Consider the following 55,507-nt stretch of genomic DNA (forward strand, 5'->3'; position numbering starts at 1 on the left):
TTGTTGATTTTGTGAAGCACCACCAGGTTTTCGTTGTCGGCGTCGTATTCCGTTTTCATTTTGGTGAAGACGGCGACGAAGTCCGCGTGCATCTTTTTATGGGCGGCCGCCTTCGGGTAAGCCGACTGGATATGCAGCTCCTGCTCGTCGTGAAAGTGTTTCTTCACGTATTCCCCCAAAAATTTTAAAGTTTGAGGAAAGCGGGATTTGTTGTTGTTATCGGAAAGAATGTCGATTTGTTTGAAAAGCTCTTTGTGTTGAGTGTCGATAAAAGGAACTCCGACTTCCAGTGTTTTATCCCAAAGCATGTCCATCATCTCTTTCTGTTCAGTGTATCGACGTTAAAGAAATTTAATTATTTATGTATATACCATATCCCTCTTTAACAAACCATCCGAAAATACGTATTCCAGTATTATCTATGTATGCCGGTCAACTGTAAAACGGGCAGCCAAAGGCCGCCCGTCAGGAGAGATATTAGCGTAAAAGTTCCAAAAAATGGGTCAGGGAGATGTGGTTTCTGCAGAGGTTTCTTCTTTGTTTCCGTTTTCTGTTTTTTCTCCTGGCTCTTCTTTGACCTCGTCTTCTCCCTCTCCTGCGGCGGTGTCGGTACCGAGAACCTGCTCCAGCGTGTCGGGGCTGAGCTGAGCGAACCCCACCTTCCAGGCCATGACCGCCGCCTGGGTGCGATCTCGAACGTCCAGCTTCTTCAGCATGTGGCTCACGTGATTTTTGACGGTTTTTTCGGATAAAACCATCCGTTTGGCCACCTCGTTGTTGCTGAGCCCCTGAGCCAGCCAGTAGAGAATTTCTTTTTCCCGGGGCGTCAGTCCGTCCAGCAGGTCGTTGTTATTTTTGCGCCTGGCGAAACTTGTCATCAGTTTGCCCGCCACGCGCGGGTCCACGTAGGACTGTCCGCGGCTCACGCAGCGAATGGCGGCAACCAGTTCCGCCCGTCCCGAGGATTTCAGAACGAATCCCAAAACGCCTTCCGTGGAAAGCGTCGCCAGACATTCCTCGTCGTCGTAGGCGCTGATGGCGATGAGCGCCGTCCGGATTTTCAGGTTGTTGAGGTCCCGCACGAGCTGAATGCCGTCGCTGCGGGGCATGTTGATATCAAAAAGGACAATGTCCGGAAGATGTTCCTGGATCATCATCAGAGCTTCTATTCCGTCCTCCGCTTCGGCGACGACGTGAAGATCCGGCTCCAATTCCAGGATTTTGCGAAGTCCGTCTCTGAAGAGCTTATGATCGTCCACTATGATGACTTTTAACACCTTCACTGTCCTCCTGTCATGCTCGGCAGAAACGGCTGCACTTCCTGCAGATAAATTACGTTATAGGACTCAGGGCCTAATTATAATGTACCATTTGGGGTAAAACAAGCGTAACGGTTTTTCATGCCCCTGTCGGTTATGTTTCCGTTTGGGCGTACTGCAGGACGGAAGACAGCGTGTCGATCAGCACCGATTTTTCCAGCCGCAGATAAACATCCCTCCCTGCTCTGCGACGCCCCAGCAGTCCGGCCTTTTCCAGCACCGCAAGGTGATGAGTGACGGAGGTGCGGCTGCAGGGGAAAAGATCGGCGATAGTCTTGATCGTCAGTTCTTCCCCGGGTTCAAATAACAACAATATGCGCTGTCGGGTTGCATCTCCCAAAGCATGCAGAATTTCCGCCGTATTGTGCCATTGAGCAGGCAATTCTCTCAAATAGTGTGTTTTCATAATATCTGCAATATAATTAGACGTATCGGGACTGTCAATCATGAATATCACAGAGTTAGCGTTTCCGCGACGATGCTCCTTTGCAGAATTTCCAAAAGCTCTTCTACCTCTCTGGCGGCTCCCAGACGACGCCGGAGTTCCGAAGCGCCGGGGATTCCTCTGAGCGTTCCACCGGCCAGGCGCTTGAGCAGAACGACCGCCAGCCGGGGACCGCAGACGGCTTTTGCGCTTTCTCCCAGGGTTTTCAGGCGTTCGATTTGCCGTTCCGCTCCGGGAAAGACCTGTTCATCCGGAATATCCCGGCCCAAAGCTCGAAGGGCCCGCGGGAAAAGGCAGGGGTCCAACAGAGCCCCCCGGGCCAGCATCACGCCGACGCAGCCCATATTTTTGTACTCCAGAACGTCCTCAACGGTGTAAACGTCGCCGCTGGCGCTGATTTTTCCCGGAAAACGACAAGCGGCGGACTTCACCGTGGTTCGGTCGCCGCGTCCCTCGTAACGCTGGGCCGCCGTGCGTCCGTGGATGCAGACGTTATCCGCTCCCGCTTCGATAAGCCCCTCTACAAAGCGCAGGGTTTCCCCCAGGTCTGCGGCAATGCGACGAATTTTTATCCACACCGGAAGCCCCAGAGTTTTCAGTCCGCGAGTCATTTCGAAGGCCGTCCGGGGCTCGTGAAGCAGAGCGGCGCCGGCCCCGTGTTTCATGACTTTGGGCATGGGGCAGGCCATATTGATTCCCAGCGCCGCGAAGGCGAGGCTGTCCCGCGAATCTTCCGGGTTCTGCCTGTGGGCGAGGGCCGCCTCTCCGCCTCGGACCAGCGTGTCGGCGTCACTGCAAAACAGCTGCAGCACCACCGGTCCTTCATCGGGCAGGAGCCGCAGCATGCTCAGGGTTTTTGCGTTGTTGCGGACCAGTCCCGCGCAGCTGACCATTTCGGTATGGGTCAGTCCCGCGCCGAGACGGGAAAAAAACTGCCGGACCGGCGGCATTGTCAGTCCGGCCAGAGGCGCGAGCCAGAGTTCGTTGTCCAGGGACAGCCCGCCGGCGTCAGTTCGCGCGGTTTCGTTCATGAATGAGACGCAGACCGTCCAGCGTCAGCCAGGTATCGACGTAGTCGATGGATTTCGCGATCTTCGCCATAAGCTCCGCGTGACCTCCCGTGGCCACCACCTTCGCGGGGTATCCGAGCTCTTTCCGAATCAGGTCCACCAGATGGTCGGTCAGGCCGGCGTTGCCGTACAGGATGCCGGACTGGATGGATTCGTTCGTATTGGAGCCAATGACGGAGGGGGGAACTTCCAGCCCCACTCTGGGCAGTTTTGAGGCTCGGCCGAAAAGAGCCTCGATTCCGGAGATGAGTCCGGGGGCGATAACCCCTCCCAGATAGGCCCCGTCCGGGGAGACCACGTCGAAGGTGATGGCCGTGCCGTAATCGGCGATGATCAGGGGCGCGCCGTATTTGTGGCGTCCCCCCACGGCGTTGACGATTCGGTCCGCTCCCACGTCCCGGGGGGCGGCGTAGCGGATTTCCATGCCGGTGTCGATGAAGGCGTTCACCCTCAGGCAGTCCACGGCGAAATAGGTTTTGATGGCCCCGCAGATGGGAATATCCAGAGGGGGAACGACGCTGGACAGTATGGCGCTGTCGATCTGTCCGGGCTTCACTCCGATGGTGGAAAGAAGGGTCAGCAGATAAACTCCAAATTCGTCCGACGTGTGCAGGGTAGACGACAAGCGCCAGTGACTGATGAGTTTCTCGCCATCAAAAACACCCACAACCGTCGTCGTGTTTCCCGTATCCATAACCAGCAGCATTTCGAATCCTCCTCGTTCACTGTGAATCTTTTCGGGGTTAAGTATAGCAGAGCCGCGGGTGGGTCATATCGCGAACAGAAGAAACGCCGCCACACTTCCCATGGGGGCCAGAAGGGCGATTCTCCGCCAGGGGACGAGGAGGGCGCGGCAGAAGATCGCGATGAACGCCACCGTGCAGCAGTGGACGAGAAACGGGTTCCAGAGGATCTGCCAGGGAAGCAGCTGAACGATGCCCTCGGCGGCGGTCTCCCAGAGGGCGAAAAGTCCTTCCACGGCCTGCAGAGGAAAGCCCATCCCCGGCAGGTTGAGCAGGTGCAGGGCCACGGTCAGAGATGCGGCGGTCAGGACGACCCCGAAGAAATCGGCGGCAAAAACGTTGATGAGCAGCCCGGCCAGAGGAACGGAGCCGAAGGACCAGGAGGTTTGGGGATAAGTTGACGCCCAGAGCAGGGGGCTGAAGGCGAAAAAACGAAGACACGGATGACGGCCCAGCGTTCCCCGTTCCAGAAGGGTGGCGATGGCGAAAGCGGCCAGGACAGACAGACGCCACCCCACGTCGTAAAATCGAAATGGAGATTCCAGCAGGAGCAGAACCGCCGCCAGAGAGACGGAGTTGATGGTGGAGGCCGGGCGTCCGGCGATTTCTCCCAACAGAGCGATCTGAATCATCATTCCCGCGCGCAGGGCGCTGGCCGAGGCTCCGGTGGAAAAAACGTAGAACCACATCAAAAAACTCAGGCAGAGCGTCCTGATTTTTCCCCGCCGAAACACCCAGGACGCCAGTTTCATCAGAAGCCCCACGTGGAAGCCGGACACCGCCAGAAGATGACTGGTTCCCGTGAGCCGGTGCCTCTCGTTCAGGGATTTGTCCCGTTTGCCCGTCCAGGCGGCGTTGAGGTAAGCACCCGTCAGTCGGGGCAAATGCAGAGTCAGAGATCGGTAAAGAACGTAACGCCAGCGATGAATGTTGAAAAAGGGGGCTTTCGAGTTCAGAGCGAAACAATTCCGGCCCTCTTCCGGAAGAATCTTATATCCTGCCGAGCCCAGGTATGCCGTCATGTCCCGGGCCCGCCAGTAAAGATCTTCCCGAAACCCGTTTTTCGAAGGAGTGTTTTTGAAGGGCCGGGGAACGCCTTCGATATGAACGAGCTGTCCCTCGGCCAGTTCGGCGAAGGGCAGCCTCAGCACGAATCCCCCCTGGCGGGTTTCTACCGAAACGGAGTACAGACGTCCCCAGGGGCGGCTTTCCACCACGATTCCCTCCGTCTTCAGGAAAGAGGGAAGGACGGGAGGGCGGGTCAGGGAAAAGGCGATCCGGATGGAGCAGACCAGGGTGGCGAGAAGGGTGAGTACGGCTATCTGCGGGTGATTTCTGGAAATCTCCGTGCCGGTCAGAACAATCAGTACGATGGCCGTTGCCAGAGCCATGGAGGGCACAACCCACCAGAGGGCGACGTTGGAAAAACGGCCGGACACGCCCATTGCCGCGACAAGTCCGGCCAGTACCGGCAGAAAAGGAGCTCTGGAAAGAATTTGCATGATTTGTAACCGCATCTCCTCAAAAAATATTGCCGCCCCGGGAATTTACTCTCATTTCCGGAGGGAACGCGAGAGATGCCGCGCAGACTGCGCAATACAGCGAATTTTAAATTTTATTTCCGGCTTTTAAAGCCTTTTACGACCCCAGTCGTCAGTTAATAAAGTTTAATATCGACGACTTCGGGCGAAAACGTTATTTTTTCTCGTATTCTTTCAGAACTTTGGCGTATTCTTCTTCGCAGCCCTTGCGAATGTGATAGACATGTTCTTCACCGGGGAACTTCTGATTGCGAACGTCGTCCACGTAGGCCTTGAAGGCGTTGGTGACGACTTCCGCCACGTTGGCGTATTTTTTGACGAATTTGGGAGTGAAGGCCTGGAACTGGCCCAGCATGTCTCCGCAGATGATGAGCTGGCCATCGCAGGGCAGCCCCGCGCCGATGGAGTACACGGGAATGGAAAGCCGCTTCGTGATGAACTCCGTCAGCTCGGGAGGAATCCCCTCCAACAGCAGGGTATAGGCCCCCGCCCGCTCTACGGCCAGAGCGTCTTCGATCACGTAACGGGCCGACTCCGGAGTCACTCCCTGGGCCTTGAATCCGCCCATGGGGCCGGAGCTTTGAGGCGTAAGACCGATGTGTCCGCAGACCAGAACGCCGCTTTCCGCGATGGCTTTGATGCGGCTCTCCACCCGGACGCCGCCCTCAAGTTTTACCGCGTCCATGTCCGCTTCCTTGAAAAAGCGGATGGCGTTGGCCACGGCCAGCTCGTCAGAAATCTGATAGGAACCGAAGGGCATGTCTCCCATGACGAAGGTGTTGGGGGCGCCCCGGCGAACGGCCTGACAATGGCGGATGCAGTCGTCCATCGTGACGGGGATGGTGCCGGAATAACCGAGCACGACCATTCCCAGCGAGTCGCCCACAAGGATCATGTCCATACCTGCCGCCTCGGCGAAGGAAGCCGTCGGATAGTCGTAGGCCGTGATCCAGGTAACCTTTTCACCCTTTTTCTTCATTTCCAAAAACTCAAGACGTCCTTTTTTCTTTGCCACTCCACAGACACTCCTTTCACTGATAAAACCACCTGAAACACACTGTCAAACACACTCCACAACCAGATAACCCGAATAAATCACCAATAACACGCAAATAAACCAAACAAAGACGGTGAGAATTTCTTCTCCTCGTCTTTGCAAACTATGCGGATTCTATTTTACACGATTTACATGCTTTATGTCATGTCGACTGCAGAGATACCGGGGTGCGTCGGGGGGTTGTTCCATGGACGCGTCTTTTCCAGGGGAGAAGCCTCTTTTCTAATCTAAAGGCCTGTTTTCTCCAGGGCCTGCCGGAGGTCTTCGATGAGATCTTCCGTGTCCTCCAGCCCGATGCTCAGGCGGAAGAAGCCGTCGTGAAATTCTGCCGGATAGAGGTACTGTCGTTCGTCGTTTTCGCCGAGGAACACGATCAGGCTTTCGTCGTGACCCAGAGAAACGGCGGAAGTGACGATTTCCAGATGGCTGACAAAACGGTTGTGGGAATCGTGGTCGGCGCGAAGCCCGAAGGCCATGACGCCGCCGAAGCCGTTTTCCATCTGCCGGAGGGCTGTGGCGTGCCCGGAATGGCTTTCAAGGCCCGGATAGGCCACGAAGCGGACGGCTGGATGAGACTCCAGAAACTTTGCGACGGCGAGGGCGCTTTGATTGTGATGGCGCATACGGATGGGGAGCGAAACGGCCCCGCGCATAATGAGCCAGGCGTTGAAGGGGCTGATTGCGCCTCCCTGGTTGACCATGGCCTCCGCCCGTATTTTGTCGATCAGGGATTTTGCTCCGATCACCGCGCCGCCCATGGCGTCGCCGTGGCCGTTGATGTACTTCGTCAGGCTCTCCACGCACAGATCCGCCCCCAGCTCCAGAGGGCGCTGGTTGCAGGGAGAGGCGAAGGTATTGTCGACGGACAGAAGGGCTCCGGCGTCATGGGCGATTTTGGCCGCGGCTCGGATGTCGGTGATTTTCAGGGTGGGATTCGAAGGGGTTTCGATGTGGATCAGCTTCGTGTTGGGGCGGACGGCGGCTTTCACTTCTTCGAGGTTCGTGCTGTTCACCAGAGTCGTCTGAACTCCGTACTTTCCCGGCAGCAGTTCGTGCAGCAGACGGTAGGCCGCGATGTAGGTGCTGTCCGAAACGACCGCGTGGTCCCCGCTCTGCAGGAAGGTGAAAAACACCCCCGACAGAGCCGCCACCCCCGAGGCGAGCACGACGCAGTCCTCTCCCTCCTCCAGAGATGCGAGTTTTTCCTGCAAATATTGCTGATTCGCTCCTCCGTTGCGGGTATAGAGGTTGCCCGAGGCGCTGCTCCAGTTGAGATCCGAGGGGTCATAGGGCAGCGCGTAGCTGTTGGCCATGGTGATGGGTCTGCGGATCGCTCCGGTTTCTTTGTCGATTCCGTTTCCCACGTGCACGGAACGAGTCAGAAATCCACGTTTTTTCCCATTTTTCGCCGTTTCGCCTTCCGACATCTTTTTCATCCTTTCTTATTTAATAAAATATTTTCCTTATAAATAAAATAGTTTATCAGGCATTATTGTAGGAAAAGAAAAAGCCGCCGTCAATAAAAAAAGACCGGCGGAAGCGAACAAGTACGCTTTTCGCCGGTCTTCCTGCGTTTCGAGAAAGGTCGTTCCGAAGGAGGAGCTATCGAATCTGTCCTGCCAGGCGGGGAATCCACAGAGCGACGGGCTCGAAATAGGTGATGATCAGCAGGGCGACCACGTTGGCCGCGATCAGAGGCAGAGCGGCTCTTGAGATTCGCTCCAGCGTCAGCCTTTCCCCCATGCGCTGATTGATGCCGCAGGCGACGAAGAGGTTGACCCCAAGAGGCGGGGTGCTCATTCCGATGGCGAGGTTCACGATCATGATGATCCCCAAATGCACCGGGTCCACCCCCAGAGGGGTCGTGATGGGCAGCAGGATGGGCGCCAGGATGATCAGGGCCGCGTTGGTCTCCATGATACAGCCCGCGAACAGCAGAATGATATTGATCAGCATCAGGATGATGAACCGGCTGTTGGTCATGGCCAGAACGGCCCTCGCCACGGCGTCGGGGATTCTTTCGCTGGTCATGATCCACCCGAAAACCTGCGCCGTGCAGACGATCAGCATAATCATGGCCGTGGTAACCGCCGCGTCCACCAGAATGCCGTAAATGGCCCGGACGTCCAGCTCCCGATAAACGAAGAGCCCGATGAAAAGCCCGTAGACCACGGCGATTCCCGCCGCTTCCGTGGGAGTGAAAATGCTGCCGTAGATGCCCCCCAGAATGATAACCGGCATCAGAAGCGCCCAGATGGACTCCCGTACGGCCTTCAGAACCTCTCTTATGGAAAATTTGCTTTTCTCTCCGCCGTAGCCCTCGTGCTTCGCGATCCACCAGGAGGTGATCATGAGGCTCAGTCCCACCACGATGCCCGGCCCGAAGCCGGAGGTGAAAAGCGTCTTTACCGAGACGCTGGACATGATGGCGTAGGTGACCATGGGAATGCTGGGGGGAATGATGATTCCAATGGCTCCCGACAGAGCCATGACCGCCGAGGAGAAGCCCCGGTCGTAGCCTCCCCTGACCATGTAGGGAATCATAATCCCGCCGATGGCCGCCACGGTGGCCGGCCCGGAACCGGATATGGCGGCGAAAAACATGCAGGTGAGAATACCCACCAGCGCCAGTCCGCCGGTCAGGGAGCCCACCAGCGCGTTCGCCAGGTTGATCAGACGCCGGGAAATTCCTCCGGAGTCCATCAGGGAGCCCGCCATCATGAAAAGCGGAATGGCCAGCATGGGGAAGGAGTCCGCCGCGGTGAACATCCGCTGCGGGATGACCATCAGGGGAAGGGAGCTCCCCAGAGCGATGGCCGCCAGGGAGGAAACCCCCAGCACCATGGCGATGGGAACGCCGATAATCGCCAGAATCAGAAAGCTGATACCCAGTATCGCGCCCATCCCTCAGTCCTCCAGTCCCGTGATCATCCGGTCGCTTCCGAACGTCTTCAGAGAGCGGACAATCACCTGAATGTAGCGGATTATCATCAGAACCGAGCCCGCCGGCAGGGCGGAGTAGGCGATCCACATGGGGATTCGCATGGCCGGGGTGAGCTGGTGGTTGACGGCCTGAACCCGGATGATGGCGATGGAATAGAACAGAACGACCCCGCAGAAAAAGACGCAAATCAACAGTGCGACGATGTTGACGGCTTTCCTCGCCTTCAGGGGCAAAAGCATCGTAAAGGCTTCCACGCCGACGTGGACGGTCCTCTTAATGCCCTCGCTGGCCCCGATCATGGTTATCCACACCAGAAGATAGCGGGTGAACTCCTCCGACCAGGGCAGGGACCGTCCCAGCTGACGAAACACGACCTGGATGAACACGACAAAGGTGATGGCGGCCATAAAGGCCGCCAGCAGGTATCGCTCCAGATGATGGAATATACGTTTCACAGAATTCATCAGTTGAAAGCCCGGACCCGCTCGATCAGATCGGCCGGAATTTTGCCCTGGCCTGTTCCCGTGAATTCGTCGTAGACGGGTTTGACCGCCTCGATAAAGAGCTTTTTGTCGACTTCGTTGATCTTCATGCCCTTTTCGCCCAGTTCCTTAACCAGCTTTGTGTTCATCTCGTCCAGCAGTCCGCGCTCGTAGTCGCGGCTCTGCAGCAGACACTCTTTGAAAGTCTTCTGCAGGTCGGCGGGCAGAGAGTCGAAGAAGGCCTTGGAGACCAGCACGGGGGCCGGAGCGTAGAAATGTTCCGTCAGGGACAGGTAGTCCTGCACTTCGTAAAACTTCGAGGTATCGACGATGGCGAGGGGGTTCTCCTGGGCGTCGATGGTCTTCTGCTGAAGGGCCGTAAAGAGCTCTCCGAAGGCCATGGGCGTGGGGTCGGCCTTCATGACGCGGAAGGTGGCCATGTGGATGGGGTTTTCCATCGTGCGAATCTTTATGCCGGCCAGATCCGCCGGAACCTTGATGGGCAGCTTGGAGTTGGTGACGTCGCGAAATCCGTTCTCGAAGAAACAAAGTCCGATGATGCCCTGAGAGACGAGCTGATCGAGCATCTTCTGTCCGATTTCGCTGTCCACACAGGCCCGGGCGGCCTTTGTGCTGGCGAAGATGAAGGGCAGGTCGAAAACCAGGAAATCCGACGTGAAGCCGGACAACGGGGCCGTGGAAACCACCGTCATCTGCACTGTGCCCAGCTGGAGGCCCTCGATCAGGTCGCGCTCGCTTCCGATCTGGGAGCTGTGGAACACCTCCACTCCGATTTTACCGCCGCTGGCCTTTTCGATCAGCTCCTTGAAGCGCACCATCCCCAGGTTATAGGGATGGGTAGGAGCCAGCGTGTGCCCCAGACGAACGGAAAACTCCGGCGCGGCGAAGGCCGTGTCCGCAAACGTCTGGCCCAGAAACAGGAACGTCAGAACGCACAATCCCGCTAAAAAGCACTTCTTTTTCATACAAATTCCCTCCTCAAATATAAAACATAATATAAAAAAGAACACCGATTCCTTGACTTTTAGAATTATACAATACTTATGAGTTCATGGGCAGAAGACTCGCGGGGGGAAGTTATGTATAATATTCACGAAGTGATGTATGAATCTGGTTCAGAAGAACGGAGATTCTGATATGGCAGGACGTTTTTTGAAAAACAATGTGGTTATGCTGTTGTTCTTCGCCTCCGCTCTTTTGGTGCTGCTGATCGCGGTCAACACTCACACGGTCATGAACAAGACCGTGGTTCTGATGCAGGATTCGGCGCAAAAGCACCTGCTGGCCGCGGGGCGGGCGGCGGCCATGTTCATCACTCCGGAAGAACTGGCCCGCTACAAAACAGAAGAGGATACCCATTGTCCGGAATATGAGAGTCTGCGGGAGAGACTGATTCAGTTCGGAAAAGAATACGGCGTCGTTTACGTCTATTACTGGCGCGACAGCGGAGACGGGCGTCTGCAGTACATCGTGGACAACGATACGGATGAGGAAACCCAGGTGACGCCGGACGATTATTTCGACGTCATCGAAGACCCTCTGGCGGCGACGGCCCTTGCCGGTGAGGACGCGGTCAACGATTTCGGAGAGTACGTGCCGAGCTGGAAGGGGCTTATCTCGGCCTATATTCCCGTTCGGGACGCGGAGGGGAATATCGTCTGCGTCGCGGGGGTGGACATTTCCGACGAAATCATTCTCACCCAGCGCAGCGATACGACTTTTCTCACCCTCCTGCAGGCCGTGGCCCTGGCGTCTTCTGTTCTGAGCGGAGGCGCGACCTTTTGGCTGTACCGGCGAAAAGCGGCTCAGAGTGAAAGCGCCCATGTGGCCAAAAGCCGTTTCCTTTCCAGCATGAGTCATGAGATGCACACTCCCATGAACGCCATCATCGGCATGACCGCGCTGGCGAAAACATCTCCCGACCCGACGCGGAAGGATTACTGTCTGGAAAAAATCGAAAGCGCCTCAAAACACCTCCTTGGCATCATCAACGACGTTCTGGACATGTCGAAGTTCGATGAAAACGAAATGGAGCTGTCTCCCGTGAATTTCGGTTTTGAAAAGATGCTGCGAAAGACCGTGGACATCTTCGAATTTCAGGCGGAGGACAAAAAGCAGACCCTTTCCGTCTCCGTGGATCCCAAAATTCCGGAGCTTCTGTACGGAGACGAGCGCAGGCTGACCCAGATCATGATGAAACTGCTTTCCAACGCTGTAAAGTTCACCCCCGACGAGGGAAAGATTCGTGTGGAAGCCCGCCTGGCGGAAGAAACGGACTCCGCCTGCTGTATCCTGGTGGAGGTGAGCGACACGGGAATCGGTATCGAAAAAGAGCAGCTTTCGCAGCTGTTTAATTCTTTTCAACAGACTGAAGACTCGCTGTCGCGCCGATTTGGCGGAGCGGGCCTGGGGCTGGCCATTGCCAAACGGACGGTGGAACTCATGGGCGGAAAGATCTGGGTGAAATCCGAAAGCGGTACGGGTTCGACCTTCGGTTACACCGTCTGGCTGGCCCGGGAGCCCGAAACGCCGGCCGTCTTTTCCGACGGAGCGGCGGAAAACGAGCCTCAGCCCCCGGCGGCGGGTCAGGATGAGGAAGAGGGTTCTTTCGAGGATTGCCGCGTTCTTCTGGCCGAGGACGTGGAGATCAACCGGGAGATCGTTCTGTCGCTTCTGGAGCCCATGGGGCTGTCCATAGACTGCGCGCAGAACGGGCTGGAGGCCTTCGAAAAATTCAGAGCCTCGCCAGGGCGGTACGACATGATTTTCATGGACGTGCAGATGCCGGAAATGGACGGCTGCGAGGCCACCCGGCGCATTCGCGCTCTGGAAATTCCCGAGGCGAGGGCGGTTCCCATTGTGGCCATGAGCGCCAATTCCTTTCAGGAGGACGTGGAGGCCTGTCTGGCCGCCGGCATGAACGACCATGTGGCCAAGCCGCTGGATTTGGACGAAGTTCTCGCCCGATTGCGGCTCTATCTTTCCAAAAAAGAGAGAAAAAAAGTCGTCACGCTGATGTGATGCCGATGCCCGTATGTCCCAGGGCGCCCAGGCCGGCGTCCTGAAGCGGCGCTGTGGTTTTGTAACATAAGTTTAATTTTACTGTTTTTGGCGGAAAAATCGGCTTGACAGAAAGCTATTTTCAGAAAAAGATTGACAAATTTGTGAGAAGGCTATACTATCCCCTTCAATTGTTTTCAGTTTATTAAAGTATAAAAAAAAGTTTACTCCGTGGAGCAAGGTGTGATTCCAGATGTGCATTTGTTGGGACATTATTTTCTCCGGCGTCGCCCCATGATCGAAATATCGGGCCTCCACAAGTGGTTTGACGCGGAGCTTCAGGTACTCCGGGGGATAGATCTCTCGATTGCCGAAAGCGAAGTTGTGGTCATCATCGGGGCCAGCGGCTCCGGCAAAAGTACGTTGCTGCGCTGTGTCTGCTGCCTGGAGGACTTCCAGGAGGGGGACATCACGGTGGACGGCACTTCGGTCCGTACGATCGCGAAACATACCGGGCTCCGCAGTGAAATCGGCATGGTGTTCCAGCAGTTCAATCTTTTCCCTCACATGACGGTGTTGCAGAACCTGATGCTGGGGCCCCTGAAGGTGCAGAAGCGGGAAAAAAGCGAAGTTCTGAAGCGGGCTCTGGAGATGCTGGATCGGGTAGGGATAAGCGATAAGGCGCACATCTACCCCGGTTTTCTTTCAGGAGGACAGCAGCAGAGGGTGGCCATCGCCCGGGCCCTTGTCATGAATCCCCGGGTGATGCTGTTCGACGAACCCACATCGGCCCTGGACCCGGAGATGATCCAGGAGGTTCTGGACGTCATGAAGAATCTGGCGAAAGAGGGCATGACGATGATGGTGGTCACTCACGAGCTCAATTTTGCCCGGGACGTGGCCGACCGGGTCATCTTTCTGGATGGGGGGGTGATCGCCGAGCAGGGGCCCCCCGATGTGATTTTCACCAATCCCGGGGAAGCCAGAACCCGGGCGTTTATTGGAAAGATCATAAATCTTTGAATCTCGTTAATTTATTAATGATAGATTAATAACAGAATGGAGGTTTTTGTTATGACAGGTTCGATTTTCGGGAAGCGAGGAATGCTTTTTGTGCTGTCGGGAATACTGATGGCGCTCCTTTTGGTCGCGTCCGGGGCGTTTGCGGCGACTCCGGAGGAAATAAAGGCGCGGGGGAAAATTGTTGTCCTCACCGCTCCAGGATATTTCCCCTTTGAAATGATCGACGAAAACGGAGACATTATCGGGTTCGACATGGACATAGGCAAAGCCATTGCGGATGACCTGGGCGTTAAGATGGAAATCGTTTCGATCACCTGGGACGGCATTATCCCCGCCCTCGAAACGGAAAAAGGCGATCTCATTCTGGGCGGCATGGCGATTACCGAGGAGCGCCAAAAGAAAATCCTTTTCAGCGAGCCCTATTTCTACGCGGGTCTGGGCCTTCTGCTCAGCGAAAAGTACAAGGACATCAAATCCTGGAAGGACATGGACGTGAAGGGCGTTAAGATCGGCGTCCGGCTGGGGCAGACCTCCGATTTCTATTCCGAGACCTTTTTCAAAAATGCGGAAATCGTGAAATTCACCAACGACACCGCCACCATGGCCATGGCCGTGGCCGACGGCAAGATCGACGCCGCCATTCACAACACGCCCTGGGTTCTGGTTTACGTCAAAAAGAACCCAAAAGGACTTTTCGCCTTTGTGGACGAGAAGCATTATGAAATGCCGGTGGGCATTGGGATCAACCAGAACAGCCCGGAGCTGAAAAAAGCCGTGGACGCCACCGTAAAGAAAATCCGCGAAACGAAATATGACGAGCTCTATAAATACTGGTTCGTCGATATGCCCTGGTTCAAGGAATAACCTTGGGTTCAGGGATTCTTTTCGAGGATTTTTCGAGGATGAGCGAAAAAAATTTTTGTGAACTGCTGGACGCGGAAGCCGAAAAAACGGTGGATCTGTGCCGTAATCTGGTGAGAATTCCCTCGGAGGACCCTCCCGGCGACACGCGGGCGATTGCAAAATTCATCAATGACCTTTTCAAAGAGGCGGGCGTCGAAAGCGAAATCGTTGCGCCTCATGCCGAAAAGCCCAGCGTCGTCGCCACGGTGCGGGGGCGGAGAGAGGGAAAACACGTGGTTTTCAACGGACATATGGACACTTTTCCCGTGGGGGATCGCTCCCGATGGACCCGAGATCCCTTCGGAGGCGAAATTGCCGACGGGAAACTGTACGGCCGGGGCGCGGCCGACATGAAGGGCGGGCTGGCCGCCAGTATCATGTCCGTGCTTCTGCTGAACCGCATGAAGGACCAGTGGCCCGGGAAGGTCTCCATTACCTGTGTTTCCGACGAGGAGGTTTTCGGCCCCTGGGGAACCCGGTACCTGCTGAAGGAACGTCCCGAACTTCTGGGAGATGCGCTGATCAATGGGGAACCTTCTTCTCTGGAGCACATCCGCATCGGTGAAAAGGGAAAGCATCGTTTCAGGATCGTCACCCGGACCGCCGGAGGGCATGGGGCCTATGCCGGGCTTCGGGAAAACGCCATCGATCGCATGATGGCCATTCTGCAGAAACTGTACTCCTTCAAAAACGACGAAAAAATGAGGGTTTCCGAGACCATGCGGAAGGTCATGGAGCGTTCCGCCGGGGTCTACGACAAGGTTCTGGGGCCCGGTTCTCTGGAGGCGGCCCTGCGGACGACCATGAACGTGGGAACCATATCCGGCGGAATCATGGTCAATCTGGTGGCCGAGCACTGCGAAGCCGAGGTGGATTTCCGGCTGCCCCCCGGCGTTACGGTGGATTACCTGAAGAGCTGGCTGAACCGGCAGATAGCGGAGTTTCCCGACACGGAGCTGACGGAGCTGAGCAGCGCCGACCCGGTGCTGACTCCGCCGGATCACCCGCTGATCCGTTTGGCCGAAAAAACAGCCGCGGAGGTGTGCGGATTTCCGGTCTTCCCCAATTACAGTCTTGGGGGAACTGAGGCTTATCTCTGGCGCAGCCGGGGGACTCCCGGGGTGGTCTACGGACCTTCCCACCATAACATGGGATCGCCGGACGAGTACATCGTCACGGAAGAACTTCCTCTGGTGACCAAAGTGCAGGCCCTGGTCGCCTGGCGTTTTCTCGCCGGGCTTTGCGAAAACGAATAGAGAAGGAGCGGTCATGGATCTTTCGTTCGTCGTCAGATACGGGAAGCCGTTGTTGATGGGGCTGTGGGTGACGCTTTACGTTTCATTTTTCGCGACGATTTTCGGCATTGTCGTGGGGATCCTGACGGGCATCGCCAGAACGTCGAAAATTTGGCTTCTCCGATGGGTATGTTCGCTTTACGTTCAGGTGATACGGGGCATTCCACTGCTGGTGTTCCTGCTCTACATTTATTTCGGGATCGGGAAAATCGTGAACCTGTCGGCTCTGACCGCCGCCATTTTGGGGCTGGGCCTGTTCAGCGGCGCTTATGTGGCCGAAATCGTTCGGGGGGGCATTCAGGCTCTGCCCAAAGGACAGTGGGAAGCCGCTCAGTGCATCGGGCTCGACTACTGGCAGCAGATGCGCTACATCGTCATGCCTCAGGCTCTGAGGGCCATTCTTCCGGCTCTGGCGGGACAGTTCATCACCCTCGTCAAGGATTCGTCCCTGGTGTCCGTCATTTCCATCGTGGAGCTGACTTTGGTGGCGAAAAACATCGTGGTCCGTACTTTTCAGCCCTTCGAGGTCTACACCTGTACCGCCCTTCTCTATCTGGCCATGACCTACTCTCTTTCGAAGCTGGTGGGTCTGCTGGAAAAGAAATACGCGGCCCACAGAATTTGACTCGGGTCCCATGAAAGCTGCGAATATGACAAAAAGCCCGGTGCAGGCCGGGCTTTTTTGACGAGTATCAGTCGTTGTCGTTCAGGACCTGCGACAGGTCCTCCAGAAGGTTTTTCAGAGATTGCAGACGCGTGTCGGAGGTCTCGCGCTCCAGTTCCCTCATCCGCAGGAAAACAGGCTGTGCCCGTATCAAACGGGACAGAGGCAGACGTTTTTTGTCGTACTCCAGCAAAAGGCCCTGGGTTCGGGGGTTGACTTCCACCTTTTGCATCCCGTCGATACGCATGAGAGCCGACGAAAGGAGTTCCGCCAGAGCGGCATCGGCCAGCAGAGACGTTCGCAGGCGTACTCGTCCTTCAATAAAACTTTCAATCATCTCGTTGCTCCTTCCAATCAGTCGAACTCAAAAGGACCGGGGGCTTCGCGCAGGGTGATTCTCCTCCCCTGAGGGGGCATCGAGAACGGGCGCGAGGCCGTAAACGGCGGAGGCCGTCGTTGTCAGATTGTGCAAAAGGGCGGCAAGAGCCGGCGAAATCATACCACCCAGCCCAAGAATCATTAACAGAGAGTTGGCGCCGATGATGAAGGAATAGTTGCGATAAATTTTTTTCATCGTTTCCTGCCCCAGCTGCCGGGCGTCGATAATCCCGCTCAGGCGATTGCCCGTCAGCACCACGTCCGCCACGGCCTGAGCGATGTCGGCGCCTTCTCCCAGGGTCACTCCCACGTTCGCCGCGGCCAGTCCCGGAGCGTCGTTGATTCCGTCTCCCACCATGAGCACTCTGTTGCCGGAACGCTTCATGTCCCTGATGGCTTCGGTTTTGTCCTCTGGAAGCAGTCGGGCTCTGACCTCGTCGATACCCAGCTTCCTCGCGATGTTTTTCGCCACCAGGGGATTGTCCCCCGTCAGCATGGCGATTCTCCGAATCCCCGCGGCTCTCAGCTCCTTTACCGTCGCGGCGGCATCCGGTCTCAGCGGATCTTCAATGCAGAGAAGCCCGGCGAGGCGGTTTCCTCTGGCAAGGAACAGCACGGAATACAGCTTCATCATCTCATCGATAACCGCCCGTTGTGCCGCATTGCAGGAAATTCCCTCGTCCTCCAGCACGAAATGGGCGCTGCCCAGCAGTATTTTTTCGTCCGGAAGCCCGTCGCTTCCGGGGATGCGAGACGCAATGCCGTGGGCGACGGCGTATTCCACCGTGGAATGTTCCTCCCGGTGAGCCAGGTGCTCCTGTTCGGCCTGTTTGACCACGGCCCGGGCGATGGAGTGGGGGAAATGCTCCTCCAGGCAGGCGGCGGTGCGTAAAACATCATTGCGGGAAAATCCTTCGAAGGCGATAACCTTTACCACGGTGGGAGTGGAGACGGTGAGGGTACCCGTTTTGTCAAAAACCACGGTGTCGGCCTCGCTCAGTTCCTCCAAAAAACGTCCGCCCCTGATCAGCACGCCCCGTTTTGCCCCTTCCCGCATGGCGGAAAGAATGATCAGCGGCGTGGAAAGTTTGAGGGCGCAGGAATAATCCACCATGAGAGAGGCGGAAGCCCGGACGGCGTCCCCCGTCAGGAACCACACGGCCCCCGCCAGGAGAAAACTGTAAGGAACCACGGCGTCCGCCATTTTTTCGGCACGGCTCTGTATGGCGGCCTTCAGGTCCTCCGACTCGTCGATCATCTCGGCGATGCGATGAATGCGGGTCTCGCTGTCGAAGGCCGTGACGCGCACGACCAGGGCGCCCTCCTCAATGGCGGTTCCGGCGTAAACGGAAAGTCCCGGCGTGCGATGAACAGGTTCTGCTTCTCCCGTCATTGCGGATTGATTCACCATCGCTTCCCCTTCCACGATCTGTCCGTCCACCGGAATGACGCTGCCGGTCTGGAGGATTACCAGGTCTCCCAGCTTCAGTTGGGACATGGCGATTCGCCCGATCTGTCCATCCTCCCGACGAACCCAGAGCCCGTCGATGTTCAAAGCCAGGCTCTCGACCAGGCTCTCCTTTGATCGCTGACGGGTCCAGCTTTCCAGAACGCCGCCCAGGGTTAGAAGAGTGGTGATGACGCCTGCCGTGCGAAAATCCTGCCGGAGCATGGACACGCCTACGGCAGAGGCGTCAAGGACGGCAACGTCCAGTTTTCTCCGCCGGAGACTGGCGAGGCCCTGTCGGAAAAGGGGGAGGGCCCGACAGACGGCGACAATCCGGCGCAGATTGAAAGGCAGAACCGATCGCACCGCCACCCCGGCAAAAAGAGAAAACAAAGAACTTCCCAGGCTGGTTCCCTCGGGGCGCAGAAGACTGCCATCGATTTGATCGCAGTACGATTCGTCCAGTATCTCCGCCGTCCGGAGAAGAGTTTCCTTCACGCTCCCGTCGCCTTCATAACGGATCAGGAGACTTCCGGTCCTGTGGGAAACTTTGACGCCGGTTACCCCCGGCTGCGTTTCCAGAAGCGCCTCAATGACGTATCCCTGCTCCTGTGAAAATGATCCCTTCGGGCAGCGAAGACGCAGGCGTCCCGGCAGGTCATGTTCGATTCGAAATTCCATCTCGGTTTGGAAGGATAGAGAAGCTTCGGGAAAACCTCAGCGATCCTCCGCCTTTTGCGCGTTGACATACTGAGCCTCGGCCACCACGTCGTCCATGGTTTCCTTCAGACGTTCCATCGCGCCTGCGGCGCAGTTTTTCAGATCCAGCCCTTTGGCGGTCACTGCCACAGCCACCTGCTTTGCCCTGCCGCTTTTGACGAACCATACGGTTCCCAGCCCGAAGAGCGTACCTGCCGCAAACAAAAGAGCCTTCTCGTACTTCAGTGTCATTCCCGTCCACCATCCAAGTGTGAGTTTATACTCCAGGGCGAACCCAAAACACCGTAAAACGTTCTTCCTGAGTATTAGGAAGTATTTTAGGCCAGCTCAATTTTTATTGACAGGTAAAAATGATAAATATAAATGATGTAAAAACACTGATGTTCTATGTATAGGATAAAAACGTGAAAAGAATAGTTGGCGTATAAAAGACTAAGCGGAAAATTAATAGAAAATTCGATCTGTGATTATTTCCCCACGCAGAAATGGCTGAATACGCTGTCCAGCAGAGCGTCGTCGCACTGGATGCCCAAAATATGTTCGAGACATTCCCTTGTGGCGGAGAGCAGACTGGCCACCAGATCCTGCCCCAGTTTTTCTGCGGCTGCGGCTTCGGCCTCGGTGATGGAGCTCACGGCCTCTCCCACCTCGGCGAGCTGACGGGCGGAAACGTTCAGTCCCGCATCCAGCGTCCCGCTGCCCGTGGCCATGGAGATGATCAGTTCTTTCAGGGGATCCAGGCCTTCTCCTTTTTTGGCGGAAAGAGAGAGGACGGGACTTTCCGGCGAGATGGTCCGGATGTCCTCCTCGGTGAGCAGGTGAGGTTTGTCCGACTTGTTCAGGACGACGATGTGATCTTTTTCCGACAGACGCTCAATGTAGGCCCGATCGTCCTCCTCCATGGGGGCGGAGCCGTCAAGAATCCAGAGGCAGATGTCCGCTTTTTTCAGCTCTTCGTTGGTGCGCTCAATTCCGCTGGCCTCGATTTCGTCGGAGGGGGCTCGTAGTCCTGCCGTGTCCACCAGGCGAATGGGAACCCCCCGCCAGGTGATGGCCTCCTCAATGACGTCCCGGGTGGTGCCCGGCAGGGCCGTGACAATAGCCCGGGCCTGTTTCAGCAGAGCGTTCAGAAGAGAGGATTTTCCCACGTTGGGACGGCCCGTGAGGGCCACACGAACTCCTTCTCTCAGCAGGAGTCCCATGGAGCACCGGTCTCTCAGGTCCTCCAGGCTCAACCGGAGAGTGGCCAGAGAGTCCGCCAGTTCCGTCTCGCTGACCCAGGGCGCGGCGTCCTCCGGAAAGTCCAGCCCCACCTCCAGGGCGCTCTGAAGGGTAAGGAGCTCCTCCCGTATTTCCGAGGCGAAGGAAGAAAGTTCTCCTGAAAGCGTTCGGGCCGCGGCACGAAGGGCCTCTTCACTGCGGGAACGGATGATGCCCAGCACCGCCTCCGCCTGAGAAAGGTCGATTCGTCCGTTGAGAAAGGCCCGCCGCGTGAATTCTCCCGGCTCTGCCAGTCGGGCTCCCCGGTGAATCAGACGCTCCAGGCAGAGCTGGGCAACCAGAGTTCCTCCGTGGGTGTGAAGCTCGACCACGTCTTCACCGGTGTAGCTTTTCGGCCCGGGAAAATACACGGCCAGCACCTGGTCGATGGGTCGATCCGTCTCGTCCAGAAGCAGAGCCAGCCGCATGAGCCGGGGAGGGAGAAAATTCAGATCTCCGTCGGGTGTTTCTTTTGGAAAGGAAAGCACGCCTCTCGCCAGGTCCAGGGACGCGGAGCCCGAAAGCCGCACGATGGCGATGCCCGCCTCTCCCCAGGCCGTGGCGATAGCGGCTATGGTGTCGGTGTTTTCACGATTCGGCACGGTAATGTTTCACCCACTCCGAAGCTTCTTTTTTGCTGGAGATAATTCCCAGTCCCACCGCCATGTCCATGGCTCCGAGGATTTCTCCCACCACTTTTCCTGGTTGAATGTTCAGAAGGCTCATGACCTCGCTGCCGGTGAGATAGCGGGTGTTGCCCTCCATGCGGCGGCGGACGTCCTCAAAGCGTCGAAGCACCTCGCTGAGCCGCCATTTATTGGCCACCAGCGTCTCCATGTCCCGGACCTTGTCCGCCCTGGAGTTGCAGATGGCAAAGTTCACGATGGCCATGGGGGCTTCGAACCCGTGCTTCAGAAGCGACCGGCAGAACTGCTCTTCCGTTACGGGGTTGTACATAGCATGGTAGTGCTGAATCACTGTCTCCACCAGTTTGGTTGTTTCGGAGCCCATGTTCCATGCCATGAGACAGCGGGAAGCGATTTTCGCCGCTTTTTTCGTGTCCGTGGGGCTGCCCTTTTCCGCGCCGGCATGATGGAAAATCGCCGCCAGAGGCAGAGCCACGCTGGCTCCGGTGGTCTTCCGGTTCTTCAGAAATTCCTGCACCGCCCGCACCGTCTCCAGGGAGTGATCAAAAAGGCTCTGGCTCTCGTCGTCTTCCAGGGGGATTTCCTTCAGACGCTGGATTTCTTCCATAAAAAAGGGGAGAAGCCCGTAATAATCGCAGAGATAAAGAAAATCCCAGGGCCGGGCGTTCATACCGCTTAAAATCTCGCGGCCCCAGCGTTCTGAGGGCATAGAGCGGATGGCGTCGGAGGAGGTGTTGATGAACTGTCGGACGTCCGCCCCGCTTTTCCAGAAAATGTCCATATCCAGCTCCGACGCGAAACGGAACATGCGCAGAATGCGAATGGGGTCGTTCCGAACCAGGTCGATGTCGTCGCCGGTCAGACGGATCACTCCGTTGCGGATGTCCCGCCGTCCGTTCCAGGGGTCCACTAAAACGTTGTCGCTGCGTATGGCGATGGCGTTGATGCTGAAGTCGCGCTGCGCAAGGTCCTCTTCGATGGACGCTCCGCGTATGCAGGCGATTTCAGTTCTCACGCCGGAAAGTGTGGCGCGGAGCACGGGGAAAGACTCGTCGCCTCCCAGCGTTCCACTGCCCAGGGAAGTCGCCAGGGCCTCCAGGTCGCAGCGCTCCACCGCCACATCCAAATCGGTTGGTTCGAGTCCTCTCACCACGTCCCGGGCCGGGTCTCCCACCAGCCAGGCCCGTGTCCCTGCCGCTTCAATTGTTTTGAGAACTCGCAGGTACGTTTTCATTGGGTTTGACCTTCCTCTCCAAAAACTGCATCTCTTCCATTATGGCCGACATTTCGTCGCTTATGGATTTGATCTGGTCTGCAACAGCATTTATTTCTGTCGTCGTATTGTGCAAGTTTCCCGCCATGGAACTCAGAGTTTCGACAAGGCTGCTCAGGGTTTGTTCCAGGGGCCACATTTCCCCTTTTGCCCGTTTTCCTCTGTTCTGAGGATTTTTCTCCGCAACCACTCTTTTGACCTCCCCAATTCCCATCTGTTTCAGTCAGTTCAAATAAAATATTCAGATCGGAAAAGGTAGTTTATTAAAAGAGTGTAGCACAGTTCTACCGATACAAAAAGACCGAGGCAGACCCAAATGAGAATAAGAGGGCCTGATAAGAGAACTGGATAAGAAAATCTGGATAAGAAAGTCTGAATGAAGAATATGAAAAAACGGATCAGGCTTTCAGATCCATGCGGTCTTTCATGTGTGCGATCAGGTACGCCACCATGCCGAGGGTTTCTTCCGTGGGAATGTTGCGCAGGACTCTCCCGTCGGAGCGATCGATAACCTGAACCTGGACCATGTTCACGCCTTCGCGGACGTGATATTTCAGGTCCGTCTGGGTCAGCTCCATGAGTTCGCAGACCTTTTCCAGGATTGCACGTTTTTTTTCATGGCTCTGGCTCGAAAAGATCCCCGCGACGTCCTCGCCGGCTCCAGGCGCGGGAGTCTTTTGAGGGCTCGTCCTCCGGGGATGCAAAACCTCAGGGACAAAAGGCGGGTTCTCCTGTCGCAGATTGCGTTCGAACTTGTCGATCTTCACGGTTGTCACCTCTCGAATGAAATTTACACTTTGCCTCCAGGTCGGGACACGATTCTGCAATCCGCCATAAGGATCATGAAGGAAGGGAAAGGACCCCGAATGGTGACGAGGTCCCTCCTGATTGAGAACCCTTCTTTATTTTGGAAGAAGGATGGATGTTAACTTTTATCTCAGCAGGCTCAGAATGTTCTGAGGAAGCTGGTTCGCCTGGCTCAACATGCTGTTTCCCGCCTGGAGCATGATCTGCAGTTTGGTGAAGTTCACCATTTCCTTTGCCATGTCCGTGTCACGGATGCGGCTCTCAGCGGCGGTCAGATTCTCGCTGGCGGTGGTCAGGTTGTTGATGGTGTGCTCAAGGCGGTTCTGGTAAGCGCCCAGCTTCGCTCTCTGAGTGGAAACCTTGTCCAGCGCGTTGTCGATGACGGTGATGGAGCGGGCCGCCGAGGTCCGGTTGGTGACCAGAACCTTGTTCAGGCCCAGAGCGTCGGAGCGCATGTCGCCCACGTCGATACCCATGTCTTCACCTTCGTTGGCGCCTATCTGGAACACCGTGGTGTTGTCCGCAAGGTGCAGGAACGTGGTGTAGGGATCCGCACCGGAAGCAGCGGAGGCGGAAGTGAAGTCGAATTTTTTCGTACTGTTGTTCCAGGTGGCCACGACGTCGGCGGTGGCGTCAAACTCCACGTCCACGTTGGGGTGCAGTTGACCGATGAGGCGATTGCCGGTGACCTTCGCCTTGTCCACGACGATTTTCCCGGAGTGAGCATCGGTGGCGGTAACGGTGAAGTCCGTTTCCTTTGCTTCCTGCACCACGCTGAGAGAAAGGGCGTTGAGCAGGTCCTCATCTCCGGCGAAGGAGAGCTTTCCGGCATCGCCGGTCAGGGCCGTACGGATCAGAATGGTACCCTGCACGGCCTCGGAGGTATTGGCCGTGGGTGTCTCCACGAAGGAGGCAAAGGTGTTCGCGCCGGCGCCGGTGACGTATTTGCCCTGCCCAAGACCGCCGTTCAGCTCGGAACGGCTGATGGCGTCGTTGAGCTTCTGGGCCACGCTGCCCATGGTGTCGTTCTTGTAGAGGGTGATGCTGGTGGTTTTCCCGTCGCCCTGGGTGATGGTGATCTTCTGAGGGTCGTTGACCAGGAAGCGACCCTGGGCGTCCCAGAATTTTTCGATGTCCCAGAGGCGGGTGCTCGAATCAGACAGGTCTCCGACGCCCTTTACCTTGAGGGTGGCTGTCGTTCCATTCAGCAGAGGGGCGGATCCGAGGTTGAGAGTTATGGTGCCTCGGGTGACCTTGCCGGTTGCGTCCATGGAAATTTGCTCAAAGGGTATAGATTTCTCAGTGGGATTCGCGCCAAGGACGAACGTGCCTCCAATCGAGATCGGGGCACCGCCCGGGTTTGCCATGGTGGCCGTTACCTCGAAGTCGGCCGCCGTGGATGTGGCGGTCGTGTTGACGACAGCTTTTTCCCCGGCCGTGAAAGCGGCGAGATTGGCGGTGGTTAACAAAGTCCTGTCAAAAGAGAGCCCCAAACCTGCGATGTTCGTCGGGACATCGGCGGCGGGAGTTGGCGTGAGAGTGACGGTATCGGTGACGTCCGTGACGACTCCGTCTTTGTCCATCATGGTTCCGGAGATTTTGATGGTGACGCTGGAACTGGAAGCGGACTCCACTTCGAACAGCAGACTGGAGTTGTTCGTGGTCAGCGCCGCATCTGTCTTTATGAGGTTTGCAAGGTTAAGTCCCGCGCCGGCTGTACCTCCAAACGACGAAGCTATGGTCGTCTTCGCGTTACCCGGGGTTGCGGGTGTCGCGACTGCGACGGTGTACTCTCCCGATGCCAGTCCGGCCGTCTTTCCGGAGGTGAAAATGCTGGCGTTGTTGGTGGAAAAAGTGACGACATCGGGATGCTTGATTCGGAAGATGTCCGTTTTCTGGATCTCGGCGTCGCCGGGGTCGGCGGTGATTTGAATCTTGTAGTTGCCCTCGGCGGCCCGTTTCTGTCCGAACTGGTCGATGACCCGAAGACCGCCGTTGACTATGGCTTTCGTGGTCAGCTTGTCAGAGGACCACAGAGTGGCGGCGGACCCGTCCAGCAGTTTCTTTTTGTTGAACTGGGTGGTATTGCCGATGCGAGTGACTTCCTGACGAAGCTGGTCGATTTCCTCCTGGATGTAAGAGCGGTCCTGCTGAGTCAGAGTGTCGTTGGCGGCCTGAACGGCCAGCTCGCGCATACGCTGAAGAATGCTGTGGGTCTCGTTGAGAGCGCCCTCAGCGGTCTGAATCATGGAAATGCCGTCCTGCGCGTTGGCGGTGGCGCGATCCAGCCCCCGGGTCTGAGCCCGCATTTTTTCGGAAATGGCCAGTCCTGCGGCGTCGTCGGCGGCGGAGTTGATGCGCAGTCCCGTGGACAGCTTCTGAATGGACTTCTGGAGCATGCTGTTGGTGGACGTGATGGCGTTGAGAGACTGCATAGCCGGAATATTGTGATTGATAACCATACCCATGATAAAAGAACCTCCTTGTTTTTTGTCCTGGCGGGCATCCCTGCCTGTCAAGAGGTATGCACATATGTAATTGAATAAACCTTTTTCGAATGCTTAACGTATGGAACAAGATATGTTAAGAGTCACCAGTGTCATAAAATGCTTTTTTAACCACCTCCGATAGTTTCATATAACCTGAGTTCTTTTGTAAGACCGTCGCTTACGACATATTTATAAAATACGCAGTGACGAAAATCAATAAGAAGAATTGACGATAATAATTTTACAAAATACAAATAATTATGTTGAATTTTAGTCAAAATATCATGTAAAACTGTGCATTATGTTCCCGAACTGAAGCATGATCCGGAACTTTGTGACGTCCATCATTTTTTTCGCCATGTCCGTATCCCGTATGCGGCTGCTGACGGCAAAGAGGTTCTCACTGGTTGCGCTGAGACTGTTGATGGTGTGCTCCAGACGGTTCTGACAGGCCCTCAGCTTCGCGCGCTGTGTGGAAACTTTGTCCAGCGCCTGGTCGATGATGGTGACGGATCGGCCCGCTGATTCCCGATCGGTGATCAGAACCCGATTCAGTCCCAGTGCGTTGGATCGCATGTCTCCAATGCCGATGCTCATGTCTTCGCCGCCGTTTGCGCCGGTCTGAATTACCGTTGAGTTGTCCGTAAGCTGCAGGAACGTGGTATAGGCTTTTTCGCCGGGGGCAAAGTCGAACTTCTTTGTGAGGCCGTTCCAGACGGCCGAGACGTTGGCGGCGGCGTCGAACTCCAGATCCACATTGGAGTGAATCTGACCGATAAGGCGATTGCCACTGACGCGCACGCCATCCACAAGGATTTCTCCGGTGAGGGCGTCAGCGGCGGTGACGGTGAAATTCGTTTCCTTCGCATCCTGCAGGACGCTGAGCCCCAGCGCGTTGAGAACGTCTTCGTCTCCGGCGAAAAAGAGCCTTCCCGCGTCTCCGGTGAGGGCGGAACGGATCAGAAGGGCGCCCGTCGCGGATTCTGAGCTGTCGTCCGTGTTTTTTTCCTCCTCCACGAAGGAAGCGAAGGAATCCTGCATCGCGTTGACGGCGTACAGCTCCTGCCCAAGTCCCCCTTCCAGTTCGGAGAGGCGGATGGCGTCGCTGATCTTTTTCGCCACGTCCTCCATACTGTCGTTTTTATAGAGGGTAAAACCGGCGACTTTTCCGTTTCCCTGGGTAATGGAGATATACTGAGGATCCTCAACAAGAAAACGGCCCTGGGTGTTCCAGAATTTGTCGATGTTCCGGAGGCGGCTGTCCTTCCGGGCGAGGGGCCTGACGTCAGGGGCGACGATCAGAGTCGCCCTGTCGCCGTCTTTGACGGCTGCGGAGCCGAAGTCCAGCGTGACGGTTCCCACTGTGGCTTTGCCCTGTCTGTCCAGTGTGACATATCCGAAGTCTATCGTCCTGCCCCTGATGACGTCCGCGTCGATGGCGACGGGCGAGGCGAAGAATACAAAGGGAGATGACGGCCCCGTGATATTGAGCTTCACCTGGTTTGGCGCGGCGGTCGGGGAGATTGTATCGATAACGGCTTTTTGTCCAACGGTGAACTCGGAGACATCGGAGCCCGCTGTCGCGTTTTCCTGGAGAGTCATGTCGAGTCCTGACGGTCCCGAAAGAAACACGCTTTTGCTGCCGCCTGCCGTGAAGGTCGCGGACTGCGGGCCGATGACGGTGCGATTTCCGCTCCTGTCCATGACGAACCCCTGATACTGAACCGTCACCTTTCCCGTGCCGGCATCGACGTCCGTCACCTCAAACAATATACTGGAGTTATCCGTGTTTCCTGCGGCGGCGAGAGCGTATAACTGCAAATTATGCAGACCCGTCTGCAAAGGTCCGCCGCCGGAGCCGGGGAGCGTTCTTCCGCCGGGGATCGTCGAGGCGGTCACCTCTCTGTATGTCGCTCCCTGTTGTACGGACTGCACGGTCACATCGTATCGTCCCGGGGGCAGGTTGGAGCCTCTTCCGGATTTGAAGGCGTCGGGGGCGCTGGTGCTGAAGGTGAACGGGCTGCCGATGCTCTGCCCTCCGGAATTTCGGAGCCTGAAGATGTTGGATTTTTTAACCTCGGCCTGACCGGGGTCGGCGGTGATGTGGATTTTGTAGCTGCCCCCGGCGGGCCGCTTTCGAACGGGCTGATCCATGATTCGAAGTCCGCCGCCGATGATGGCCTTCGTGGTCATTTTGTCCGTCGACCAGAGGACCCCCGCGGAGCCGTTCAACAGCTTCTTTTTGTTGAACTGGGTGCTGTTCCCGATGCGGGTGATCTCGTCCCGGAGCCGGTCGATTTCCGCCTGAATGCAGCTTCGGTCCCGTCGGGTCAGGGTGTCGCCGGCGGCCTGCAGAGACAGCTCCCGCATACGCTGGAGAATGCCGCTCGTGTCGCTGAGTGCCCTTTCGGCGACCTGAATCATGGAAATACCATTCTGTGCGCCGGCGACAGCCCGGTTCAGCCCACGGGCCCGGGCGAGCATTCTCTCGGAAATGGCGGGGTCGGCGGCGGAGTTGATGCGCAGCCCCGCGGAGAGGCTCCGAATGGCTCTCTGAAGTGCGGGGCCGCTGGCGGCGGGGGAGTCGAAAAACTGAAACGCGGGGATGTTGCTGTTGATAATCAAAGCCAAGTCAGAAACCTCTCAGTATCGTTTGTCAAGTTTATTATTTACTCAAAAACACGGCGTAAATAAGTTTGCGTAATTTATATAAAAACCCCTCTTCGTTGCGGAAGAGGGGCTGAGGTAACCGCGGCAGGGAATGGCTCAGGTATTCCTTGCCCCAGATGGGGTGATGTAATCGACTGCATCATAAACACCTTATACCAATCGATTTACTGCACATTATTTATAAAGTAAGCGTTATTCAAAGTCAATAGGGGAAAATAATAACAATATCTTAGGAATAGTGAGTTTTCAATCTGATAATTTGTCATAAATTAACGTCAGCAGGCTCTTATTACAATATTGTTATTTAGGGTTCGGGGGAGTCAGGGCTGTCGTCCCGCGCCGGAAATTTTCGGTCCCTTTCGAAGCGGGGCGGGATATAATACAATGTTTCGCATGAAATACGGGAGGGTCCAGGCGAGAAGAGCGGTTTGCGTGAGATGAAAATTTTGTGCGAAAACGCCTGGATTTGTAACGAAACGTTTGCTTCGGGGAGGCTGGAGGAATGAGCGAAGTTGACAAAACGACGGACGCGGGGGCCATCGCCCTTCAGGTGGCGGAGGAACTGGAGCTTTCCGGAGCGCAGGTTCGTGCGGTTCTCGATCTGTTCGGGCAGGGGTGTACGGTTCCCTTCATCGCGCGTTACCGCAAGGAGGCGACGGGCTCTCTGGATGAAACCGTCATCACCGCGATCCGCGACCGGGACGAAAAAATACGGGAACTGGAGAAGAGACGGGCCGCGATTGTGGAGTCCCTTTCCCAGCGGGGGCTGCTGACGGAGGCGCTGGGGGCGGCGGTGTCCTCGGCCCGGACGCTGACCGCTCTGGAGGACATCTATCTGCCCTTCCGTCCCAAACGCAAAACCCGGGCCTCCGTGGCGGCGGAGAAGGGCCTGACGCCTTTGGCCGAGGCGCTGCTGGAGCAGCTGGAGACCTTCAGTCCCGAAAAAGAGGCGGAGCGGTTCGTTTCCGCCGAAAAGGGCGTGGACTCCGTCGAGTCCGCCCTGCGGGGAGCCTGTGACATTCTGGCGGAGCGATTCAGCGAGGACGCGGAAGCCCGCCGCGAGATCCGGAAGATCTTCGCCCGAAAGGCCCTTCTCAAAAGCGGCTGTGTGAAGGGCATGGAGGAAGAAGGGGCCAACTACAGGGACTATTTTGAATGGGAGGAATCGGCGGCGGGAGCTCCGTCCCATCGCGTTCTGGCCGTCCTGAGAGGAGAGCGGGAGGGCTTTCTTTCGGTTTCCATGCTGCCGCCGGAGGAAGACTGTCTGTCTCTGCTGAAGCGAATGTTCGTGCAGGGGACCAGCGAGGCCTCTCGCCTGGTGGCGGACGCGACGGAGGACGGATACAGGCGTCTTTTGCGGCCCTCCATGGAGACGGAGCTGCGCAACGCCCTGAAGAAGCGGGCGGATGCCGAGGCCATTCGCATCTTTGCCGGGAACGTGAAGGAAGTGCTGATGGCGGCTCCCATGGGTCAGAAGGCCACTCTGGCCATCGACCCGGGGCTTCGCACGGGCTGCAAGGTGGTCTGTCTGGACGCTCAGGGGAACCTGCTTCACGACGACGTGGTGTTTCCCCATACCGGAGAGCGTCAAAGAGCGGAGGCGGCCCGGAAAATCCCTGAGCTGGTGAAAAAATACGCCATTGAGGCCATCGCCATCGGAAACGGAACCGCGGGCCGGGAGACGGAGACTTTTGTCCGGGAGCTGAACCTGCCGCCGGAGATTATTGTGGCCTCGGTGAACGAGAGCGGGGCTTCGGTCTATTCCGCATCGGAGGCCGCAAGACGGGAGTTCCCCGACCGTGACGTCACCGTTCGGGGCGCGGTTTCCATTGGACGCCGCCTGATGGACCCTCTGGCGGAGCTGATTCGCATCGATCCAAAGGCCATCGGTGTGGGCCAGTATCAGCACGACGTGGACCAGAAGGAGCTGAAGAAATCCCTGGACGACGTGGTGGCGCACTGCGTCAACGCCGTGGGGGTGGAGGTCAACACCGCCAGCCCGGAGCTGCTGTCCTACGTTTCAGGGCTTAACGCCCAGGTGGCGGGGCAGCTGGTGAAGTATCGGGAGGTCAACGGACCCTTTGTCTCCCGGGACGCCCTGCGGAAGGTTCCCCGCCTTGGACCCCGAACCTTCGAGCAGGCGGCGGGGTTCCTGCGGATTCACGGCGGGAAGAATCCTCTGGATGCCTCGGCGGTGCATCCCGAAAATTATTCCACCGTTGAGCGGATGGCGGAGGCCCTGAGCTGCTCCGTGGAGGACCTGATGCGTCAGCCGGAGCTGCGGGCTCGGATTGAGCCGGAAAAGTTTGTCTCCAAAAAGGCGGGACTGCCCACCCTTCGGGACATTTTGCAGGAACTGGCGAAACCCGGGCGGGATCCCCGGGAATCCTTCGAGGCCTTTGCCTTCGATCCCGACCTCCGAACGATCGGAGACCTGCGGGTGGGGATGGTTCTCCCCGGCATCGTGAGCAACGTGGCGGCGTTCGGCGCTTTTGTAGACATTGGAGTTCATCAGGACGGTCTTGTCCACGTGAGCCGCATGTCCGATACCTTCGTGGAGAATCCTCAGGCCTTTCTCCGACCGGGCCAGCAGGTGAAGGTGGCCGTTTTGGAGGTGGACGAGGCCCGAAAACGCATCTCCCTCTCCATGAAAAAGCGGGACCTGACGGGAGAAACGGAGGAAAAAGGCCGTCTTTCGGAGGGCGCTCGCGTTTCGGGGAGGGCGCGCTCCGCCGGAGGCGAAAAAGCCGGAAGAAAAAAGGAAGAGGCCTCCGATCTTTCCCTGGGGTCCCTGTTTCGTCAGCAGTTTTCTGAAGCCCGGGGAAACTCCCGGCCCGGACGGACCCGTAAATAAAAAAGGTTGTTAAATAAAAAAGGTTGCTGATTCAATGGAACGTTTTGATACGCTGGTAATTGGCGGCGGCCCCGCAGGGCTCATGGCGGCGGGGTTTGCGGCGGAGGCGGGGGAGCGGGTGCTTCTGGTGGAAAAAAACGCGTCCCTTGGGGAAAAACTGCTGCTGGCGGGCAAACGCCGGTGCAACCTCACCAACGCCGAGCCGGACATGGGGGCTTTCCTGGCGCGCTATGGGGAAAAGGGGCGCTTTCTGTACTCGGCCTTCAGTCGTTTCGGGCCGTCGGAGACCCGGGCGTTTTTTGCCCAAAACGGAGTCAGGACCATCGTCGAGCGAGGCAATCGGGTTTTTCCCGACCTTCCCCCCGGAAGCCTTGAGGGGGCTCAAAGGGTTCTGGAATGTCTTCTGCGCCGCTGCAAAAAGGGAGGCGTCCGGATTCTCCGCAGCTCGCCGGTTCGGGGGCTCAGATTCCGGGAGGGCCGGGTGGAGCGCCTGGTCACCGCGGTGGAGGAACTTACCGCCGACCGCTTTATTTTGGCCACGGGAGGGAAATCCTTCCCGAAAACGGGCTCTTCGGGAGACGGATACCGCTTCGCCGCGCAGGCGGGGCATACCATTGTGGAGCCCACTCCCGCCATCGTTCCTGTCAGGACCAGGGAGACCTGGGTGAAGCTGGCCCGGGGATTCAACCTGCGAAACGTGCGGCTCACGGTTCTGGTGAACGGAGAAAAGGAGACGGAGCGATTCGGGGAGATGGAGTTCACCAACTTTGGGGTGAGCGGCCCCATCGTCATGGAGTTGAGCGCCTCCGTCCCGGACTGGATGAAGAGGGGAACGGTGGAGTTCGTCCTGAATCTGAAGCCCGCCCTCTCTCAGGAAAAGCTGGAGGCCCGAATTGCCCGGGATTTCGAAAAATATCAGGATCGGGAGTTTGGACGGGCTTTGACGGACCTGGCGCCCGCCCGGCTGATCCCCATGATTCTGGAGCTTTCGGACGTTCCCGCCGAGAAGGGGGTGGCCTGGGTGTCGCCGGAGGAGCGGCGGGACCTGGCCCGTCTGCTGGGGAACATCACCCTGACGGTGAACGGTCTGTGGAGCTTCGATCACGCGGTGGTGACCCGGGGAGGGGTGTCTCTGAAGGAAGTGGACCCGGCCACGATGCGGTCTAAATTGTGTGAAAATCTTTATTTCGCCGGAGAGATTTTGGACCTGGACGGCCCCACGGGAGGGTTTAACCTTCAGGTCTGCTGGTCTACGGGTTTTGCGGCAGGCACTGCCGCAGGGAAGGTTTCTGTGATACACTCGCAGGAGACGGACTGAAGCGCAGGAAAAGACCCTCGCGCTTCTCTGAAACGATTCGGCAGTTTTTTCGATTTTCGGTAGGGAATACTGCCTGTTGGGAGGCTGTAAATTGAATCTGCCACGTCTGATTATTGCCGACGAGGTCAGGCCGGTGACCGTGCCGGATGGAGTGACGCTGGTTTACGCCATGGTGCGGGCGGGGCTGAAGGTGAAACTTTTTGTCTGCGGCCGGGAGGAAGCGGACGTGTACCTGCTGAAGAAGCTGATGGGGGAGTCTCCTGTCGTCCTGGATACCTGGACCTGCGGCAGCATGAAGAACCTGAAAAACATCTTCCAGGAGGCCGCGGATCCCTCGGCGCTGAATGTCGTTCTCGTTTCGCTGGGAGAGCGGGGAGAAGAAGAAATCGCCCAGGTGCGTCCCGAGGTGACGGAACTGGCTCAGGCGCTGTCCTGCGGAGTGGTGACCCTGTTTTCGGCGGCGGCCTCCGCCATGCTCATGTCCGGCATCGCCATGTCGGTCCTCTCCGGTTTTGAGAGGCCGGAGGGCAATCTGGCTCAGGGCGCTATTTTTACCTCGGTGCGAAACCCCAGAGAATATCAGCTGCTGGAGCAGGACTACGGAAGAAAAACGCCGGTCCTGACGCTGGGCTACATTCCCAGGGATCTGGAGCGGCCGAAATTCGTCCTGAGAGAACTTTACAACCCCGCGGCGGCCACCCGGGTGCTCCAGCTCCGAAGCGCCTCCATGCAGCTGGCTTCCGCCGTGAACCAGGTGGAATGGCAGATCCTCGACGCTTTTGGGCGTCTGAAACAGGAATGGGTTCCGCCTCAGGTGGTTCGAACGCCCTCCAAGCACATTCGCGTGGCCATTGTGGGAGACAGCGCGATTTCTCTGGAGGGGGCCGAGGTAGGCGGACTCTTCCGCCTGCTGGGTTGCGAAGTTCGGGACTACGACCCCTGGCAGGACCCCTTTCCCACGGATGCGGAGGTTATCTATTTCCCCCATTCCCTGGGCTGGTGTTACGCGCAGAGGCTGTTGCAGAACGAGGCCTTCCGGGACGGGATTCTCCAGAGCATCGCCACGAACCACCTTGTTTTCGTCAATGGCGGGTCTGCGCCGCTTTTTGGCCGTTACCTGGTCTCTCCGGATGGAGAAAAATACGATGGGCTTGGTGTGTTCTCCTTTCACGGACAGTATTCGCCCCACAAAGGCAGCATGAATCTGCATCGAGTGGAGGCCCGGTGCACCGTGGACACCTTCATCGGCAGACAGGAAGAAAAACTTCGGGGTTACGCCCTGGATTACGTTACCGTGGCCAATCCGGGGAACCAGGTTCCCGCCACCATGGCCTACCGGGACGTCCGCAGAAATGTAGAACTGGGCAACACCGGCTGGGTAAAGGGGTATTGTTTTGCCACCGACCTTCACCTGGATCTCTGGAGCAACATTGAGTTCGTCAATCGCTGGCTTTCGCTCCGTAAGCGTTAGAGCCCGTCCTCTTCCTCGCCCATGCCGTCTTCATAGACGCAGTAGCGGTGTTTTCCGCTCTGTTTTGCGTTGTACATGGCGATGTCGGCGTATTTGATAAGGACGTTGAAGTTGGTGGAGTGCCAGGGATACAGGGCCACTCCCACGCTGAGTCCCACTTTATATTTTCGGATGTAGCGTTCGATGAGGGGCTGCGTTCCGAACTCATCCAGTACTTTCCTCGCCGCCGCGGAGGCTCCTTCCTCGGTGGATATTCCCGGCACGATCTGCACGAATTCGTCGCCTCCCACCCGGGCGGAAACGTTCAGCGCCCCCGCAGCCGGTCGGAAGGCCTTCGAGTTTTTGTGTACGTTTTCCAGATACACGGCGGTTGCCCGCAGCAGTTCGTCTCCGGCGTCGTGTCCCGACCCGTCGTTCACCTTCTTGAAATTGTCCATGTCCACGAAGAGCAGAGCGAAAGGCGTTTTCGTCCTGTTTCCCCGTTGTTCCTCGTCCGAAGAAATCCGCGTCAGGTAGGAAATCAGATACTGCCGGTTGGGCAGTTTTGTCAGAGAGTCGTAATTTGCCATGTGGTACAGCTCTTTCTGCATTTTGTACATTCGGTGAGCCAGCAACGTCATAGCCAGCATCATGAGGACCATGACCACCGCGGTGGTTCCCGCCAGAAACAGCATGTTGAAGCGGGCCGTGGCGGTATTTTGCTTCAGGAAGGTATCCGGAATGTCAACACAGAGAATACCCACAACTTTCCCTTTTCTGAAAACAGGGACGGCTCCGGAATTGCAGTCGTCCAGGGGATCCGATACATTCAGGATTTCCGTGGATTCCAGTCCCAGAAAGGCCAGTTCCTGGGCGTGGGAGAGAGTGTATTCCTCGAAAGTCGCCCCCTTGTTTTCGTCGGTATCCAGGACGCAGCGGTATTTGCCGTCGATCTCCTGAAGGGCGTAGATATACTGGGCCCCCAGATCCCACTGAAGCTGCCGCAGGGCGTCGACGGCGCCGGAGTAGGCCGCCTGGTCGGTGCTGATGCCCTCAGGGCTGGTCCAGGAAACGAATTTATCCGGGTCGATTTTATCTCGTGCTGCTATGGAAATAGAGATAACCTGATTTTTTACACTTTCTTCAAGAATGTTCTGCATGTCAGAGGCGTTCTTCACCGACATAAAAATAACAAATCCCAGAACAAGGATGAAAAACAGACCCACAAGCATTACAATCATATAGTGCCACGCGTTTTTTTCCATTGTCCTCACGTCATCACGGTCGTATGGGATAAAAAAGAGCTGCGGATACGCCAAACACAAAAGGGCAATATACAAAACCCTTTTGATTTGAATGGAATGTTACCACAAAGCTCCATCGGAGTACAACCCCCGCCCTCTTGGGCCGGATCGGAAAGGATTGATCGGCCTCACCTCTTTCAGGGCAACAAAAAAGGGGTTGTCAATAGTTTTTCGGACCAAAAGTTAAGCAGCTTCGACTGAGTGATTGCCGAGCCATTTTTCAAGCCACTGCGTCGGACTGAGATAACCCGGTCTTTTCTGTACGCGTTTGGTGTTATAAAAACCTTCAATATATGCAAACATTGTTTGTCGTGCTTCTTCTTTCGTCTTGAATTGCGTCCAATGAACCGCCTCCTTCTTCAAATTTGCGAAAAAACTTTCACTCCATTGGAACGGCCTTTCAATCACTCTCCCTCGAACCAGATTGACATACCCTTCTCCACGGGCCTTCTTGCTGTCCGTCAATGAACGCTGCCTGCGCCTTAGATGAACACTCTTCAAACCCCTGTCTTCCATAACCTTTTTGACGCGCCTGAACGACGCCTCTTTCCCTGGGTTAGAAGTATCCCGCAGATACGTTCTATTCTATATACACCGCGATCGTTATTGAAAATGTCCTGAACAGTCTGAGCAAAATCCTGGGATCGCCGTTCTTGTTTCTCATGAGTCTTTTTCCATTCGTAATAACCGCTGCGCGACACTTCTAAAAACGCGGCCCACTTCCTTTCCGGATATTCCGGGTGTGTCGCTGTGAAGTGATATTTTACTTCTGCAGCTTCACGAAGCAGGCCGCGGCTTTTTTTAACATGTCCCTCTCAATCTTCAGTTCCGCGTTTTCAAGACGGAGTGCTTTCAGCTCTTCCTCTATCGTCGCGCTTTGCGTTTTGTCTCCCTGGGCCGTATAGCGCTGACGCCACCAGTAAAGCATACTTTCCGAGACTCCCAAGTCTTCAGCTGCTTCTTTGACCGTTTTGCGTCTCTCGTACTCCCGCCGAGCCTCCGGGCTCAGGCTTTCGAAGGAGAGATCCCCGTCGTATCGTTCCATGTCAGTGCAGGATCCCTTCTCTTTCTTTATGTTTCACTGAAAAGGATAGGCCGTCAGTGGGAGGTCTGTCAAGGTAAGACCCGCATCGAAGTTGAAAAAGCCTCCGGCCGAAGCCGGAGGCAGCGAGTCGATTATCCCGTGAAAAATGTTAGAACAGTTTATCCGCCTCGGCCAGTTTTTCTTTGAAGGTGGCCATCGTGCGTTCGAAGGGATCGGAGCGGCTCAGGTCCACGCCGGCCTTTTTCAGGATTTCCAGGGAGAAATCGCTGGAACCGCTTTTCAGAAAGGTCAGGTAACGTTCCCGGGCGGTGTCTCCTTCGTTGAGGATGGCGCTGGCGAAGGCTCCGGCCGCCGTGAACCCGGTCACGTACTTGTAAACATAAAAAGCCGTATAAAAATGGGGGATACGCGCCCACTCCATGCGGAGGGGCTCGTCGATCACGAGTTCAGGGCCGTAGTATTTCGCGTTGAGGTCTCCCCAGAGCCCGCTCAGGTACACGGGGGTCAGAGCTTCGCCTTCTTCGGCGTGACGGTGAGTGATCTTCTCGTATTCCGCGAACATGGCCTGCCGGAAGAAAGTGGTTCGTACCGAGTCGAAATAGTAGGACAGAAGCCATTTCCGGTCCGGGCTTTTCCGCAGGAGATATTCCAGCAGCAGCGCCTCGTTGGTGGTGGAGGCCACCTCCGCCAGGAGAATCGTGTAATCCGCGTAGACCTGGGGCTGGGCCTCGTGGGCGTACCAGGAGTGAAGGGAATGCCCCATTTCGTGGGCGATGGTGAAGACGTCCCGCAGGGTGCCGTTGTAGTTCAGCAGGACATAGGGTCGGGTGCCGTAACTGCCCCAGGAATACGCGCCCTTTCGCTTTCCCTGATTTTCGTAAACGTCGATCCATCGCTCTGAAAAACCGCGTTTCAGGGTATTCACGTAGTCCGTTCCCAGGGGGGTCAGGGCCTCTGTCACCATGTCCAGAGCGTCCTCCCAGGAGATTTCGCTCAGAGGTTCGTCGGTCAGGGGAACGTTCAGGTCGTAATAGTGCAGTTCTTCCAGTCCCAAAGCCCGGCGGCGCAGAGCGACGCAGCCGTGGAGCAGGGAGGCCTGAGCGTTGGCGGTGTTCACCACGTTGTCATAAACGGTTTCGGGCACGTTGTCTGGAAAGAGGGCGGCCTCAAGGCTGTTGGCGTATCGTCGGGCGGTGGAGTAGAAAAGGTCTCCCTTCACCGACCCCGCATAGAGCGCCCCGATGGCGTTGCGGTACGCGCCGTATGTCTCGTGAATGCCGTTGAAAGCGGCTTTTCGCACGTTTCGATCTTTGCTGCGGCTGAGTTTGTAATAACGCTCTTCCGTCAGTTCCACGTCCTGCCCCTTTTCGTCACGGATCACGGGGAATTTCATGTCGGCGTCGGTGAGCATGGTAAAAGCGTTTTGGGCCACTCCGCCGATCTCCTGGCTTCGGGCCAGCAGTTCTTCCTCTCTGGTGCTCAGAACGTGCTCTCGCTCCCTCAGCAGCTCTGAAAAATAGAAGGCGTAGAGCCTGAGCTCTTCCCGGGCCTTCATAAATTCTTCAATGCGTCCCTCCGGCATGGAGAGGATTTCGGGGTGAAAAAACGACGTGGCCGCCGCGTGGCGCATGGAAAGGTTTTCCACCCGGTCCGCCAGCTCCTGATGTCGGGTGACACGCAGGTCCTCATGACTCTTCATGTTGGCGTAAACGTAGAGCTTTCCCAGTTCTTTCGAAATCGCCTCATCCTGACGCATAAACTCCAGCAGCGTGTCGGCGGAGGCGCTGACCTTCCCTTTGTACCCGGCGAGCTTTTCCAGTTGGGGCGCCAGCTCGGCGAAAGATTTTTCCCAGTGACTCAGGGAGGGATAAATAGCCTCCAGGTCCCATTTGAATCGGTCCTCGATCTCCGAACGCTCGGGAATTTTCCCCGTCCCCCCGTCCCCGCCCTCCGCGGCGAACATTCGGGATTTAAAGTCGTGAAATTTAAAGTTGTAAAATTTGAAGTCGAACACTCTGTCGTGCCTCCCTGTAACGATGATTCCTCACGGGATAATATAATAACAAATAACGCTGCGGAAGAAATAAGATTGAAGGCAGGCGATGGGGGATGGGGCTCAAACTGCTGACGGGAGGAAAAATCCTTCTGGCCGACGAAATTGTCGAGGGGAGGGCGCTTCTTTTCTCCGACAGAATTCTGGCGCTTCTGCCGGAGGACCGCACGGAGGGAATCGAGGCGGAGCGGAGGGATGTTTCAGGAGCGTACATCTCGCCGGGGTTCATTGATGTTCACGTCAATGGCGCGGGGGGCGCGGACGCCCTGGACGCTGGGGATGAATCCCTTGACGTTTTTTGCCGTTGCCTCGCGGAGCACGGAGTCACTGCGTTTCTGCCCACGGTTGTCACGGCCCCGAAGGCGGATCGGGAGGCGGTTGCGGAGAGCGTGAGACGGGCCATGAAGCGCGAAACTCCCGGCGCGGCGGTGCTGGGACTGCATTTGGAAGGCCCCTGGATCGACGAGAACCGGAGAGGGGCCCATCCATTGGCTCACATCGAGGCGGTCCCCGACGCGGAATGGGTGGAGAGGCGGGCGGACGTGGTTCGCATGGTGACCTTTTCTCCCCGTCGGGATGAAGGGGGCGATTTTCTGCGGACCCTTCTGCGGCTGGGCATCGTTCCCTCTCTGGGGCACACGGACGCGGATTTCGACGAGGCGATGACGGTCCTGAGGGCGGGAGCGAAGTCCATCGCCCACCTGTTCAACGCCCAGAGCGGTCTGCACCACCGGGCGCCGGGGATGGTGGGGGCGGCGCTGTGCTCCCGGGCCATGTGTGAGCTGATCGCGGATGGGGCTCACGTGCGGGCGGAACTGTTCGAGCCCCTCTGCCGCGCCATCGGGACGGATCGTCTCTTGCTCGTCACGGACTCCATGCGTGCGGCGGGGCTTTCGGACGGAGAGTACGATTTCGCCGGCCGACGGGTGAGAGTGGAAGACGGCGTTCCCCGGCTGCCGGACGGCACACTGGCCGGCAGCGCCCTGACCATGAATCGGGCGGTCCGGAACATGTGGCGCGCCACAGGACGCCCTCTGCCGGAGATTGTGGGGCTCGCCTCCGCCAACCCCGCGAAGCTGCTGGGTCTCGAGGGTCGAAAGGGCTCTTTGGCCCCCGGAAACGATGCCGATCTCCTCTGTTTCGATGAAAATCTGGAGGTCCTGATAACCTTTGTCGGAGGCCGATGCGTCCATACATCACAGGCAGAACCGGCATGACGACGGCATAAAGGAATTTTTGCCGCTCCTCCGCAACTCATGATACACTATAATAAAGTGTTGCATTAGCAATCGTATTATTCTCGTATTATTTTATTAATGTTTGTGCGAATTGTTTTGTTGCGCATCGTTTCCTTAATAATAACCGGATTTTGCCGTTCGACTGGAGGAATGCGGGATGCTTGAGAGACTTTCGTACAGATCCGCAGATTGTTACGGGGTGGTCTTTGTTTTGGACGCGGGCGCCCCTGAAGCAAAATGCATCCATAAAAATCCCTTGTCGATATTTTGAGGAGGATGAAATAATGAGCAGGATCATCGACCTGACGTATCCGCTGGACCCGGATATGCTTGTGTGGCCGGGAAACCGGCGTCCGGTTTACGAGTGGCTTGAATGCACCAACACGGCTCCGGCCAACGTGACATACATGAGCATGTGCGCCCACACGGGAACGCATGTGGACTCTCCGCTGCACTTTTGCGACGGGGGAGAGACCGTCGATCGAATGTCTCTCGATCATTTCTGGGGCAGGGCCAAAATGTTTGAGGTGGACCCCTGCATGGAGGGGGGAGAAATCCCCCGTTCCGCCGTCGAAGAGGCGAACTTCACCCTGGACGGGGCGAAAATTTTTGTCCTGAGAACCAGAGTTGAACGCTACGCCAACGTCCGGCAGTACAATTTGGAGTACGCCTATCCTTCCGTGGACCTTTTGGGCTGGCTGATGTCGGAGGGCGTGATCTGCTATATGACCGACGCCACGTCCATCGATCCCTGGGGAGACGCCGAGAGCCCGAGGCATCGCTGTTTCCTGCGGGGCGGGCACGCCATCGTGGAGAACCTGAAAAACCTGGCAAAGCTCCCCAAAGACAGAACGTTTACGATCTGCGCCATGCCTCTCGCCCTTCCCGGACGGGAGGGATCCCCCTGCCGGGCCGCGGCCTGGCTGGACGACTGAAGGAGGTGATGCCGGTTCCCCGTCCCCCTGAACTTTACTCAGTGTTTTTGGAAGCGTAAGTTTTTGGGAAACGTCATTTAGAAATTCGACAATCAGACATTATTGGAGGTGCAGTGTTTATGTTCAGAAAAGCGACGTTGTTTGCGTTTGTGCTGGCATTTTGTCTCGTTCCCGCGGCCCTTGCGGCGGAAGGACCCTTTGTGATCGGATTCAGCGAGTTCAACATGGGGAACTCCTGGCGCACTCAGAGTATGGAGGAAGCGAAGTACGCGGCAAGCCAGAACAAAGACGTAAAGGAACTGGTCGTCACCCAGGCGGAGGCGGACGTCTCCAAGCAAATCGCGGACATTGAGGACCTCATCGCCAAAAAGGTGGACGCCATCATCATCAACGCCGGCTCTCCGAAGGCACTGAACCCCGTCATCGCCAAAGCGGTGGCGGCAGGCATCACGGTGGTGGACTTCGACAGCGTCACGGAATCCGACAAGTCCTACCATCTGACCATCGATCAGCATGAATTTGGCCGCGTCCTTGCCGACTGGCTGGCCAAAACCCTGAACGGCAAGGGAGACATCGTCGTTTTCAACGGAATGAAGGGGACGAAGGACAGCGCCGACCGCTTCGGCGGGGCGGAGAGCGTCTTCTCCAAACATCCCGGCATCAAAATCGTGCAGACGGTGAACGCCGACTGGGACTACGCGAAGGCGAAGCGAGCCATGGAAACCATTTTTGCCTCCAACCTGAAGATCGACGGAATCTGGTCTCAGGGCGGCGCCATGTCTCAGGCCGTTATCGACGCCTACACCGAGCGGGGACAGGAACCTCCGTTCATCACCGGCGAGGACAACAACGGCTTCTTCAAGGCCTGGAAGAAAACAAAGGATAAATATCCCAAATTCGACTCGATAGCCACGAGCTGCCCGACCTGGATCAGCGCGGCGGCCATGGAGCTGGCTCTGGACGTTCTCAAGGGGAAAAAGGTGGAAAAGGAAACGATCCTTCCCGTCCCCGTCACCACCAGCGAAAATATCGACAAATACGTGAAGATGGACCTTCCCGACAGCTACTGGTGCAACTCCAGGCTTCCGGAGGATGTCGTTAAAAAACTGTTCGTGCGCTGAATTTCATGGTGTACTGAAGCCGATGATGCATTCCGATGTCCCGTCCCGGACCCCGACGCTGGAGCTGCGGAACCTCTGCAAAAGTTTCGCGGGAAACGCGGCCGTCCGGGACCTGACCCTCGAAGTCCACGGGGGAGAAATCCACAGCCTTGTGGGCGAGAACGGAGCGGGCAAGTCCACGGTCATGAAGATGATCGCGGGGATTTACGCGCCCGATTCCGGAGAAATAAGGCTGAAGGGGCGGGCCGTCCGCTTCGGCGGTTACGACAAGGCCCGAAAGGCGGGAATTGGCCTGGTCTATCAGGAACTTTCCCTGCTGCCCCAGCTCTCCGTGGCGGAGAACATCTTTTTGGGGGCCCTGAAGTCCCGATTCGGCCTGGTGCGATGGCGCGAGATGCGGGAGGAGGCCCGTCAGGCCCTGTCTCTCATCGGGGCGGACATCGATCCCTCGCTTCTGGCGGGCAGTCTGTCCATGGCCCGTCGTCAGATGGTGGAAATCGCCAGAGTGCTGCTCCAGAAGCCGGATATCGTCATCTTTGACGAGCCCACGACCGCCCTTTCCGCCGAGGAGGCCGAGCGCCTTTTCGCCGTCATGAACGACCTGAAGCGGAAGGGCTGCGCGGTGGTGTTCATCTCCCATCGTCTGAAAGAGGTTCTCAGAATATCGGACAGGGTGACCGTCATGAAGGACGGAGTGAAGGTGCTGACGGAAAACATCGGCTTTTTCGATGAAAACAAACTCATCTCTCTGATGGTGGGGCGGGAGCTCACGGACATCTACCCGCCAAAATTATCTCAAAAAACGGAAAATACTCAGGCGCCGGAAATTTTCTCGTTTCAGAGCGTCTCCCCGTCGGGCGGAAAGGTCGCCTTTTCCATACGGGAGGGCGAGGTGCTGGGCGTTGGAGGGCTCGCCGGACAGGGACAGGACGTTTTGCTGGAAAGCATGTTCGGACTGAGGGAGAAGGGCCGGTCCTCAATGGTTCTGCGGGGCAGGGAGCTGCGTTTCGCGAACCCCATGCAGGCCATCCGTTCGGGAATTGCACTGGTGCCCCAGGATCGCAACCGTCAGGGCGGATTCGGCGTTCTCTCCGTTCCGGCGAATATGGCTTCCGCCACGCTGAAGGACCGGCAGACTCTGGGATTTGTTCGGGTCCGCGAGGAGCGAGAGGCCGTGTCCGGGATGATCCGGCGGCTGAACATTCGAACCCTGGGCCGGGACGGCTCCGAGGACTCCGACTTGTCCTTCGCGGCTCTGGCCTCTCTGGAGTGCCGTCTGCTCAGCGGCGGAAACATGCAGAAGGTGGTGTTCGGCAGGTGGCTTTTGCCGGACCCGGGGCTGATGATTCTGCTCTCGCCCACCAGCGGAATTGACATCGGGACGAAGCGCCAGATTTACCACCTCATCCGGGATCTGGCGAATCGGGGCGTGGTGGTGATCGTCCTGTCCAGCGACATGATCGAGCTGATCGGCCTCTGCGACAGGGTGCTGGTCATGAACGCCGGAAAAGTGACGGCGGACCTCTCCGGCCCGCGGCTGACGGAGGAGGACATCATGAAAGCCTCCGTGGCCGCTCCCGACGCCCTGCCGAACCCGAATTCCGGTTCCGGGCTCAAAAATTCCGGGCTCAAAAAAGAAGGGAGAACGGGTTCATGACGGAAAACCGGCGCGACCTGAGACTGTATTTACCCGTTTACCTTATTGTCGTCCTGGTCTATCTGGTGGCGGGATACCTGAGCCCCGACTTCTTCACCTGGCGGAACAACGTCAATCTGTTTTCCAGGGTGACGCCTCTGGTGCTGGCGGGGCTGGCGCAGACCATCGTCACTCTCAGCGGCGGGCTCGACCTTTCCATCGGGTCCATCATCAGCCTCTGCTGCGTGATCGGGGCCTCCATGCCCTGGGTGGACACGCCGGCCAACGTCTTTCTGTGGGCGGTATGCCCTCCCCTGGCGGGGGCGCTTATGGGGTTCATCAACGGGCTGATCGTGGGCCTGATGAAATTTCCTCCTTTTATTGTGACCCTCTCCACCAGTGCGATCTGGCTGGGTGTGGCGATTTTCATCCTGCCGGAGCCGGGGGGCGAGGTTTCAATGGCCGCGGCGGAGTTCGTGGGCGGGAACCTGTGGGGCGTCCCGATTCCCCTGATCCTCTTTCTTTTCTTCGTGCTGGCCTGCCACCTTCTCGTGACCCGAACCGCCATGGGACGCGCGATTTACGCCGTTGGCGGGGATGAGAACATCGCCGTCCAGTCCGGCATTCACCCCGCCAGGGTCTGGCTTTTCAGTTACACCCTGGGCGGCGTGCTCTGCGGTTTTGCCGGAGCCTACCAGTCCGCCTGGATGTTCTCCGCGGACCCGCTGGTGGGCGAGCCCTACGTGATGAACTCCATCGCGGTGACCGTCATTGGAGGCACGGCCCTCACGGGGGGACGGGGAGGCGTGGCGGGCGTCATCGGGGGAGCCTACATTTTTTATCTCATCAATAACGTGCTGAACCTTCTCGCGATTTCTACGTTTTACCAGTACATCGCGAAGGGTCTGATTCTGATCGTCGCCCTTGTCATCTCGTCTCCCGAGACGCTGAGCCGCATTCGCGGGCTGGGACGGAAGATCGCGGGAGGGAGCGTCCGATGAAAAAACCGTTTCGAGGCGCGCGGTATTTCCTGCTCCTGAGCATGATTGTGGTGCTGTTTCTCGTGGGTAACAGCGTGTCGGAGGGTTTTCTCTCCTGGCGGCACGCGGGGGTGATTCTGCGGACGGCCTCTTTCGTGGGCGTGGCTGCCATCGGGCAGACTCTGGTGGTTCTGACGGGCGGCATCGACCTCTCCGTGGGGGCGCTGATCACCATGGGCAACGTCTTCACCTGCATGTTCGTCAACGGGCAGAACGAGAATACCCTCTGGGCCGTTCCGGCGGTTCTCCTGATCGGGGCTCTCTTTGGGGTTCTCAGCGGGCTGGGGGTCGCCCTCCTGCGCATCTCGCCGATGGTGATGACCATGGCCGCCGGCGCTATTGTGACGGGGATCACCCTGGTGGCCACCCACGGGTCCCCCAAGGGGCAGGCGTCTCCGATTTTGCGCGTTCTCGGGGTGGGCAGCAGGCTGAATCTGCCGGTCACCGTGTGGCTGTGGCTGATTTTGGCCGTCGCGGCGACGGTGGTTCTGCGCCGGACCACCTTTGGGCGCAAAATTTACTGCGTGGGGGCCAGCGAGACGGCGGCGACCTTTTCGGGAATCGACGTCATGAGCGTCACGACCCGCTGTTACACCATCTCCGGCGTCACGGCGATGATCGTGGGCGTCATGATGGCGGGTTACACCGAAACCGCCTTTTTGGGCATCGGCGCGGAGTACACCCTTTCCTCCATTACGGCGGTGGTCATCGGCGGCGCGTCCATGGCCGGAGGGCGGGGGGATTACCTGGGCACCCTGCTGGGGGCGGTGCTTCTCGTCCTGATCGAGAGCCTCCTCACCGTCATGAACATTCAGGAGGCCGGAAAAAAAATCGTGAGCGGGCTGGTGATCCTGACGATCATCGCCCTCTACTACAGGGCGGAAAAAAACAGAGCGTAAGACGCGGGTGTTTTCGCGTCATGCTGTATGCGTTTCACATCATAATTATTTATTTTAAGGAGGGTTTTTGTACGATGAAAAAGATTTTTGCGACAGTGTTGGTGCTGCTGGTGCTGGTCTCCTGCGTCGGAACCGCGGACGCGGCGAAGAAGTGGCGTATCGCTCTGAGCAACGACTACGCGGGGAACTCCTGGCGTCAGACGATGCTTCGGGACTTCGAGGCCGCCGTGAAGGTCGCCCAGGAGAAGGGTCTGATCGAGGAAGCCCGGGTCTTCACCACCAATGAAAGCTCCGCCGCCGAGCAGGCCGCCCAGCTTCAGAACCTCATTCTCGAGGGCTACGACGCCATCGTTCTCGACGCCGCCTCCCCGACGGCCCTCAACGCGGCGGTGAAGAAGGCCGTTGACGCGGGGATCATCGTGATCTCCTTCGACAACGCCATCACCGAGGAAAGCGCCTATCGTATCTTCACGGACTTCTACTACGACGGGAAATATCAGACCGAGTTCGTGGCCTCCAAGTTCCCCAACGGAGCCAACCTGCTGGAGATCCGCGGTCTGCCCGGAACCTTCGTGGACGAAACGATCCACAAGGGAATTGTCGACGTCGTCGCCGCCAACCCCAAACTGAAGATCGTGGGCGAGGTTTACGGCAACTGGACCGGCTCCGTGGCCCAGAAGGAAGTCGCCGGAATTCTGCCCTCCCTGCCGGAAATTCAGGCCGTGGTCACCCAGGGCGGCGACGGCTACGGCGCGCTGAAGGCCTTCGAGGCCGCGGGACGTCCCATTCCTCTGATTATCATGGGGCACCGTTACGACGAACTGGAGGCTTGGAAGGAGCTTCTGGCCAAGGATCCGAAGTACGACACCATCTCCATCTCCATCTCCCCCAGCCTCGTTCAGGTCGCCTTCTGGCTTGCGCTGGAGGTGCTGAACGGCACGGACGTTCCGAAGGTCATCAACGTTCCGCCTCTGACCATCCTGAAGGATCGCCTGGATGAGTTCCTGAGCAAAACGGAAAAGGGCGGCGTCGCCAGCGTCTATTATCCGCAGGCCTGGGTGCAGGAGCTGATCGCCAACGTAAAGGCCGGAAAACCCGCGCCGGCGGACCCCAGGTAGTGAAAAAGGAAACGGACTGCGTTCGGAAAACAGTCTGAAACGAGCCTGAAACAGTCTGGAAAATCTGACGGGAAAATCTCTTTTGCTTTTGATCGATGGACAAAGCTGTGGGGCGGACCTTTCCGCCCCTTTTATCGTGTGTTGTGAACTGGTGTATTTTGATATAATGAATAATATTCAAATATAAAAATATGAGGTTGTCGTCGGGATGAAAAATATCATCGAGCTCAGAAATATCGACAAATTTTTCCTCCATTCGCAGGCGCTGGACGGGGTGAACCTCACCATCGACGAGGGAGAGATTGTCGGTGTTGTCGGACACAACGGGGCGGGAAAGTCCACCCTGGTCAACATCATCACCGGAACGTACCCTCAGAGCGGGGGAGAGCTTCTGATCGACGGAGAGACGGTGGAGAATTTCGACGTCCACGAGGCCAACAGAAGGGGCATTCGCACGGTTTTTCAGGAGCTCAGCCTGTGTCCAAACCTCTCCGTGGTGGAAAATATTCGAATTTTTCATCCGGCGATTTCCGGACCCGGCTGGCGCGCCCGGGCGGCGGAGCTGGCGGTGAATGTGCTGGACGCCATCTTTCCGGGGCACGGCATCTCTCCTTTCGTCAGCGTGGAGGATTTGACCCTCGGACAGCGTCAGATCGTGGAAATCGCGAAGGCCTTTATCGTGACGGACACGCCTTCCCGGCTCATCATTCTGGACGAGCCCACCAGCGCTCTGGATCCCCGAATGGCCCGGCTGTTCATGAATTACCTCCGCTCGGCCAAGGACCCGAAAATAAGCTGCATCTACATCTCCCACATTCTGGACGAGGTTCTTTCCTGCACGGACCGCATCGTCGTGGTGAAAAACGGGCAGATCGTCGGGAATCTTCCGGCGAAAAGCGTCGACCGGCAGTGGATTCTGGAGAAAATGGGCAGTTCCAGGGTCGCGGGACGGAGCGGCGCTCAATCCGCCTCCGCCCGGGAGGCCGGGAAAAAAGAATCCGGCGCGTCTCCGTCCGGGTTGGAGGAATTTGTGGTTCGTCCCCTGAAGGACGGGGTGACGGTGCGGCGAGGGGAGGTCGTGGGCCTGGCGGGCCTCGCGGGGCACGGGCAGACGGCGCTGCTGCTGGACCTCTACGACCATAAGCGCAACCGGGATTACGCCATTACGGGGCCGGTGACCTTTGTGGCGGGAGATCGCCAGCAGGACGGCATCTTTCCCGTGTGGAGCATCGTCAAAAACATGACCGCCCAGACCTGGGACAGAGTGAAAAAGTTTCTGCTGATCCATCCCGGCAAAGAGCGGGCCGTGGCGGAGAAGTGGCAGAAGACCATCAACGTCAAAGCCGCGTCCCTGACCGACGGCATTCTCAGCCTGAGCGGAGGAAATCAGCAGAAAATTCTCTTCGCCCGATGTCTGGAGTCCTCCGCGCCCCTGGTGCTGATGGATGACCCCACGAGGGGCGTGGACGTGGAGACCAAGGACGAGATTTATCGCATTATTCTTGAGGAAAAGAGCAGGGGCCGGAGCTTCGTCTGGTACACCACGGAGATGGACGAGGTGCGGTACTGCGACGCCGTCTACGTTTTTCGGGACGGAGAGATTGCGGCGAAACTGACGGGAGACGAAATAACCGAAGAAGAAATCCTGAAAAGCTCGTTTTAAATTTCAAGTTTTTAGTGAATTTTATTGAGAAGAATTTATTGATTGGAAGTGAACAGAGTGCCGACTGCCTCTTTTACGGGAAAAATGAAAAGCCGACTGTTGCCCTGGTGCTCCATTTTGCTCGTTTTCATTCCCATCGCCGTTCTTCGCCCCCGGATTATGAGTTACGCCGGGCTTCAGCTGCTGCTGAACATGGCGATGCCGCTGACGCTGGCCACCATCGCGCAGATGTTCGTCATGGCCATAGGCGAGATCGACTTTTCGCTGGGCAACCTGGTGGGACTGGTGACCTGCATCGCCGGAGCGGTGATGTCCAAAAACGTTCTGACGGGGGCGGCCTCGCTGGTGCTGATCGTTTTGGTCTACATGTTCGCCGGGGCCATGATTTACCTGAAAAAATTGCCCTCCATCATCGTGACGATCGGGTTTTCCTTCATATGGGCGGGAATTGCCACAACGCTTCAGCCCACGCCGGGAGGAAACATTCCCGCGCCGGTGGTGAGCGCCTTCGGGCTGCAGACCCCCTGGATTCCCTTCCCGATCGTGTTCATGGGGCTTCTGGCCCTGATGGGCTATGCCCTCGTGTTCAGAACCCGGTTCGGCATTCTGGCCCGAGGCGTGGGAGGCAACCCCAAAGCCGTTTTGCAGGCGGGATACTCCTGTTTTCGGGTTTACGTGCTGATTTTTGGGCTGGCCGGACTTTTTGGCGTGCTGGCGGGGCTGGCCCTGGCCGGAGTGACCACCAGCGCCGACGCCAACATGGCGAGGAATTACACGCTCTTCAGCGTGGCCGGCGTGGTGATCGGAGGCGGAACCTTCTCCGGAGGTCGGGTGTCGCCCCTGGGGGCTGTGCTGGGGGCCTGTACCATGACGCTGGTGGGGACGCTCCTTACTTTTTTGAAAATTCGACCGGACTGGCAGATAGGCGCACAGGGAATGATTATCTTCGTGGTGCTGCTCATCAGCCGGCTCATCCGAAATACGGGGAAGATCAATTATGTCTGACGCATCGGTTCGAAGCACGGCGTTTTCAGCATTTTCCGGTTTGATTCGGCAGAAACGATTCTGGCCGTATCTTGCGGCGGTCTTCGTCTACCTCGTCATCTCCCGAATATCCGGCAACGCGGAGGCGACTCTGGCCGCATCCATGAGTTTCGCGTCCTTCTTCATTCTGGTGGGGATCGGGCAGATGCTGGTCATCACCACGGGGCCCGGCAACATCGACCTTTCCATCCCGTACACCATCGCCCTGGCGGGGCTCATCGCGATGAAGACCATGAACGAGGTCAACGCCAACATTCTGATGGGTTTTGCCGCCGGAATAGCCGCGGGAGCCGTCATCGGGGTCGTCAACTATATTCTGATCCGGCTGATTCTTATGCCCCCCATGATCGCCACGCTTTCCTCCAGCTTCATCGTGCGGACCCTGTCCATCGTCTTTTTCCGGGGTCTGCAGATCAAGCCGCCCACGGCCCTGGCCCGTTTTGCCAACGCGAAGATCGCCGGAGCGCCGGTGATTTTCCTGATCGTCCTGTGTGTGGCGGCGCTGATGGCCGCCGTTCTTGCCCGAAGCCGCTACGGACGCTCCATTCACGCCATCGGGCAGAATATGCGGGCCGCCTGGCTCAGCAACATCTCCGTTATGCGTGTGAAACTCCTGACCTATATGCTCTGCGGTATTTTTGCGGCCGCCACGGGAGTGCTGCTGTCCGGCTTTATCGGCGGGGCCACGCTGGACATGGGCGATGAGTATATGATGTACTCCATCGCCGTGGTGGTTCTGGGAGGGAGCAGCATTGCCGGCGGAGACTCCAACGTGTCGGGCATCGTGGGAGCTTCCCTGTTTCTGTACCTGCTGGTCAACCTTCTGAACATCATGGGGCTGGGAATCAGTCTGCGGAACATCATCACGGGCCTGATCATCATCGCCATCATCTTCATCGGAGGCGAACGCGCCTCGAAAAAAAGCTGACTCGAAAAAAGTTGATTGATTTGAAAAAAGCTGATTTAAAAAAAGTTGATTTGAAAAAACTGAGCTGAAGCAAAAAATCATCACAGGGTCATCACAGGGGAGGACAGGTTTCCTCCTCTGTTTTTTTCCGCGGCGGTTACGGATGGATCGACGTCGGTCAAATGATAAAATCATCCCTGAGAAAGCGTGCAGGGTCAAACTTACGCGGTTGTGACGCACGATACGAGAAAGGTGAATCACATGAACGACCTGATATTGAATGCCGATACACTTCCCGAGCCGTTGTTGCGGTTGATTCGAACCGACAGGGTAAGAGTTCGTGAAGAAGGCGGAGAAATTCGCCTTACGCCCATAGGAGAGACATTTGATTGTACGGCGGGTTTGCGTGGAATGCTTGCCGGGTGTGAATCAATATCCGTGGATAAATTTCTGGAGCGTAAACACGCCGACAGGGAGCTCGATTTATGAGCGAACATTATATTTTGGATGCCTGCGCGCTCATCGCTTTATTGAAAAACGAACGCGGAGCCGATGAAGTTTCTTCGATTATAAACAGAGCCTATGAAGGGAAAGCAAATATTTCCATGAATAAGCTGAACCTTTTAGAAGTTTATTACGACGTTTATCGTTCAGTTGGAAAGGAAATGGCTGACCAGGTAGTAACCGAGCTGAAAAAGCATCCCGTCACCATTGTCTCTGAAATCAGCGATATAGTTTTTGCCGAGGCGGGTCGATTGAAAGCCACGTATAAAATTTCCCTCGCCGATGCGATTGCGGCGGCTGAGACCTCCACTTCCGACGGCGCGTTGCTGACGGCCGATCATCATGAACTAGACATCATCGAACAGAAGGAAAATATCCTGTTTCACTGGATCCGTTGACCGGACAGGGGAGAGCGGACCGTTCTCCCCCTGCGGTGTTCTGTACATCAGTTTTGCGGTGAACGGGATATTTTTTCTGTTTGCAGTTCCATCACATCACAGTTCCAATATTTCTGTCTAAAAAATTCACGATACTTTTTTTGCAGCTCTCTGAGGGACTGTTCCGCTAGGTGTCAATGCTATATTTTTACGCGTATTTTTGGTATAAAATACGCAGTCTCGCTCTGTATGCGCAATTCCGCCGTCCGCCGGAGAGGCGGTCTTTTCCCCCCTGTCTGCAGGTGAGGCTGGAGTAATATTGTAAAAAAAGTAAAATTGTTATACATTATCAGATGTAATAAGCCACTATGACAAAAAAAGTAAAAATCAAGAGAACAGAGGAGCTTTTCGTAAAGATGTTATTTTACCGCTTGATTTTATGACGAGAAAAGTGGTATGAGAGATGAAGCAAATATTGGTAGTGGATGACAGCATATTGAGTCTCAGGCAGGTTGCCGCTCAGCTCTCCGGCAGTTACGAGTTTTCGCTGGTGAAGTCGGGACGGGAAGCTGTTGCGTTTCAGAAGCGGGAGAGCGCCGATCTCGTGCTGTTGGACGTGGAAATGCCCGAGATGGATGGGTTTCAGACCATTGCCGCTCTGAAGGCTTTGAGGGAATCCGCCGACGTTCCGGTGATCTTTCTTACCGGCAACATCGACGATGAAACTCAGGTTCGGGCGTTGGAAGCGGGCGCGGTGGATTTTATCACCAAGCCGGTGGATAAAAGTATTTTACTTCACAGAATCGCGCTCCATCTGCGGCTGTACGAATACCGGACCAACCTCAGCAACGCGAAGCAGGACCTGGAAAACGGCATCGTCGAGTCCTTTGCCGATCTTGTGGAGTGCAAGGACCGCAACACGGGAGACCATGTCATGCGGACCGGAAAATACCTTCGAAAGCTGGGTCGTGAGCTGATAGCGAGGGGCCTGTTCCCGGATGAGCTTTCCGAGGAAACCCTGGATATGATGGTGCAGGCGGCGCCCTTCCACGACATCGGAAAAATCGGAATCAGCGACATCATTCTGCTGAAGCCCTCTCCTCTGACCGCGGCGGAGTACGAAGAGGTGAAACATCACACGTCCATCGGAGGCCGTCTGCTGGAGAGGCTCTATCAGCACCTTCCTTCCCAGCGTTTTCTTGAATACGCGATGATTATGGCCGAAGGGCACCATGAACGCTTCGACGGAAAGGGGTATCCCTGGGGCAGGAAGGGGACGGATATTCCTCTGTGCTGCCGTCTGCTGTCGGTGGTCAACGTGTTCGACGCCTGCAGAACCAATCGCTGCTACAGGCCGGGAATGAGTGTGGAGAAAGCCTGTTCCGTCGTTGAGCAGGAGGCGGGGAAGTATTTCGACCCGACCGTTGTGGACGCTTTCCGGGCGATTATGGACTCCATCGACGAGTTTCCGGAAGAAAAGAGCGTTCTGCGCAGGAGATCTCCGGAGGGGACGCCGGACGTTCAGAGCATTCAGACGGACAGGATGAAGGAAATTCTGGTGGTGGACGACAACCTTGCCAGCCTGAAACAAATCGGGGTCATCCTCGCCGACGATTACGCCTACTCTCTGGCCGTTTCCGGAGAACAGGCCTGGGCCTCCTGCGCCCGCAGCACGCCGGATCTCATTCTGCTGGACGTGGAGATGCCGGGGACAAACGGTTTTGACGTCATCGCCAGAATCCGCGAAAATCCTGTTTTAAGCCATATTCCGGTGATTTTCCTCACGGGGAATCGGGATGTGACCACGGAGGTGCGGGGGCTTCAGTCCGGTGCGGTGGACTTCATCAAAAAACCGGTGTCGAAGAATATCCTGCTTCACCGCATAAAACTGCACCTGAACATCGCCGCCTGGGAGGCGTATCTGACGGGAGCCGTTCGGGAGATGTCCGACCACCTGGCCATATCCATCGCGGAACTGATCGAGTGTCGGGACGAGAACACCGGCGGGCATGTGGCCCGCACCGCCGACTACATGAGGCTGATTGGAAAGGAACTGCAGGCCCGGGGGCGATTTCCGGGCGAGCTGTCCGACGCCGCTCTCGAAATGATGGTGCGAGGGGCGCCTCTCCACGACATCGGGAAAGTGTTCATCAGCGACAGAATTCTCCTGAAGCCGGACCGCCTGGACGAGGCGGAATTTGAAAAAATGAAAACCCACGCCACCGTGGGAGCCACCATTTTGGAGAACATGTTTAAACGCACTCCGACCCAGACTTACCTCAGATATGCCGTCATGATCGCCGCTTCACATCATGAAAGATACGACGGGAGAGGCTACCCGCGGGGTCTTGTGGGAAAGGACATTCCCTTCTGCGGGCGGCTTATGGCCGTCGCGGACGTCTACGACGCGCTTGTGGACGACAGGGTTTACCGGAAGGGGTTGAGCCATGCGGAAGCGTTTCACATCATTATGGAAGGACGCGGCACGCAGTTCGACCCGGAAATTGTGGACGCTTTCGAGGCCTGCGAGCAAACCTTCGCGGAAATGGTCTCGCTTCGAAGAAACGCCATGGAGTGATCCGGCCCGGACGGCGGCGTGGGAGGCGGATTGTACGTTTTTGGATTGCGAGTGTTTTGAGTGATGACAAAAGGGAGCTGAGTTTTCATGAAAAAGAACATTTTCTTGAAAAATGAAAAAAAACATAGCGTGTTCTCCTGGGAAAAACTTGGCGACATTAAGGAGGGAAGAGGCGATTTGGGGGAGGAAATGCCCGTCCTCGTCTATCGTCTCATGCAATACACCATGCTTGACGTTTTAAGCAGAGATGTGGGAGAGGAGAAGGCCAACGAGTACTTCCGCAGGGCGGGCTATCTGGCGGGAACGGCCTTCGCCCGAAACACCCTGGATCTGAAAGTGGACTTCAGCCTCTTCACGGCGAATCTGCAAAAAAAGCTGAAGGACCTCAAAATCGGCATTTTGCGCATGGAGGCTTTTGACGCGGAGAGCGGCGAAATTGTTCTCACCGTGGGGGAGGATCTGGACTGCAGCGGGCTTCCGATTACGGACGAAACCGTTTGCAACTACGACGAGGGGTTCATCGCCGGCATTCTCGAAGCCTATTCCGGAAAGAAATACGACGTTCACGAGGTGGACTGCTGGGCCAGCGGAGACCGGGTCTGCCGTTTTCAGGGAGTTGTGGCGAACCTCCCTTCGGACATCCATTAATGGGCTGTCGATTAATGGACTGTCGACTTTGGCGTTGACTTTTCGGGTTTCGGGGGGTTGAACGCCACGGATCCCATCGCTGAAGTTTTATTCAACTATCTGCGCGACGTTCTGTACAGTCCCGATCGTGCCGTACTGGATCGAAACCTGCTGCCGGCGGGCTTTCGAGACTTTGCCGACGGGCTGCAGTTTTTTTGCGAGTGCGTGATTGAAACCCGCGATCTGGCCAGAGCTCTGGCGAAGGGAGAACTGCGGTACGAGAATCTTCCTTCGCCGGAAAATGAAATCGCCGCGCCCCTGAAGGCGCTACACTCCTCCCTGAAACACATGACCTGGCAGACGAAACGGGTGGCCGAGGGAGATTACCAGCAAAGAATGGAGTTCATGGGGGACTTCGCCGAGGCCTTCAACACCATGGTGGAGCACCTGGCCTGGAGGCAGTCCGCTCTGGTGGAGGCCAAAAAGGCGGCGGAGAACGCGTCGGAGTCCAAAAGCGCCTTTCTCGCCACCGTGAGCCACGAAATTCGAACTCCCCTCAACACCATTCTGGGCCTGGCCGAAGTGGAGCTGGGGGGGCAGCTGCAGGGACAAACCCGCATGAACGTCGAAAAAATACACAGCTCCGCCATGACCCTGCTGGGTATCATCAACGACCTTCTGGACATTTCGAAAATTGAGGCGGGAGGCATCGAGCTGGTGCCGGTGGATTTCACCATTCCCGAATTCATCAGTGACGTGGCCCAGTTGAACGTTGTCCGCATCGGCTCCAAACCCGTCGTCTTCGAAATGGAAATAGACAAAAATCTTCCCGTCAGGGTGAACGGCGACGAGCTGAGGGTGAAACAGATACTGAACAACCTGCTCTCCAACGCGTTCAAGTACACGAAGGAAGGCCGGGTCGTTCTTCGGGTGGGGTGCCGGCACAAACTTCCCCAGGAGGACGAATTTTTCAGAAAAGAGAGCGGGCCGGAAAACGTGAAGGAGGCCCTGTTCACCTTCAGCATTCGGGACACGGGAATAGGCATTCGGGAATCGGATTTGGCGAAGCTCTTTTCGGAGTACGTTCAGCTGGACGCGAAGATGAACCGGCACATTGAGAGCACGGGCCTGGGTCTGTCCATCACGAAGGGGCTTCTCGACCTGATGGGCGGGACCATTTCGGTGGAGAGCGAATATGGCGTGGGAAGCGTTTTCAGCGCGGAAATCCCCCTCAGAATCGTGGATGGAAACCCCATCGGCCAGGCCACGAAGGAGGCTCTGGAGCGTTTCCGGTTTATACAAAAACCCTTCGGAGGGCCGCAAAAGTTTGTGCGGACGCCGATTCCTGACGGTCGCGTGCTGGTGGTGGACGACGTGGTGACCAACCAGGACGTGGCCCGTGGGCTTCTGACGCCTTACGGCCTGCAGGTGGACTGCGTGTCCGGAGGAGCGGAGGCCATCGAAAAAATACGACAGGGAAGCGAACCGGGCGGAGTTCGTTATGACGCGGTGTTCATGGACCACATGATGCCTGAGATGGACGGAATTGAGGCGACTCGAATCATCCGTGAGGAGCTGGGGACGGAGTACGCCCGAAC

At 57.0% G+C, this 55,507-nt stretch carries 47 protein-coding genes; 23 read left to right on the top strand and 24 right to left on the bottom strand.

Annotated elements, in window-relative coordinates; genetic code table 11:
• The 11 genes from LBR61_13310 to LBR61_13360 form a co-directional block, all read right to left on the bottom strand.
• On the bottom strand, window positions 1–308 hold a 308-nt coding region (locus LBR61_13310), incomplete at its 3' end, for a hemerythrin domain-containing protein (GenBank protein MDR1733058.1).
• 195 nt (window positions 309–503) lie between these two features.
• On the bottom strand, window positions 504–1,277 hold the full coding sequence (locus LBR61_13315) for a response regulator transcription factor (protein MDR1733059.1): 774 nt from the start codon (window positions 1,275–1,277) through the stop codon (window positions 504–506).
• A 136-nt stretch (window positions 1,278–1,413) separates the two neighbouring features.
• A complete protein-coding gene (locus LBR61_13320; protein MDR1733060.1) occupies window positions 1,414–1,710 on the bottom strand; it encodes a metalloregulator ArsR/SmtB family transcription factor in 297 nt (98 codons plus the stop codon).
• A gap of 62 nt (window positions 1,711–1,772) precedes the next feature.
• Window positions 1,773–2,795, bottom strand: a complete 1,023-nt coding sequence (locus tag LBR61_13325; protein MDR1733061.1) for a tRNA-dihydrouridine synthase family protein — start codon at window positions 2,793–2,795, stop codon at window positions 1,773–1,775.
• Window positions 2,773–3,540 carry a type III pantothenate kinase gene (locus tag LBR61_13330; GenBank protein ID MDR1733062.1) on the bottom strand — a complete coding sequence of 256 codons (768 nt, stop codon included), beginning with the start codon at window positions 3,538–3,540 and terminating at the stop codon, window positions 2,773–2,775. Before LBR61_13330 ends, LBR61_13325 begins: the two co-directional genes overlap by 23 nt.
• Window positions 3,541–3,603: 63 nt before the next feature.
• Entirely contained in the window at window positions 3,604–5,079 is a 1,476-nt protein-coding gene (locus LBR61_13335; protein MDR1733063.1) for a ComEC/Rec2 family competence protein, read from the bottom strand.
• Between the two features lie 193 nt (window positions 5,080–5,272).
• On the bottom strand, window positions 5,273–6,133 hold the full coding sequence (gene panB / locus LBR61_13340; GenBank protein MDR1733064.1) for a 3-methyl-2-oxobutanoate hydroxymethyltransferase: 861 nt from the start codon (window positions 6,131–6,133) through the stop codon (window positions 5,273–5,275).
• 269 nt (window positions 6,134–6,402) lie between these two features.
• Window positions 6,403–7,611: a PLP-dependent aspartate aminotransferase family protein gene (locus tag LBR61_13345; GenBank protein ID MDR1733065.1), complete on the bottom strand. Its 1,209-nt coding sequence runs from the start codon at window positions 7,609–7,611 to the stop codon at window positions 6,403–6,405.
• Window positions 7,612–7,777: 166 nt separating this feature from the next.
• The gene (locus LBR61_13350) at window positions 7,778–9,079 is read right to left on the bottom strand and encodes a TRAP transporter large permease (GenBank protein ID MDR1733066.1); all 1,302 of its coding nucleotides are present in this window, start codon (window positions 9,077–9,079) and stop codon (window positions 7,778–7,780) included.
• A gap of 3 nt (window positions 9,080–9,082) precedes the next feature.
• Entirely contained in the window at window positions 9,083–9,574 is a 492-nt protein-coding gene (locus tag LBR61_13355) for a TRAP transporter small permease (GenBank protein MDR1733067.1), read from the bottom strand.
• A gap of 8 nt (window positions 9,575–9,582) precedes the next feature.
• On the bottom strand, window positions 9,583–10,587 hold the full coding sequence (locus LBR61_13360) for a TRAP transporter substrate-binding protein (GenBank protein MDR1733068.1): 1,005 nt from the start codon (window positions 10,585–10,587) through the stop codon (window positions 9,583–9,585).
• A gap of 172 nt (window positions 10,588–10,759) precedes the next feature.
• On the opposite strand from LBR61_13360, the gene LBR61_13365 reads away from it, so the two are divergent.
• From LBR61_13365 to LBR61_13385, 5 genes are all read left to right on the top strand, one after another.
• Complete coding sequence (locus tag LBR61_13365; GenBank protein MDR1733069.1) at window positions 10,760–12,643, top strand: response regulator; 1,884 nt, start codon at window positions 10,760–10,762, stop codon at window positions 12,641–12,643.
• Between the two features lie 273 nt (window positions 12,644–12,916).
• A complete protein-coding gene (locus tag LBR61_13370; GenBank protein MDR1733070.1) occupies window positions 12,917–13,645 on the top strand; it encodes an amino acid ABC transporter ATP-binding protein in 729 nt (242 codons plus the stop codon).
• Between the two features lie 51 nt (window positions 13,646–13,696).
• The gene (locus LBR61_13375) at window positions 13,697–14,509 is read left to right on the top strand and encodes a transporter substrate-binding domain-containing protein (protein MDR1733071.1); all 813 of its coding nucleotides are present in this window, start codon (window positions 13,697–13,699) and stop codon (window positions 14,507–14,509) included.
• Window positions 14,510–14,547: 38 nt separating this feature from the next.
• Window positions 14,548–15,804 (top strand): ArgE/DapE family deacylase, encoded by a 1,257-nt coding sequence (locus LBR61_13380; protein MDR1733072.1) that lies wholly within the window; start codon window positions 14,548–14,550, stop codon window positions 15,802–15,804.
• A 13-nt stretch (window positions 15,805–15,817) separates the two neighbouring features.
• Complete coding sequence (locus tag LBR61_13385) at window positions 15,818–16,468, top strand: amino acid ABC transporter permease (protein MDR1733073.1); 651 nt, start codon at window positions 15,818–15,820, stop codon at window positions 16,466–16,468.
• Window positions 16,469–16,535: 67 nt separating this feature from the next.
• Here LBR61_13385 and LBR61_13390 read toward each other — a convergent pair whose 3' ends face one another.
• The 9 genes from LBR61_13390 to LBR61_13430 form a co-directional block, all read right to left on the bottom strand.
• The gene (locus tag LBR61_13390) at window positions 16,536–16,844 is read right to left on the bottom strand and encodes a hypothetical protein (protein ID MDR1733074.1); all 309 of its coding nucleotides are present in this window, start codon (window positions 16,842–16,844) and stop codon (window positions 16,536–16,538) included.
• Window positions 16,845–16,871: 27 nt separating this feature from the next.
• The gene (locus LBR61_13395) at window positions 16,872–19,013 is read right to left on the bottom strand and encodes a heavy metal translocating P-type ATPase (protein ID MDR1733075.1); all 2,142 of its coding nucleotides are present in this window, start codon (window positions 19,011–19,013) and stop codon (window positions 16,872–16,874) included.
• 36 nt (window positions 19,014–19,049) lie between these two features.
• Window positions 19,050–19,283, bottom strand: coding sequence for a DUF6110 family protein (locus LBR61_13400; protein MDR1733076.1), 234 nt, complete (start codon window positions 19,281–19,283; stop codon window positions 19,050–19,052).
• Window positions 19,284–19,519: 236 nt separating this feature from the next.
• The gene (gene mnmE / locus LBR61_13405; protein MDR1733077.1) at window positions 19,520–20,914 is read right to left on the bottom strand and encodes a tRNA uridine-5-carboxymethylaminomethyl(34) synthesis GTPase MnmE; all 1,395 of its coding nucleotides are present in this window, start codon (window positions 20,912–20,914) and stop codon (window positions 19,520–19,522) included.
• Window positions 20,901–22,193 carry a hypothetical protein gene (locus LBR61_13410; GenBank protein MDR1733078.1) on the bottom strand — a complete coding sequence of 431 codons (1,293 nt, stop codon included), beginning with the start codon at window positions 22,191–22,193 and terminating at the stop codon, window positions 20,901–20,903. Before LBR61_13410 ends, mnmE begins: the two co-directional genes overlap by 14 nt.
• Window positions 22,159–22,422, bottom strand: a complete 264-nt coding sequence (locus LBR61_13415; protein MDR1733079.1) for a hypothetical protein — start codon at window positions 22,420–22,422, stop codon at window positions 22,159–22,161. The genes LBR61_13410 and LBR61_13415 overlap by 35 nt, the downstream gene beginning before the upstream one ends.
• 208 nt (window positions 22,423–22,630) lie before the next feature.
• A complete protein-coding gene (locus tag LBR61_13420; GenBank protein ID MDR1733080.1) occupies window positions 22,631–22,999 on the bottom strand; it encodes a flagellar protein FlaG in 369 nt (122 codons plus the stop codon).
• A 165-nt stretch (window positions 23,000–23,164) separates the two neighbouring features.
• Window positions 23,165–25,501: a flagellin gene (locus LBR61_13425; GenBank protein MDR1733081.1), complete on the bottom strand. Its 2,337-nt coding sequence runs from the start codon at window positions 25,499–25,501 to the stop codon at window positions 23,165–23,167.
• Between the two features lie 309 nt (window positions 25,502–25,810).
• Complete coding sequence (locus LBR61_13430) at window positions 25,811–28,159, bottom strand: flagellin (GenBank protein ID MDR1733082.1); 2,349 nt, start codon at window positions 28,157–28,159, stop codon at window positions 25,811–25,813.
• Between the two features lie 541 nt (window positions 28,160–28,700).
• Here LBR61_13430 and LBR61_13435 point away from each other — a divergent pair.
• From LBR61_13435 to LBR61_13445, 3 genes are all read left to right on the top strand, one after another.
• The gene (locus LBR61_13435; GenBank protein ID MDR1733083.1) at window positions 28,701–31,052 is read left to right on the top strand and encodes an RNA-binding transcriptional accessory protein; all 2,352 of its coding nucleotides are present in this window, start codon (window positions 28,701–28,703) and stop codon (window positions 31,050–31,052) included.
• A 34-nt stretch (window positions 31,053–31,086) separates the two neighbouring features.
• Entirely contained in the window at window positions 31,087–32,370 is a 1,284-nt protein-coding gene (locus tag LBR61_13440; protein MDR1733084.1) for an NAD(P)/FAD-dependent oxidoreductase, read from the top strand.
• 91 nt (window positions 32,371–32,461) lie between these two features.
• Window positions 32,462–33,841: a hypothetical protein gene (locus LBR61_13445; GenBank protein ID MDR1733085.1), complete on the top strand. Its 1,380-nt coding sequence runs from the start codon at window positions 32,462–32,464 to the stop codon at window positions 33,839–33,841.
• Here the strand turns inward: LBR61_13445 and LBR61_13450 are convergent.
• The 4 genes from LBR61_13450 to pepF form a co-directional block, all read right to left on the bottom strand.
• Complete coding sequence (locus LBR61_13450) at window positions 33,838–35,085, bottom strand: GGDEF domain-containing protein (GenBank protein ID MDR1733086.1); 1,248 nt, start codon at window positions 35,083–35,085, stop codon at window positions 33,838–33,840. The two genes, LBR61_13445 and LBR61_13450, sit on opposite strands and share 4 nt — an antisense overlap.
• A gap of 222 nt (window positions 35,086–35,307) precedes the next feature.
• Window positions 35,308–35,589: an IS3 family transposase gene (locus LBR61_13455; protein MDR1733087.1), complete on the bottom strand. Its 282-nt coding sequence runs from the start codon at window positions 35,587–35,589 to the stop codon at window positions 35,308–35,310.
• A 298-nt stretch (window positions 35,590–35,887) separates the two neighbouring features.
• Window positions 35,888–36,169 carry a transposase gene (locus LBR61_13460; protein MDR1733088.1) on the bottom strand — a complete coding sequence of 94 codons (282 nt, stop codon included), beginning with the start codon at window positions 36,167–36,169 and terminating at the stop codon, window positions 35,888–35,890.
• Between the two features lie 148 nt (window positions 36,170–36,317).
• Window positions 36,318–38,183: an oligoendopeptidase F gene (gene pepF / locus LBR61_13465; GenBank protein MDR1733089.1), complete on the bottom strand. Its 1,866-nt coding sequence runs from the start codon at window positions 38,181–38,183 to the stop codon at window positions 36,318–36,320.
• Window positions 38,184–38,278: 95 nt separating this feature from the next.
• Between pepF and nagA the strand changes: the two genes are divergently transcribed.
• The 15 genes from nagA to LBR61_13540 form a co-directional block, all read left to right on the top strand.
• Window positions 38,279–39,439: an N-acetylglucosamine-6-phosphate deacetylase gene (nagA, locus tag LBR61_13470; GenBank protein ID MDR1733090.1), complete on the top strand. Its 1,161-nt coding sequence runs from the start codon at window positions 38,279–38,281 to the stop codon at window positions 39,437–39,439.
• 305 nt (window positions 39,440–39,744) lie between these two features.
• Window positions 39,745–40,395, top strand: a complete 651-nt coding sequence (locus LBR61_13475) for a cyclase family protein (protein ID MDR1733091.1) — start codon at window positions 39,745–39,747, stop codon at window positions 40,393–40,395.
• A gap of 119 nt (window positions 40,396–40,514) precedes the next feature.
• Window positions 40,515–41,516: an ABC transporter substrate-binding protein gene (locus tag LBR61_13480; GenBank protein ID MDR1733092.1), complete on the top strand. Its 1,002-nt coding sequence runs from the start codon at window positions 40,515–40,517 to the stop codon at window positions 41,514–41,516.
• A gap of 22 nt (window positions 41,517–41,538) precedes the next feature.
• The gene (locus LBR61_13485; protein MDR1733093.1) at window positions 41,539–43,173 is read left to right on the top strand and encodes a sugar ABC transporter ATP-binding protein; all 1,635 of its coding nucleotides are present in this window, start codon (window positions 41,539–41,541) and stop codon (window positions 43,171–43,173) included.
• A complete protein-coding gene (locus tag LBR61_13490) occupies window positions 43,170–44,153 on the top strand; it encodes an ABC transporter permease (protein MDR1733094.1) in 984 nt (327 codons plus the stop codon). The genes LBR61_13485 and LBR61_13490 overlap by 4 nt, the downstream gene beginning before the upstream one ends.
• Entirely contained in the window at window positions 44,150–45,091 is a 942-nt protein-coding gene (locus LBR61_13495) for an ABC transporter permease (GenBank protein ID MDR1733095.1), read from the top strand. The genes LBR61_13490 and LBR61_13495 overlap by 4 nt, the downstream gene beginning before the upstream one ends.
• Window positions 45,092–45,165: 74 nt before the next feature.
• Window positions 45,166–46,209, top strand: coding sequence for an ABC transporter substrate-binding protein (locus LBR61_13500; protein MDR1733096.1), 1,044 nt, complete (start codon window positions 45,166–45,168; stop codon window positions 46,207–46,209).
• 208 nt (window positions 46,210–46,417) lie between these two features.
• On the top strand, window positions 46,418–47,872 hold the full coding sequence (locus LBR61_13505; protein ID MDR1733097.1) for a sugar ABC transporter ATP-binding protein: 1,455 nt from the start codon (window positions 46,418–46,420) through the stop codon (window positions 47,870–47,872).
• Between the two features lie 84 nt (window positions 47,873–47,956).
• The gene (locus tag LBR61_13510; GenBank protein MDR1733098.1) at window positions 47,957–48,877 is read left to right on the top strand and encodes an ABC transporter permease; all 921 of its coding nucleotides are present in this window, start codon (window positions 47,957–47,959) and stop codon (window positions 48,875–48,877) included.
• Window positions 48,870–49,844, top strand: coding sequence for an ABC transporter permease (locus tag LBR61_13515; protein MDR1733099.1), 975 nt, complete (start codon window positions 48,870–48,872; stop codon window positions 49,842–49,844). The genes LBR61_13510 and LBR61_13515 overlap by 8 nt, the downstream gene beginning before the upstream one ends.
• Window positions 49,845–50,084: 240 nt before the next feature.
• On the top strand, window positions 50,085–50,312 hold the full coding sequence (locus LBR61_13520; protein MDR1733100.1) for a hypothetical protein: 228 nt from the start codon (window positions 50,085–50,087) through the stop codon (window positions 50,310–50,312).
• Window positions 50,309–50,725 (top strand): PIN domain-containing protein, encoded by a 417-nt coding sequence (locus LBR61_13525; GenBank protein ID MDR1733101.1) that lies wholly within the window; start codon window positions 50,309–50,311, stop codon window positions 50,723–50,725. The genes LBR61_13520 and LBR61_13525 overlap by 4 nt, the downstream gene beginning before the upstream one ends.
• 442 nt (window positions 50,726–51,167) lie before the next feature.
• On the top strand, window positions 51,168–53,282 hold the full coding sequence (locus tag LBR61_13530) for a response regulator (protein ID MDR1733102.1): 2,115 nt from the start codon (window positions 51,168–51,170) through the stop codon (window positions 53,280–53,282).
• Between the two features lie 87 nt (window positions 53,283–53,369).
• Window positions 53,370–53,930, top strand: a complete 561-nt coding sequence (locus tag LBR61_13535) for a 4-vinyl reductase (protein MDR1733103.1) — start codon at window positions 53,370–53,372, stop codon at window positions 53,928–53,930.
• A gap of 57 nt (window positions 53,931–53,987) precedes the next feature.
• Window positions 53,988–55,507, top strand: a 1,520-nt coding sequence (locus LBR61_13540; protein ID MDR1733104.1) for a response regulator, incomplete at its 3' end; no start/stop codon positions are given.

Source organism: Synergistaceae bacterium (genome assembly GCA_031272035.1).
Classification (GTDB): domain Bacteria; phylum Synergistota; class Synergistia; order Synergistales; family Aminobacteriaceae; genus JAISSA01.

Bases quoted from the DNA above. Each gene is read 5' to 3' on its own strand.
- LBR61_13325 (MDR1733061.1), bottom strand. From the start codon at position 2,795: ATGAACGAAACCGCGCGAACTGACGCCGGCGGGCTGTCCCTGGACAAC.
- LBR61_13330 (MDR1733062.1), bottom strand. From the start codon at position 3,540: ATGCTGCTGGTTATGGATACGGGAAACACGACGACGGTTGTGGGTGTT.
- LBR61_13335 (MDR1733063.1), bottom strand. From the start codon at position 5,079: ATGCAAATTCTTTCCAGAGCTCCTTTTCTGCCGGTACTGGCCGGACTT.
- LBR61_13345 (MDR1733065.1), bottom strand. From the start codon at position 7,611: ATGAAAAAGATGTCGGAAGGCGAAACGGCGAAAAATGGGAAAAAACGT.
- LBR61_13350 (MDR1733066.1), bottom strand. From the start codon at position 9,079: ATGGGCGCGATACTGGGTATCAGCTTTCTGATTCTGGCGATTATCGGC.
- LBR61_13360 (MDR1733068.1), bottom strand. From the start codon at position 10,587: ATGAAAAAGAAGTGCTTTTTAGCGGGATTGTGCGTTCTGACGTTCCTG.
- LBR61_13365 (MDR1733069.1), top strand. From the start codon at position 10,760: ATGGCAGGACGTTTTTTGAAAAACAATGTGGTTATGCTGTTGTTCTTC.
- LBR61_13370 (MDR1733070.1), top strand. From the start codon at position 12,917: ATGATCGAAATATCGGGCCTCCACAAGTGGTTTGACGCGGAGCTTCAG.
- LBR61_13375 (MDR1733071.1), top strand. From the start codon at position 13,697: ATGACAGGTTCGATTTTCGGGAAGCGAGGAATGCTTTTTGTGCTGTCG.
- LBR61_13380 (MDR1733072.1), top strand. From the start codon at position 14,548: ATGAGCGAAAAAAATTTTTGTGAACTGCTGGACGCGGAAGCCGAAAAA.
- LBR61_13385 (MDR1733073.1), top strand. From the start codon at position 15,818: ATGGATCTTTCGTTCGTCGTCAGATACGGGAAGCCGTTGTTGATGGGG.
- LBR61_13390 (MDR1733074.1), bottom strand. From the start codon at position 16,844: ATGATTGAAAGTTTTATTGAAGGACGAGTACGCCTGCGAACGTCTCTG.
- LBR61_13395 (MDR1733075.1), bottom strand. From the start codon at position 19,013: ATGGAATTTCGAATCGAACATGACCTGCCGGGACGCCTGCGTCTTCGC.
- LBR61_13400 (MDR1733076.1), bottom strand. From the start codon at position 19,283: ATGACACTGAAGTACGAGAAGGCTCTTTTGTTTGCGGCAGGTACGCTC.
- LBR61_13410 (MDR1733078.1), bottom strand. From the start codon at position 22,193: ATGAAAACGTACCTGCGAGTTCTCAAAACAATTGAAGCGGCAGGGACA.
- LBR61_13425 (MDR1733081.1), bottom strand. From the start codon at position 25,501: ATGGTTATCAATCACAATATTCCGGCTATGCAGTCTCTCAACGCCATC.
- LBR61_13435 (MDR1733083.1), top strand. From the start codon at position 28,701: ATGAGCGAAGTTGACAAAACGACGGACGCGGGGGCCATCGCCCTTCAG.
- LBR61_13440 (MDR1733084.1), top strand. From the start codon at position 31,087: ATGGAACGTTTTGATACGCTGGTAATTGGCGGCGGCCCCGCAGGGCTC.
- LBR61_13450 (MDR1733086.1), bottom strand. From the start codon at position 35,085: ATGGAAAAAAACGCGTGGCACTATATGATTGTAATGCTTGTGGGTCTG.
- LBR61_13460 (MDR1733088.1), bottom strand. From the start codon at position 36,169: ATGGAACGATACGACGGGGATCTCTCCTTCGAAAGCCTGAGCCCGGAG.
- nagA (MDR1733090.1), top strand. From the start codon at position 38,279: ATGGGGCTCAAACTGCTGACGGGAGGAAAAATCCTTCTGGCCGACGAA.
- LBR61_13475 (MDR1733091.1), top strand. From the start codon at position 39,745: ATGAGCAGGATCATCGACCTGACGTATCCGCTGGACCCGGATATGCTT.
- LBR61_13480 (MDR1733092.1), top strand. From the start codon at position 40,515: ATGTTCAGAAAAGCGACGTTGTTTGCGTTTGTGCTGGCATTTTGTCTC.
- LBR61_13485 (MDR1733093.1), top strand. From the start codon at position 41,539: ATGATGCATTCCGATGTCCCGTCCCGGACCCCGACGCTGGAGCTGCGG.
- LBR61_13490 (MDR1733094.1), top strand. From the start codon at position 43,170: ATGACGGAAAACCGGCGCGACCTGAGACTGTATTTACCCGTTTACCTT.
- LBR61_13495 (MDR1733095.1), top strand. From the start codon at position 44,150: ATGAAAAAACCGTTTCGAGGCGCGCGGTATTTCCTGCTCCTGAGCATG.
- LBR61_13500 (MDR1733096.1), top strand. From the start codon at position 45,166: ATGAAAAAGATTTTTGCGACAGTGTTGGTGCTGCTGGTGCTGGTCTCC.
- LBR61_13505 (MDR1733097.1), top strand. From the start codon at position 46,418: ATGAAAAATATCATCGAGCTCAGAAATATCGACAAATTTTTCCTCCAT.
- LBR61_13510 (MDR1733098.1), top strand. From the start codon at position 47,957: ATGAAAAGCCGACTGTTGCCCTGGTGCTCCATTTTGCTCGTTTTCATT.
- LBR61_13515 (MDR1733099.1), top strand. From the start codon at position 48,870: ATGTCTGACGCATCGGTTCGAAGCACGGCGTTTTCAGCATTTTCCGGT.
- LBR61_13520 (MDR1733100.1), top strand. From the start codon at position 50,085: ATGAACGACCTGATATTGAATGCCGATACACTTCCCGAGCCGTTGTTG.
- LBR61_13525 (MDR1733101.1), top strand. From the start codon at position 50,309: ATGAGCGAACATTATATTTTGGATGCCTGCGCGCTCATCGCTTTATTG.
- LBR61_13530 (MDR1733102.1), top strand. From the start codon at position 51,168: ATGAAGCAAATATTGGTAGTGGATGACAGCATATTGAGTCTCAGGCAG.
- LBR61_13535 (MDR1733103.1), top strand. From the start codon at position 53,370: ATGAAAAAGAACATTTTCTTGAAAAATGAAAAAAAACATAGCGTGTTC.